Here is a 55,186-nt window from a genome sequence, read left to right on the forward strand (position 1 = left end):
TCCCAGACGTCCTCGAGGTCGGCGTCGTAGGTGCGCGTGAGCGCCACCGAGACGGTCTCGGAGCGCCCGTCTCGGACGACGCTGCGGTGGATCGCCGCCAGCTCTTCGAGCAAGTCGAACATCAGTCCTCCTCGGGTGCAGGTGCGGAGAGTCGTGCTCGGCGTCCGCGGGCGAGCTCGGTGCCGAGCGCGTCGAGCCGTTGGTCCCAGTACGCCCGGAACGGCTCGAGCCAGCTGTCGACGTCGTGGAGGGCGTCCGGGTCGACCACGTACAGGCGGCGGGTCCCCTGGGTGCGCACCCGGGCGAAGCCGTTCTCGCGCAGCACCCGCAGGTGTCGCGACACGGCCGGCTGGGTGATCCCGAACTCGGCGCCGATGGTCGCAGCCACCTCGCCCGAGGGCCGCTCCTCGAGGAGCAGCTCGAGGATGCGACGGCGGACCGGGTCGCCCAGGACGTCGAAGGCGTGCATCCGCCACATCTATCAATCAAGCCTTATATATGTCAAGACTGATATTCTGATCCCCGATGACTTCCCCGGACGACCAGGGTCTTCTCTGCGGGGGTGCGATGAGCAGCACTCCTCGCCCACGAGCAGGCACACGTCGAAGGAGCCCGGGATGACCACGACGACCCGCACGACCCGCACCCTCGAGGTGCCGGGTGCCACCCTGACCTACGACGTGCGGGGCCCTCTGCCGACCGTCGACGGTCAGCCGGTGCTGCTGCTGATCGGGCAGCCCATGGACGCGAGCGGCTTCGGCACGCTCGCCTCGTTCTTCCCCGACCGGACCGTGGTCACCTACGACCCGCGAGGCCTGGGCAGGAGCGTCCGCAGCGACGGCACCACCCTGCACGACCCTGTGCAGCAGGCCGAGGACCTGCATCGGCTCGTCGGCGCCCTGGAGAGCGGGCCGGTCGACCTCTTCGGCAGCAGCGGTGGCGCGGTCACCGCACTGCAGCTCGTGACCGCCTACCCGCAGGACGTGCGCGTGGTCGTCGTGCACGAGCCGCCGATGCTGACCGTCCTGCCCGACGCGGAGCTGGCGGTGGCCGCCTCGCGTCGTGTCGACGAGATCTACCAGGAGCGGGGCTGGGGCTGGGGCATGGCGATGTTCATCGCCCTGACGTCGTGGCAGGGCGAGTTCACCGCCGGGTTCGGCGCTGAGCCTGCGGACCCCGCGACCTTCGGTCTGCCCACGCAGGACGACGGCTCCCGGGACGACCCGCTCATGTCCGGCGCGTCCGCACCGGTGACCTCCTACGTCCCGGACGTCCCGGCCCTGTCGGCGGTCGCGACCCGGGTGGTCGTCGCGGCCGGCATCGAGAGCCGGGGCATCCTCACCTGGCGGGCCTCGGAGGTCCTGGCCGGTGCGCTCGGCCAGGAGCTGACGGTCTTCCCCAGCAACCACGGCGGGTTCCTCGGCGGCGAGTACGGGCAGCAGGGTGAGCCCGAGGCCTTCGCCGCGAGGCTGCGCGAGGTCCTCGACGCTGAGGTCTGACCGAAGGGGTCGTGCTCGACAGGGACCCTCAGGTCACCGAGGCGGCGAAGATCTCGGCGATCGACTCGTCGAGCACGGCGTCGAAGTCGTGGTCGTCCTGCTGGGCCGTGAGGCCCTCGGTCAGTGCCCGGGAGAAGCTGGCGATCACGCCGGGCTGGCGCGCCAGCCGGGCGTTCGCCTCAGCGCGGCGGTACCCGCCGGACAACGCCGCGACACGCAGCACCGCAGGGTGCTCGACGAGCGGGGTCAGCAGCCCGTCGACCTCAGGCAGGGTCAGCTTGAGCATGACGTGCTGGTCGTCGTCGAGCAGGTCGAGCTCGGACAGCAGTGCCGCACGGAGCATCTCCTCGGCGCGGGCCTTCTCGGGGCTGTGGATGTCCACCTCTGGCTCGACGATCGGGACGAGTCCCGCCGCGAGGATCTGCTGAGCGGTCCGGAGCTGCTGCTCGACGACCGCGGCGATGCCCGTGGGGTTCGCCAGGGTGATCACCGAGCGCATCTTCGTGCCCCGCACACCGTGGTCGACGGCGCGCTCCAGGAGGCCGTCGAGGTCAGGGATCGGCTTCATCAGGCGGACGCCGTCCGCCTCGTCGGCCAGTCCACGATCGACCTTGAGGAAGGGGACGATCCGCTTCTCCTGCCAGAGGTACTCGGCGGTGCCCAGGCCGCCGACCTGCCGCTCCATGGTCTGCTCGAACAGGATCGCCGCGAGGATCCGGTCCCCGGTGAAGACCGGGCTGGTGAGGATGCGGGTACGCATCTCGTGGACGAGGTCGAACATCTCGTCCTCGCCCGACCACGTGTGCTCGTCGATCCCGTACAGCCGCAGGGCGCGTGGAGTGCTGCCCCCGCTCTGGTCGAGGGCAGCGACGAAGCCGTGCCCCGTCGCGATCCTCTGGAGCTGCTCGTCGTTCATCGCGCGCCTCCGTCTCTCTCGCGGCGCGGCCCGGCGACGGTGGTGGCCGATCTCGCGGGTGCGGGGACGCGGGACGGCGCCTCCTGCCAGTGTGCCCCGTCGCGCGCGGTCGCGAGGGCGATCAGGCGTCGGACATCCCTCTCAGGTGCTCGTGCTCAGGGTGACGGCACGGCTCCCGCGGGCGACGGCCTCCACGACGAGCGAGTAATGGGGCTCGGCGAGCGTCGCACCGTGACGTGCGAGCCAGTGCTGCAGCTCGACCTCGATGTCGTCACGGGGCTGGCCGGCCATGACCGGAGCCACGATGTTGACTGCTCGCTGCGCGTCGCTGAAGTCCCAGCCCGTCATGGTCCTGACGCTAGGTCGACGCCGTGACGCCGGGGTGACCGGCGGACGAGCGGTGTGCCTCATGACGGCGAACAGTCGTCGACGTGCTCCTGACGTCGACGTGCTCCTGACGGTGTCCTGCTCAGGCGGAGAGGGTCCGTCGGCTGTCGTAGGGGACCGAGAAGACCGTCCGGACCCCACGGGAGAACAGCACGGACTCGGGTGGGCGACCGGCGAGCCCCCCCACGCCGCAGGTCTCGACCAGCGAGTCGTCCAGGTGGAGCAGGTCCGCGCGACGCAGCGGCCAGGGCTCGTGCTCGTTGGGCACGTAGAGCGTCCGGCCGAGCGCGCGGGTGTGCAGCCCCCAGCGGGCCGTGAGGAAGTGGTCCAGCGGGTCGGGCCGGTCCACCGGTTCGCCGGGGCGCACCGCGATCCGGGTGGTCGCCGTCCGGGGCCCCGGCCAGCGCCGCCGCGAGGAGTACCGGAGCTCGCCACCTTCCTCCTCGACCCTCATCCGTGCCCACGTGTACGGCAGCCCGAAGGTGAGGCGGGCGCCCAGGACGACGGCCAGTCGGGACGCCTCGAGCGTCAGGAACACCACCCCGCGGCGACCCTGCTCGTCGACGGAGTAGAGCCGGACGTTGGTCTCCGCGAACGTCCCCAGCCAGGGGACGGCGGGTCCGCGACCGACTCCGGCGCCCACCATCCGGAACGGGACGAGGCCCACCCAGCTGGACCCGTCGAACACGTCGGGTCGGGTTCCGGGCGGCAGCAACGGCGCGACGTCGTCTGCCGCGACCCTCCAGTGCAGGAAGGTGAGGTCGAGCCAGGCCTGGCTCATGATCTGGGAACCCGGCAGTGCGGGAGCTGTCGGAGACACCGGAGGAAGCGGCATGGGGCCCACTGTGGCACCACCTTGTGCCGCGTCGCGCAACCGGGTGCCGGGCCTGTGCCTGACCGGTCCGGGGCAAGGGTCCTTCGGCCGGAACGGGCCGCCGAAGGTCAGCACACTTGCCGGTGTGGACGAGCGAGCGACCTGGATGGTGACCACCCACGACTGGGCCAAGGAGGTTGACGTCGAGCACCTGGCGCAGGTGCGGGACGACCCGGACAGCCACGGTTCCGGCTGTCAGCGGCACATGATTCTCGAGGTGCTTGCGTACGCGGACGAGGAGGCCCGCTCGATCGGGCGTACCGGCGTGGCGGTGGTGACGATCGACGCACACGGGACCGTCACGGTCGCGGACGACGGACGCGGCACGGACACGCGTACGGACGCCGAGGGCCGGGTCGTCCGCAAACCGGTCATGTCGACCCAGGACGTCAGGTTCTTCGACGTGGCGGACGGGCCGCTGCTGCCCGACGGGTTGCCCCGGCGCGGGATGTCGACCGTTGCGGCTCGCTGCCCGGTCCTCGTCCACGAGAACCACCGCGCCGACGGCGCCTGGTCCCAGACCTACCGCTACGGCGTCCCCGACGATGAGCTCCGGTCCGTTGGTGCACCGAGGACCTCCGGCACCACGGTGGTCTTCTCCCGGGACCCCGAGATCGGGGGCCCCGAGCACCTGACCGAGGACGACCTGCGTGCGTTCGCGTGGTTGCGGGTCGAGCTCCGCACGGGTCCCATCTAGGTGAGCCGGGGAGCCCACCACCTCATCGCGCCACGATGCTCACCGTGTCCCCGCCCTGGCGCGTGGCCGGCGCCACGTTCGCGCCTGGCCCGTCCGGCATGACGACGACGGTGCTGCCGGTCCGGGTGTCGAGCGCGACGAGCTCGCCCGCCCTGCCGTCGCCCAGGTCGCGTCGGCCGATGATCAGGCCGCCGGTCGCCTCGGGCTGCACGAGCGCAGGTTCGACGGGGACGAGCGTCCCGTCCGGGGCGATGCGGCTCGTCCGTGCCGTGGCTGTCTGGCCGTCGGGGACCGAGAACGGATCGGCCGGCTGGTGGACGAACGTCTCGCCCCCCGTGCGGAGCACGGTCAGCGGCGCCCAGACGGGTGCGGACCCGACAGGCAGCGTCTCGGGTGGGCCGTCGAGCGGCACCGTCCAGTAGCGCAGCCGGTCGGGGTCCTGGTCGTCGGGGCACCCAGCGGCGAGGGTGAGCCGGTCGAGCCACGTGACGCTCACGCACGAGTGGTCGACCAGGTGCGTGGTGGCGTCCGAGGGTCTCACCGGCTGAAGGTCGGTGGTCAGCACGAGCACCCCGGCGTCCTGCAGCGTGACGGCGAGCGAGGTCCTGCCAGGGTCGAGCTCGACATCGATCACGTACCCCTCGGTCTGGGTGGCGGCGAGCCGCATGCCGTCGGTCGAGTACGCGGCGAGGGTGTCCTCCCAGGCCACGACGACGTCCCCCGCTGCGGTGAGCATCGGCATCCCGTGCACCCCGGGCAGGTCCAGGAAGGTCCCTTCTGCCAGGTCCATCACGGCGACACCGCTGGACCAGTCACCCGGGCCCCCGAGCTGCACCACCGCGGTCGAGGTACCGGGACGCCAGTCGACGAGCCTGACCGACCGGTCGGTGCTGAACGGCACCTCGTAGCGGGTCCCTGCCGGGTCCACCAGGTAGAAGTACGCGCGCTCGATCGGCCCGTCGCCCTCGCCGAGCGTGACGAGAGAGCGCTGGAGGAGCACCCATCCCTCGCCCGTGCTCTCGAACGTGCCAGCCGGCATCGCCTGGGCGTCAGGGAGGAGCGGGTGCGCGGTGACGGGTGGCAGCGCAGCCTCGGTGGGCGTCGTGGTGGGGTTGGGTGACGGCGTCGGGCTCGGCGACGGTGTGGGGGCGGGGGACGGTGACGGGCTCTCGGTCGCGGGTGGGTGCGGCTCGTCCTGGCTGGTCAAGGCCTGGACGCCGGCCACCACACCGATCACGGCGGCCGCCGAACCCAGCGAGACCGCGCCGGTCCTGAGCGCCCGCCGACGGCCGATACGCCGCGCGAGCACCCGCGCCTCGACGGCCGCCTCGGGCGCGGTCGTTGCGGAGTCGTGGCTCTCCTGCTCGACGAATGTCGTCAGGATCTCACTCAGGTGGCGGCTCATCGCGCGCTCCTCTGGTCGATCGGTGAGACGTGGGCAGATTCGCTGCCCGCGTCGAGGTCGGTGTCGGTCTCGACGGCGAGGATGCCGCGGAGCTTCGACGACCCGTCGCTGAGGTACCGCTTCACGGCGCCCTGACCGATACCCAGCTCGGCTGCGATGTCCGCCACCGGCAGGTCCTCGAAGTACCGCAGGACCACGCAGGCGCGCTCGCGGGGACTCAGGGCCGCGAGTGCCGCGCGCACGTCCATCCCGCTCTGGACGGCCTGCTCGGGTCCGCGCGCTGTCTCGTCCGAGGCGAAGAGGTGCTGCTTGCCGCGCCAGGTCTTGTCCTTGCGCGCCTGGTCGAGGAACGCGGTCCGGATCGCCCGCCGCACGTACTGCTCTGCCGACGGGACGCTCCGCAAGGTGCGGGGGTGGGAGAAGACACGCACGAGGGCTTCCTGCACCAGGTCCTCGGCCGAGGACCGGTCCGGGGCGAAGAGTGACGCGTAGCCGACCAGGCCCCCTCGGCGGTCGCGGATCACCTCCTCCAGCACCGTTCTCCACTGGCTCACGCCGTACTCCTTCGCTCGGGACCGACCTTCCTCCACACAACGCCTCCCACGCCACGAACGTTGGGGCGACACGCTCGGCGGGCGCTGCGAGGCGTCATGACACCACCTGGTCTTGTCGTGACACCATTTTGGTGTCATAGTGATGTCATGGATCTCACGCCCTACGTCGACGACCTCCAGCACCGTCTCGCCCTCGCGGCCGAGGCCGGGGGAGAGGAGGCGCGGCAGCTCGCCCAGCGCTTGACCGCGCCGCTCGACGCCGCGGTACGCCTGGTCCTGCTCGACGTGCTCTCGGCCGCGGCCGGGGAGATCTCGGCCGACCTCGCACCCGGGTCGGTCGACGTCCGGTTGCGTGGGGGCGATCCGGAGTTCGTCGTGGCCGCGCCCGCCGCCGTCACCGAGCGGGACTCAGCAACCACCTCCGCGGCTTCGGCCGTGCCACCCTCCGCCGGGCCGCAGCCCCCGCCGGAGGCCGACGCCGACGGGGGCGCTACCACCCGCACCACCCTGCGTCTGCCCGACCACCTCAAGGGGCAGGTCGAGGTCACGGCCGCTCGCGACGGGGTCTCGGTCAACACCTGGCTCGTGCGCGCCGTCGCCGCGGCGCTCGAGCAGTCCTCGTGTCCGCCTCATTCGCAGGCCCGTCCCGGTCAGCGGGGCGGGACCCGACTCACGGGCTGGGTGCGCTGACCCACGCCCCCTGACCCACGACCCCCTGACTCGCCCGGCGTCCTGCCAGGCCGACCCTCACCGACCACGTCCTTGGAGACCCCATGCCCACTTTCCCGGCTCCGTCACCCGTCCCGGTCTACGTGGACGTGCCCTTCGGCAACCTGCACGTGGTCGCCGGGGAGAGGGACGACGTCGTCGTCACCATCTTGCCGGCCGACCCGACCAAGTCCGGATCTGTCCGCGCCGCCGAGGAGACACGCGTCGGGCGCGACGGCAGTGCCGTCACGATCGTGTATCCGGCAGCCTGGAAGCAGTACGTCCTTCCCTTCGCGGCCGGCGGTGCGATCGTCACGATCGAGCTGCCCGCCGGATCCGATCTCCGTGGCAAGGCCGGCACGCTGTACGCGGAGGGCCGGCTCGGCGACGTCGAGCTCACCCTCAACGGCGGCGAGGCCAGGGTCGACGAGGCTCATCGCCTCGACCTCAAGGTCACGGCCGGGTCGGTTGTGGTGGGCAAGGTCACGGGCGCCGCCGACGTCAGGGCGAGCGCCGGTGCCGTGCGCATCACCGAGCTCGTCGGCGACGGCACGATCCGTGCGGCCAACGGTGCCACCACCGTCGGCTCGTTCACCGGGACCCTGCACGTGGCCGGGGCGCACGCGGAGATCGTCATCGGCAGCGTGAACGGCACGCTGACCGCCAAGTCCGCGCACGCCGACATCCGCGTCGACAGCCTCGCGTCCGGCTCGGTCACGCTGACGTCCTCCTACGGATCGATCGAGGTCGGGGTGCCCGAGGGCACGGCGGCGTGGCTCGACGTCACCTCGGAGCACGGCGCGATCCGCAACCACCTGCTCCCCACCGAGAGCCCGGTCGACCACGAGGCCACCGCGGAGATCCACGTCAGAGCCGGGTACGGCGACGTCATCGTCCGCCGACCCTAGGCACAGCGCCACGGCACCCACACCACGACCATCACCACGAGGAGGACCACCATGCCCAGCGATCTCGCCGTCGACATCCGCGGCCTGCGCAAGTCCTACGGGGACCACGCCGTGCTCGACGGCGTCGACCTGGCCGTCCGCACGGGGACCGTCACCGCGCTGCTCGGCCCGAACGGTGCCGGCAAGACCACCACCGTGGGCATCCTGTCCACGTTGCTCACCCTCGACGGCGGCACCGCCCGGGTGGCCGGGTACGACGTCGTCACCCAGGCGGACGCGGTGCGCGCGGTCATCGGCGTCACCGGCCAGGTGTCGGCCGTCGACGACCTGCTGACCGGCGTCGAGAACCTGCGGCTCATGGCGTCCTTGAACCACCTGGACCGGCGTGCCGGGCGCGAGCGGGTGGACGTGCTCCTGTCGCAGTTCGGGCTGACCGAAGCAGCCCGCAAGCCGGTCTCGACCTGGTCGGGCGGCATGCGTCGCAAGCTCGACCTGGCGATGACTCTCGTCGGGTCTCCCGCCGTCGTGTTCCTCGACGAGCCCACCGCCGGCCTGGACCCGCGCAGCCGGCGCGCCCTGTGGGGCGAGGTGCGGGCGCTCGTGGCGGCAGGCACCACGATCCTGCTCACCACGCAGTACCTCGAGGAGGCCGACCAGCTCGCCGACCGCGTGGCGCTGCTCGACGGCGCTCGCATCGTCGCCGAGGGGACTCCTGCCGAGCTGAAGTCCACCCACGACGCCGGTTCGCTCGACGACGTGTTCCTGCGCCTGACCGAGCCCCCTGCCGACCCGACCACGAAGGAGGTGGCGTGATGACCACCGTGACGATCCCCCCGACGGCGGGTGCCCGCCCGCTGGCCGACACCCTGACCATGCTGCACCGGAACCTGCTGCGTGCAGCCCGGTATCCCGGGCTGACGAGCTTCACCGTCGCCGTCCCGATCGCCCTGCTGCTGCTCTTCGTCTTCATCTTCGGTGGGGCGTTCGGCGCGGGCGTGGCTCCGGGGGTCGCCCCTGGAGCGGAGGGTCGCGCCGCGTACCTCGACTACATCACCCCGACCATCCTGCTCTTCGCCCTCGTCGGCGCGGCGCAGAGCGCGGCGATCAGCGCGGCGATGGACGCCACCAGCGGCATCATGGCCCGCTTCAGGACGATGGCGATCTCTCCCGGGTCGGTGCTGGGCGGTCCGGTGCTCGGCACGATGATCCAGGGGTTCGTCGCGGCCACGGTGGTCCTCGGCCTCGCGGCGGCGCTGGGCTACCGACCTCAGCCGGGGGCGCTGGGGTGGTTGGCGACAGCGGGGCTGTTCGCGCTGGTCGTCTTCGCCATGACCTGGCTGTGCGTGGCGATGGGCCTGGCCGCCACGTCCGTCGAGACGGCGTCGAACACCCCGATGCTCCTGACGGCCCTGCCCTTCCTGGGCAGCGGCTTCGTGCCGGTGGAGACCATGCCGGCCGGCGTGCGCTGGTTCGCCGAGTACCAGCCGTTCACCCCGATCATCGAGACGACGCGGGCCCTGCTCACAGGTGCCCCCGTGGACACCTCGACGATGCTCCAGGCGCTGGGCTGGTGCATCCTGATCGCATCTCTCGGCTACGTCTGGTCCCGTTCCCTCTACCGCCGCGAGCGACGCTGACGGAGGTTGCCGTGCCGATCACCCGGCGCATCACCCGGTTCACCAAGCGTGTCGTCAACCCACTGATGCTCAAGGTCGCCGGGCGCGGTGCGCTGGTCGACCTCGAGCACGTCGGGCGACGCTCGGAGGAGGTGCACCACACGCCACTCATGGCCTTTCGCCGGGGAGAGATCGTGACCGTCGCGCTCACGTACGGCCCGGAGGTCGAGTGGCTCAAGAACGTGCGGAGCGCAGGGGGTGCCCGGATGCACATGAGCGGTGAGCTCCTCACCCTCGGCCCGCCTCGCGACCTGTCGGTGACCGAGGGCCTGTCCCGTGTCCCTCAGCCTCAACGGGCGCTGCTGCGCTGGCCTGTCCGCTGCCGCGACTACGTCGAGCTGCCCGTCGTCGCGGCGGAACGGCCGTCGAGGTCCGGACCGGGCAGGCTCCCGCCGCCGTGGGTGATCCACACGGCCTGGCGCGTGCATCGGACGCTCCACCGCCTCAGCGGTGGTCGCTTCCTGTGGACGCCGGCGAACAAGCGGGGATGGGGTGCGCTGCGTCTGACGGCGACGGGGCGGCGGTCGGGCAGGGAGCGCAGCGTCATCCTCGGCTACCTCGAGGACGGTCCTGACCTGGTGACCCTCGCGATGAACGGCTGGGACGAGGGGCATCCCGCGTGGTGGCTCAACCTCGAGGCGCACCCGGACGCGTTCGTCCGGCTCGCGTCCGGGAGGTTGCGTCCGGTGCGTGCCCGTGCCGCAGCTGGCTCCGAGCGGGATCGGCTCTGGGCGCGTTGGGTCGCGGTGGACCCGCAGCTCGAGGGGTACGCGGCGCGTCGTTCGACCCGGACGCCCGTGGTGGTGCTCGGGCCCCGTCTGGGGTCTGACTAGCGCAGCTCCGGTCGGACCCAGCACGCCACGCCCGCCCCGGTGGGGACGGACGTGGCGTGCGGCGGGCCCGGTGAGGCCCTGGACGTCAGGCCCGCGGGTCAGACCCGCGCCTCGAGCACGAGGTTGAACGGCGTCTCCGCGGCCACCCGCACCCGGCTGAAGCCGGCGGCGTGGAGCACCCCGGTGAGCGCGGCGGGGCCGGCCTGCGCGCCGAGGGCGTGCTGCCCGTCCTGGGCGAGGGCACTGGGGGTGCACAGGAAGGTCGAGCCCGCGTAGTACGTGCGACTGACCGGGCCGACGTTGTCCTCGAGCCGGTCGCCGGCCCGCGGCTCGACCACCATGAGGACGCCGTCCTCGGCCAGCGCGCGGCGTGCCGCGGCGGCTGCTCCGACCGGGTCGCCCATGTCGTGCAGGGCGTCGAAGAAGCAGGCCAGGTCGAAGCCCTGCGGCGGCACGTCGATGGCCGCGCGCTCCTCGTAGCGGACCCGGTCCAAGACCCCTGCCTGGTGGGCGCGGTCGCGGGCGGCGTCGAGCGAGGCACTGTGGATGTCGTAGCCGACGAAGGTCGAGCGGGGGAAGGCCGTGGCCATCACGGTGGTCGACAGGCCGTACCCGCACCCGATGTCGGCCACAGTTGCTCCTGCCTCGAGCCGCGCGGTGACCCCGTCGAGGGCAGGGAGCCACGCCTGGACCAGGCTCGAGCGGTAGGTGGCTCCGTAGAAGCGCTCGACCCCTCGGTACAGGCGCGGGTCGTGGGCACCCCACGGGATCGCCCCGTCGCCGCGGAACGCCTCCTCGAGCAGCCCGGCATCGGCCCAGACCGCGGCGATGATCTCGACGAAGCCTCCGAGGAAGTACGGCGACTCCTCGTCCGCGAGGGCCGCCGCGTGCTCGGGCGGGAGGCGGAAGCGTCCGCCCTCGTGCTCGACGTAGCCGCCGACCGCCTGGTTGCGCAGCCACTCGAGCACGAGTCGCTCGTGCGTCCCGGTGAGCGCGGCGAGCTCTCCCGCGGTCATCTGCTGTCCGGACGCCATCGCCCGGTACAGGCCCAGGCGGTCGCCCAGGTAGGTCGCGGCCGAGCTCTCCGCGGCGGCCAGGTCGGTCACCGCGCGGCCCATGAAGGCCTCGAGCTTCGTCGCGTCGATCGTCTCGACTGTCATGGTTCCTGCCCTTCGTTTGCTCCAGATTGGAGTACAGATAGTTACTCAAGTATGGAGTAGTGTCAACCCCATGTCGCCGACACCCTCGACCACCCAGCGAGCCCTGCTCGGGCTGCTCTCGATCCGCCCGTGGACTGCGTACGACCTGACCCGTCAGATGCGACGGGCCCTGCGCTGGGCGTGGCCGCGCTCAGAGGCGAACCTCTACAACGAGGTCAAGCGGCTGGTCCCGCACGGGCTCGCCACAGCCGTCGAGGAGGAGACGGGGGGCCGCTCCCGGACCAGGTACGAGGTGACCGACCGGGGTCGCGAGGAGGTCTCGGCCTGGCTCGAGAGCCAGCCACCCGCACCGCCGCAGGTCGAGCTCGAGGCTCTGCTCCGTCTGTTCCTGGCCGACCAGGGAACGGTCGACCAGCTGCGTCGCACGATCGCCGAGACCCGCCGGCAGATGCTCGAACGGGTCGAGGAGGGCGTGGTGATCGCGGAGGACTACCTGCACGACCCGCCGTTCCCCGATCGCGCGCACCTCAACGTGCTCTTCATGCACTTCTCGGCCGGCTTCGTCCGCCTCATGCTCACGTGGTGCGACGACGTCGAGGCCGAGATCGACACCTGGCCCGGCACGGCCACGGGGGTCGGGCTGACCCCGGGGACGCGAGCGATGCTCGAGGAGACCCTGGCGTACTACCTGGCGACGCTCGACCAGCACGCCCGGGCACGAGGTGCGACGTGACCGCGCGTCTGACGCCAGGAGACCTGGGGACGGTCCTGGGCGTCTGGGCCCACCCGGACGACGAGTGCTACCTCATGGCCGGCACGGCGATGCTCGCCGCGGGTGCCGGGTCGCACGTCGCGATCGTCTCGGCGACCCTCGGTGAGGCCGGTGTCACCTCCGACGAGGAGCGTTGGCCGGTCGCCCACCTGGCCGAGATCCGGCGGGCCGAGCTCGCGGCGAGCCTGATCGAGCTCGGCCTGGACGACCACACCTGGCTCGGGCTGCCCGACGGCGGACTGGCGGACCTCGCACCCGAGATCGGCGTCGGCCTGGTCGCCGAGGTGGTCGAGCGGGTCCGACCCGACACGGTGCTGACGTTCGGGCCCGACGGCGTCACCGGCCATCCTGACCACGTCGCCGTCGGCCGATGGGCCCAGGAGGCCGCCGTCGCCGTCATGGGCACGGGCTGCCGCGTCCTGGCTCCGACCATGACCGCCGACCTCCTCGCACCGTTCGCCGCGGTCAACGCCGTGGTCTACGAGTGGGGTCCGCCGCCCTGCTCGGCACCCGACGAGGTCGTGATGGAGACCGTGCTGACCGGCGCGCTGCTCGACCGCAAGGTCCGCAGCCTGCGGGCGCAGGCCAGCCAGACCGCAGCGCTCGAGTCGTGGATGGGTGCCCAGACCTACCGTGCATGGGTCAGTGCCGAGCTGTGGGTGCCGAGGGCCTGAGCGACGGGGTCGGGCGGTCTCCCATGATCGGGGGCCACGGTCCACGGCACACCAACCCGGTGGTCTAGTCCTGGTCGAGACCCAGCGTCTGGGACAGGCCACGTCGGGCGCCATGGACCTGGCGGTTGTTCGCGCCCTTCATCCGGGCGTTCGACACCCCCCGCAGCGAGCGGTGGAACTGGTCCGCGGCGCGGACGTCGTGCATCGAGGCCTTCGTCTCGGACTCGTGCCGGTGGCGCTTGTCGGTGTTCCGGTACCTCACGAACATCGCCCCGTAGAAGATGAAGCCCGAGAGCAGGAAGAGGTAGGCGAACCCGGAGCCGTCGCCGTCGGACGAACCGGAGGACGCAAGGAGCTCGGAGGTCGACGCCGTCAGCGCAGCGAGGTCGAGGATCATCCGCCCACCAGGGTGATCAGGGCGAACAGGACGGTGCCGACCACCTGGACCGCGCCGGCGACGAGCAGCAGCCTGCGTTGGTTGACCGGCACGCTGCCCATCGTCTCCCCGGTGCGGGCGTTGACCGCGACGTAGTGCAGGAACGACCGGCCGTTCGGCTTCGTCTCGTGGTAGCTGTAGAGCCAGACCGGCAGGTACGCGGACACCCACCGCTGGCCGACGACCTCGACCTGCTCGGCGTCCCACCGCACGCCGCGGTCGTAGAAGGCCAGGGTCTCGTTGGCCTTGTGCCGGGCGATGTCCTCGGCCTGCACCGTCGCGACCGGCGCGAGCTGGTCGATGTTGCTGTCACGACGTTCAGAGGCGAAGCCGGAGAGGTAGTTGGAGTCGTAGCGGACCGAGTTCTCCACGTCGAACGGCATGATCGAGTTGATGATGTTGTTCGAGTTCTGGGACGTGCTCTGGTTCAGGCGCTCCCGTGAGGACTCCACCGTCAGGTCGTCGATGTGGATGTCGAACTCGCGCACGACGTCGTAGACGTCGGCGTCGTAGACCCGCTTCTCCGTGTCGCCGCTCTTGACGGTGTATGACCGCGTCTGGTGCTCGCCCTGCCCGGTGAGTCTGGCGTGGGCGTTGATGTCGACGACCATGTACGGCAGGTAGACCCCCATGACGTTCTCGGGGTTGAACTCCTCCTTGAACCGGGGGTGGGCGAAGAACGTCCGCTTCGTGACGAAGTCGGCGATGCTCTGGACCGCGGCCGCCTTGGTCATGGAGAACGGCAGAACCATGTCCGGCACCGCACCGTTGGGGATCTGCTGGTTCATCGACAGCGTGTTCCGGCACCAGTGGCACCGGGCCTGGGTGCCTGTGCGGGTGTCGATGACGACCTCGGCCCCGCAGGCCGTGCACCTGAACGTCAGGACCTCGTCGGTGGACGGGACGATGTCGGCCGTGCCCGACCCCACGACGACCCCGGTGAGCTCCCCGATGGCGCCGTTGAGGTCAAGGGTCTCGAGCGCGTTGCCGCTCTGCCACTCGAACCGGCAGTAGCTGCACCGCAGGTTGCCGTTCGCGGGGTTCAGCGAGATCTCCGTGGCACCGCAGCGCAGGCACTTGGCCAGGCCGTCCTCGGCGCCCTCGTCGGTCCGGACGACCCGCGGTCCGGACGCCTCGTCCTGCTCGGGCGTCGTCCCGGGTGCAGGCGGTGCAGGTGGTGGGGGTGGTGGCGGCGCGGCGCCGGCGACCGCGTGGGGGTCGAGGGGATCCATCGTCGCCCCTAGAGGCCGAGGACCTTGGCCTTGGCGGCCTCGTAGTCGGCCTCGGTGATCAGACCCTGGTCGAGCATCGCCTTGAGCTGGGTGAGCTTGGCGACCGGGTCCTCTGCCGCCGGGGCCGCTGCCGCTGCCGGTGCCGGTGCGGGCGGCACGTTGGGCTGCTGCAGTGCACCTGCCGCGCCCGCCGTCGCGTTGACGCCCATGCCGAGGAACGCCATCCCGGCGCCACCTCCGGCGCCGCCCGGGTTCTCACCGGCTGCCTGGAAGCCCCGTGCCGCGGCCTGCTGCATGAACGAGTTGCCCCGTGCGCCGCCGAGCGCGTCGGCCTTCTTGACGTCGCTGAGCAGCGCGCGGGTGTCCTCGTCGTACTCGATCGCCTGCAGCGCGACCTTGACGATCGTCAGTCCACGACCGGTGGTCCACTGGTATCCCTCTTCGACCGCGAGTGCCAGCGACTGGGCGAACCCGATGGCGTCGCCCTGGATGCGAGCGATCCGGTTGCCCTTGCTCGGGTCGTTCGTGTAGTTCGAGAACGCTGCGGCGAGCGATCCGACGACCTCGTTGAAGAGCTGGCTGGCTGCGTCGTTGTCCAGGTCGGAGAAGTCGAAGACGCGTGCGTCCGCCGTGAGGTAGGTCAGGGGGACGAACTGCTTGACGAGCAGGATGGGGTCCACGATGCGCAGCGAGTACGAGCCGCGGGTGACGGCTCCCACCTGGGCGCCGAGGTAGGCGTCGTCCCAGTAGATCTCCGACTGCGTGCCGAAGCGGTTGTTCGGGATCTCCTTGAGGTTCACGTAGAACGCCAGCTGCTGCGAACCGGGCCGACCGCCGAACTTGAAGCGCTCCCAGGACATCGTGACCGTCGGGCTCAGGATGCCGTCGCCGGCGAAGACGGACTGCGAGTTCTGGTCGTCGGAGCTGAAGATGAACCCACCGGGCTCGGCCACCAGCCCGGTGAGCTGGCCGTCCTGGAACGTCAGCAGACCGTAGCCCTCGGGCACCAGGATCCGGCTGCCGTTGGTGATGATGTTCTCGGAGGCCCTGGTGTTGGAGCCGCGTCCTGCGTTCTGGCCCTGGGCCACCGCCGGGAAGAGGGCTGCGGTCGGTGCCAGGTTCGCCGGGGGGGCCAGGAAGTCCTTCCACTGATCCGCGAGCATGCCGCCGACGGCACCGGAGAACGCCTTGATGAATCCCATCCGAGTTCCTCCGCGAGTCCACCGGTGCGGGTCGAGCGCCGCGCAGGAGCCCTGGCGCTGGCCGATCCGTCACCCTGTCGGCACCGCTGCGCCGATCTCCGCGGCACACTACATGATCGGTCTCAGGCCCCGGCAGGGTGTTGTCGGGCTTCGCCCGATCGGCGTACGAGGGCCACGACCTTGCCGATGTTGAGCGTCCAGCCGACGCCGAACACATGGGGCGACAGCAGCGGGCCTTCAGGGTTCCAGACCCGAGCCTTGACCCGGGGCAGCGTCGGTACGCGGAACTCGTACGGGACGAACCCGATAACGACGCCGTGCCACGTGCGCTGATCTGACGGTAGCCGTAGCTCCTTGACGACCGCCGCGACGGCGAGCGCCGCGAATGCGAGCTGCAACGGGCTGGGTCCTCGGCGACCCGCTGATGGGTGGGCAGTGCCCATGTCGATCTCCTTCCGGGTGCTCCCCATCATGCTCGCGCACGGCCCTCGCGCGCCACGGAACGGAGATGCGAGTGCTATTCGTCTTGACCGGTCCAGACAGTCACTTGTACGGTGTCAAGTGATCCACTGTATCGGTACAGAGGCGGATGGAGGCAGTAATGGACGGCATGGGACTCGGCCTGCTGGGCGTGCGGGCCGCGAGGATCGAGGCAGAGAGCGCCCGGCCGTGGGCGCCGGTCCTCCCGCACCGGGCGCGGGGGAGCTCGGCGGACCGGTACGCGGCGGCGATCCCGGTGCGGGCGGCCCGCCCGCGTCGCGTGCTGGCCCGCGCGCTGCACCGTGCGGCGGACGCCGTCGCCCCGGCGTCGAACTGCGTCGACCCGGCACGGTGAGCCGGGCCGACGGGCCGCGAGGCGGAACGGTCCTGCCGGACTACGCTGGGTGGCATGCCGAAGGCGGGGTCGATGTGGGCAGGGTGACCCTGCAGACGGTCGCCGACAAGGTCGGCGTCAGCCGGATGACCGTGTCCAACGCGTTCTCGCGGCCCGACCAGCTCTCGGCGGGGCTGCGCACGCAGATCCTCGCGGCCGCGGCCGAGCTGGGCTACGTCGGCCCGGACCCGGCCGCGAGGGCTCTGGCCCGGCGCAGCGTGGGAGCGGTCGGCGTCGTCCTGACCGACTCGTTGGGCGAGGCATTCCTCGACCCGGTGGCCTCCGCGTTCTTCGGAGCGCTCGCGGACGAGCTCGCCCCGACCGGTATGGCGCTGTCACTGGTGCCTGCGGACGCCGTCGGCGGACGGGTGCCGGCGCGCGACCTGGCTCTGGACGCAGCGGTCATCTACGCGTGCGCAGGGGACACCGACGCCGTGGAGTGGTTGAGCCGTCGGTGCCTGCCCCTGGTGTTCGTCGACCAGGCCCCGCTGCCGGGCAGCGCCGCCGTGCTGCTGGACGAGCGCTCGGGCGGACGCCTGGCCGTCGAGCACCTGGCCGGTCTCGGGCACCGCGACATCGTGGTGCTCACCATGAACAGCGACCGGGACGAGCCCGGCTGGGCCCGCGACCCGCACCGGGTGGGCTCCAACCACGTCTCCAGGGTCCGCACCGCCGGTGCGGTCGAGGCGATCGAGGAAGCCGGGCTGACAGCTCGCGTCTACGAGGTGTACGACAACCGTGACCGGTACGTCGCCGACGGCGCAGCCGCGATCCTCGGCGATCCCCACCGGCCGACCGCTGTGGTGTGCTTCTCCGATCTCATGGCTGCCGGCGTGGTGCGCGCGGCGGAGGAGTCCGGTCTCCGCGTGCCCGACGACCTGTCGGTCGTCGGGTTCGACGACTCCGTCCTCGCCCGAGCCGTGCGGCCTGCGCTGACGACGCTGCGGCAAGACTTCGTGGCCAAGGGTCGCGCGGCCGCGCACGCACTGACCGAGGCCCTCACCGCCGCGCGGGCGACCACCGGCACCAGCCCGGCCGAGCCTGGCGAACCGGCGACCGTGACCATCCCCGTCCAGCTCGTGGTGCGGGAGAGCACCGGGCCGGCGCCGAGCGGCAGCGGGTGATCGGCAGGCACGCCTGCGGTGCCCGGCCGACGGCGTGCCCGTCGGTCACGAACGCGCCTCCCAGCCGGTCCAGCGGTGCACGACCGTGAGGATGACCGGTCCGCGTGGGGGTGTCGTGACGTACTGCGCGTACCGGCGCTGAAGCCGCCGGACCGCGGCCTCGTGCTCCCGACCGCTGTCGACGACCGTCGCCTCGCCGTCGGCACGCACCCACCACAGCTCCTGCCAGTCGGTGGACCAGTGATCGGCCAGCAGCGTCACGCGTGGGTCTGCCGCGATGTTGCGCAGCCGCTGCAACGCGGTCGTGCGCTTGGGCTTGTGGTCGACCGCGACGGTGATCCGGTCGTCGGTCAGGTCGAAGACGACGGGCACCAGGTGGGGTGCGCCATCGGGACCGACGGTCGCGAGGTAGGCGTGCTCGGACGCCCCGAAGCGCCGTCGGCACTCGTCGGGGTCCAGGCCCGGTCGGCGGCCGGGCGGCAGGTCTGCCATGGCTCGCATCTTCGCAGCACGACGCCCTTGCGAGGGCGTGTCCGCCCTGTGCGAACGCCGCGCACGATCCGGGCGGGTGCGAGGTTCCCTTGGTCATGGACACCGACCGCACGCTCGACGACGACGCCCACGGCGCGTGGATCGGGGGCGGGCAGCGCGAGCGTCCTCTCGGCCGACGGGCTGCTCCTGACCAGTGCGCACGTCGTGGCCGGTGCGCAGCAGGCGGAGGCGGCGTTCACCGACGGCACCGAGGTCCTCGCCGACGTCATCTCCCGCAGGCATCGTGTCGGCGCTGGGGCGCTCGTTGCCCACCCGCGCCGGTCGCGTGGTCGACGAGGTCATCCAGACGGACGCGGCCCTGAACCCGGGCAACAGCGGTGGCGTCCTCGCCGACAGCTCCGGCCGCATGGTCGGCGTGGGCACGGCGGTCGCAGGCGTCGGGCTCGGCCTGGCCGTCCCGATCAACGCGACCACCCGCGGACTCCTGCGGACGCTGGTCGAGCACGGCAGGGTGCGGCGGGCCCGGTTGGGCATCGTCGGCGCTCAGGCCCCGCTGCGGCCCGTCCTGGCCGCCAAGCTCGACCGGCGCGACGGGCTGCACGTCTCCGAGGTCGTCACCGGCAGCCCGGCCGACCGCGCGGGTCTGCGACGGGGGGACATCGTCGTCGGCCTCGACCAGCGGACGATCACGTCGACGACCCAGGTGCAGCGCGCCATGGTCGAGGGTGCGATTGGCCGTCGTGTCGAGATCACGGTGTGGCGCAACGGCGCCCTCGTCGACGTCCACGCCCTCCCGCGGGAGCTCACCGACGTGTGACCTGCTCAGCGGTGAGCGAGACCTCCTAGGCTGGCGGGATGGATCGGGGAGGGATCGAGCGGTTCCTCCCCGGTGTGGCCGTCGCCCGCCGCTACCGGCGGGAGTGGCTCAGACCCGACGTCGTCGCCGGGGTGGCGGTCGTGGCCCTGGCGATCCCCGCCGGGATGGGTTACGCCACGGTGGCCGGGCTGCCGCCCGTCACTGGTCTGTACGCCACGATCGTCCCGTTGCTGGTGTACGCGTTGCTCGGTCCGTCGCGGGTCCTCGTGCTCGGGCCCGACTCCGCTCTCGCGCCGATGATCGCTGCTGCCGTCCTGCCCCTGGCGCTCGGCAGCCCCGACCGTGCCGTGGCGCTCGCGGGGACCCTTGCCGTCTTGGTCGGCCTCTTCCTGGTGATCGGCAGGGCGCTCCGCCTCGGGTTCGTCACCGGCCTGCTGTCCAAGCCGATCCGTGTCGGCTACCTCAACGGCATCGCCGTGGTCGTGATCAGCACCCAGCTGCCGACGCTGCTCGGGCTCTCCGTCACGGAGGGCACGGTCTGGGAGCGGATGCGGCGGACTGTCGGCGGGCTCGTGGCGGGGGAGGCGGACCTCACGGCACTGTGGATCGGCACCGGTGCGCTGGCAGTGATCGTGGTCGCGCGGATCCTGCGTTCCCGGGTCCCCGGGGTGCTCCTCGCGGTCGGTGGGTCCATGGTGGTGACGGCGGTCCTCGGCCTGCAGCACACGGTGCCCGTCGTCGGGGAGCTCCCGCGCGGTCTGCCGGCCCCGGCGCTGAGCGGGGTGGGCCTCGGTGATGTCCTGGCCCTCCTCGCCCCTGCCGCCGGGATCGCCCTGATCGCGTTCGCGGACACGGCCGTGCTGGCGCGGACCCTGGCGTCGAGGTCGGGTCGCACCGTCGACGGCGACCAGGAGATGGGTGCGCTGGGGGTGGTCAACGTCGCGAGCGGCATGCTCGGCGGGTTCGCCGTCTCGGGCAGCACGTCCCGCACACCGGTTGCGATCCAGGCCGGAGCGCGCACGCAGCTCGCCGGGGTCACGGCCGCAGCCCTGCTGGTCGCGTTCATGCTCCTGACGCCGGGGCTGCCCGCCTACCTGCCGTCCGGTGCGCTCGCCGCCGTCGTCATCGTGGCCGCGGCGTCCCTGGTCGACGTCCGGACGTTCGTCCGACTGACACGGATGAGCCGGACAGAGCCTGCCCTGCTCGCGGCGGCCTTCCTGGGGGTGGCGTTCATCGGGGTCCTGGAGGGAGTCGTCGTGGCGGTCGTGCTGTCCCTCATGGCGTTCGTCCGTCGGGCTTGGGACCCGTACCGGGCCGAGCTCGTGAGCCTGGACGGGGTACCGGGGTATCACGACCTGGGCCGTCACCCGGAGGGTCACCGCATCCCGGGCCTGGTCATCGCGCGCTTCGACGCCCCGCTGTTCTTCGCCAACGGCGACGTCTTCGACACGTGGGTCCGCGAGCTCGTGCACCGTGCGCCGGCGCCCGTCCGATGGGTGGTGATCGCCGCGGAACCGATCACCGGTGTCGACACGACCGCCGTCGACGAGCTGGTCGAGCTCGACGACCACCTCGAACGGCTCGGGGTCACGATGGTCTTCGCCGAGATGAAGGGCCCGGTCAAGGACCGTCTCGTCCGCTACGGCATGGGCGGACGGTTCGGGCCCGACCACTTCTACCCGACGGTCGCGAGCGCCGTCCGGGCCTACCGCCGCGTCGCCGGCCCCTGAGCGCGCATCAGGACTGCGGCGCCGTCACCCGACGGCGACGAACCCCTCGTGGTCGGGGTCGGGATCGGGGGAGACCGTCCACGTGCGGACATCTCTGCCCGTGCCGTCGTGGTCCTTCTCGTGGACACGGACGGCGCCGTCGTGCTCGTGCTCCCCGGAGCCGGAGACCTCGTGCTCACCTGTGGGGCCCTGGGTGTGCATGGTGGTCTGACCGACGAAGCTCTCGAGCGTCGACGGCTCGTCGCCCTCGACGTCGGTCACGGCATAGGGGACGCCGGAGACGATCATGTCCGGGGTGTCGCTGGTCATGGGGCTGCCTTTCGCTGGTGAGGTCATCGAGGCATCCGCTCCGTCGGCCTGCTCCGTGAGAGTGCGCCCTGTCTGCGTCGAAAGCAAGAGCACCCGGACAGGCGAGCCACCGGGGGAGGGCAGCACGCCTCACAGTGTGCTCGTGCCCCTCCCGGCCAGCATGAACCCGAGGGTGAGGTGCGTCGTCGCGGTGGAGCTCGAGGTCCGCATGTGTCCCCAGGTCGGGAAGACATGGGCCCGTCCGTCCGCCACACCTGTCGCGGTCGTGCGGAACATCTCCTCGTCGTAGAACTGGTCCTTCGCGCCGCCGATGACCAAAGGTGGGGGCGGACACGCGCGAGAGGTCGCCTCGACGTCGAAGGCGTCCTCCGCCTCGATGGTGATCAGCGCGTCGCTCGACCCGCCGGACGCCATCGCGCGCCCCGCCAGCCAGGACACCGGCCGACCGGGCCTCCCGGACGACGAGGGGCCCCGGGACTCCCCGGGGCCCCTCGTCGTCGATGAACTGTCGGTCAGACGAGATCCCTCAGCTGGTCACCGCCACCCGCCTCGGCGAGATCCTCCTCGCCCCGCCGGCGCGTCATCGCCCGCATGCCCACGCCACCCGCGACGGCCAGAGCCGCCAGGAGGGCGATCGCCAGCGCGGCGAACCCGGTGTCGGCGAGCGAGCCGCGGTTCGCCTTGCCCTGCGCGGCGGCATCGGCCGGTGTGCCGGGTCCGGCGGGTGTGCCGGGTCCGGCGGGTGTGCCGGGCCCGCCGGGTCCGGGCGGTGTGCCCGGATCGGTCGGTGTGCCGGGATCGGTCGGGTCGGCCGCCTGCACGTCCACCAGGACGGCGACGGTACGCGCCGGGACCGAGACGGTGCCCGTCGCCGAGTCCCAGGTGGTCTGCAGCACGACGTCGTCGACGCCCTCCTGCTGGACCTCGGAGAGCTCGTACTCGTGACCGCTGTGACCCTCGACGGCCTCCGTGACGGTCTCGTCCGAGGCGTTGAAGACCACGAGCACGCCTTCCAGGTCGCGGTCGACGTCCACACCGCTCCGGTCATCGATGCTCATGTAGATCACGCCTGGGGTGGCGTCCGCACCGCTGTTGGGGAAGGTGACCTTCTCGTTGATCAGGTCAGCCGAGCCGAGGCGGAACAGGTCCGTCGAGAACCGCAGACGGAGCAGATCCTGTGCGGACAGCGTCGCCAGGGCGATGTCCTCGGGCGCCGGCGCGAACGCGTCGTTGCCGAGGAACTCGCGGTGGATGGACCACTTGTCCTCGTTGTCCCCTGCCTGCGGAAGCCCGCGGTTGAAGCCGTTCTGCTCACCGGAGAAGTCGAGCAGGTTGAACCAGTCGCCCGAGTTGTAGCTGTTGCGGTCGAGCGACTTGCTGCGGAGCAGGTCGCTGCCCGCGTGCCAGAACGAGGGCGTCTGGGCCAGTGCGGTGGTCGCCATCGAGAGCGTGTTCATGCGGACCCGGTCGTCCATCGAGGTCTCCCGGGGCAGCTTGAGCGTGAGGACGTCGAACAGCGTCTCGTTGTCGTGCTTGTCGACGTAGGTGATGATCTCCTCCGGGCTGTCGGCGTAACCCGCCGGCTGACCGTTGTAGTCGATCTCGTCACCGCGCTGGACCTCGCCCGCGGACGTCTCGAACGAGAAGTCGCGCAGGTTGCCCGCCAGACCCAGCCGGACCAGGTCCGTCTGGTGCCGAGCGTCGGCCAGCTGCGCCTCCGCCGTTCGGGTGTCCCACTCGTTGGGGTCGGTGTAGGCGCCGTTGCCGAAGCCCTGCCGCATGCGCGGGTCCGCGTCGAAGGGGCCACCACCACGGACGGCATCACGCAGCCGGTCGGAGAAGGTCCCGATCTGGGTGCCGCCCAGGTTTCCCTGACGCGCCTGCTCGAAGCGGGCGTCGTTCTCGACCTCGCCGAAGTTCCAGCCCTCGCCGTACAGGTACACGGCCGAGCCGTCGACGCCGTCCGCGTCCATCGTGAGCGCGTCGAGCGCCTCCCGGACCGCCAGCATGTTGTCCACCGAGTGGTGGCCCATGAGGTCGAAGCGGAAGCCGTCGACCTTGTAGTCACGCGCCCAGACGACCACCGAGTCGACCATCATCTTCTCGGCCATCTCGTGCTCGGTGGCGATGTTCTGGCAGCAGGTCGACGTCTCGATCGCGCCGGTCTGGCTGTTGAGACGGTGGTAGTAGCCCGGTACCACGCGGTCGACGATCGACTTCGGGTCCTGGCCGGCGGCAGCCGTGTGGTTGTACACCTTGTCCAGCACGATCTGCATGCCGTCGGAGTGGATGGCGCCGACCATCGTGCGGAACTCCGCCACCCGGTCGCCACCGTTCTGCTCGACGGCGTACGAACCCTCGGGCGCCGTCCAGTGCAGCGGGTCGTAGCCCCAGTTGAAGCCGTCCTGGTCCCGCATCGAGCTGATGCACTCCTGCTGCTCGGTGGAGTCCGGCGCGAACGACCCGAGGTCGCACGGCGGCGTCAGCTGGGCGTCACGGTCCTCCTCGATCGACGCGATGTCGAACGTCGGCAGCAGGTGGATCGTGGTGATCCCGGCCTCGGCCAGCATCTGCAGGTGCTCGCGGCCGTTCGTGCCCTCCTGCGCGAAGGCGAGGTAGGTGCCACGGATCTCCTCCGGCACGGACTCGTCGTGGATGGAGAAGTCACGCACGTGCAGCTCGTAGATCGTCTGGTCGACCGGACGGACGACGGGCTGCTCGGCCTCGACCCAGTTCTCCGGCTGGAACGCCGGGTCGCTGAGGTCGACGACCACCGAGTGGGTGGAGTTCATCGTCAGTCCGACCGAGTACGGGTCGGTCACGATGTTGTTCTCCACCTGGCCGGTGCTCGGCACGTACACCTCGACGGCGAACTGGTAGAGCGCGCTGCCCCACCCGTCGCCACCGGTGAGCGTCCAGGTGCCGTCGGCGTTGCGCAGCATCGGGGCGCGGACCGGGTCGAGCGAGGCGTCGCCGCGCGGCCAGACCAGCAGGTCGACGTCCTTGGCGGTCGGCGCCCAGAGCGCGAACGCCGGGACCGGACCGGTGAACGTCACGCCGAGCTCGCGATCACGAGCGTCCGCGGCGTACAGGTCGTCCAGGACGCCCGGGATCTGGGCGCCCGTCGCGATGGTCAGCGTGCCGTCGAGCTCCCCGGTGACCATGACCTGACCGGTCAGGATCTCCGCCAGGGTGCTGTCCGATGGCGCGGAGCCACCGTCCCGCACCCGGAAGACCCGGTAGCTCTGCAGGTGCGGGAAACGTGCGGCCACGGCGGCGGGCAGGCCCGCGGAGTCGTGGACGAGGCTGAGCTCGCCCGCGCCCTGCGGAACCACCAGCGCACCGTCGACCACGGCGAGGCCGCCCTCGGCGGCGTGCCGCAGCCGGTACGTGGCGTCGAGGTCGACCGCCGTCGGCAGCGCGACCAGGTCGCGTGCCAGCCAGTGGGCCGCGAAGCCTCCTTGGCCCGGGACCAGCGGCGAGCTGCCCACGATGGTCAGGACGTGGGTCTCGATGTCGTAGCTGAAGCTGATGATGTCGTCCTGGCCGACGGTGAACGAGTAGTTCCCGCCGTTGGGGGCGCCGTCGACGCCGTAGTTCTCGTCCCAGCTCATCCCGTGAGCGACCTTGCCCTCGTAGTTGCCGGCCGGGATCGCGTCGGTGACATAGGTGAAGATGCCGTCACCGTCGGGGTCCGTGAGCATCGAGCGCAGGCAGTCCGGAGCCCAGTCGCCAGGGCAGCCGAGCTCGCTCTGGAAGCTGCCGGCGACCGTGATCACCGGCTGCTGGGCAGTGGTGAAGAACGCCTTGGTCGACGGGTTGAAGTAGTACGCGATCGCCCCGCCGGCGTGGGTGTAGGTGACGTTGCCACCGTTGAAGACGAACTCACCCTCGGTGACGCCGTAGCTCTCGGTCCACGCGCGGTCGATGGCGATCTTGTACTCGTACTCGCCTGCTGCGAGGTCGTCCAGGACGAGCTCCCAGATGCCGTCGGCACGCTCGGTCAGCTGTGCCTGGTCGCACTCCGGCTGCCAGTCGCCCGCGCATCCCATCTCGCTGTTGTGGTCGCCCGGAATCGAGACGGCCTCGAACTGCGGCCAGGGCTCCGGCTCGGGGTCGGGGTCGACGGCTGCTCCCTCGACGACCAGCACGATGGTCTCGGCCGTGGTGTCGAGCGTGAAGACCATCTGGTCGCCGTCAGCACCGACCGTGAACGCGACGTTGCTGCCGTCGGCGTTGCCGTAGGAGACGTCCCAGCCGAGGTCTCGCGTGGCCTTGACCTCGTAGTCACCGGCGGGGATCGCCGACGTCGTGTAGGTGAACACGCCGTCGCCGTCGAAGTCCTCGAGCGTCCCGCCGAGGCACTCCGGGTTCCAGTTGGTCTCGCAGCCCAGGGCCTCCTGCAAGGTGCCCGTCAGGGCGTACAGGTGGCCGTCAGCGGCGTTGTTCGTGAGCTTCTTGGTGACCGGGTCCCACACGAAGGTGACGGACGCGCCGCCCTCCGGGACGGTGTACTCGACGTTGTCCCCTGGAGAGTTCAGGACCCCGTCCGCACCGTAGTTCTCGGCCCACGACCCGCCCACGGCGACCTTGTACTCGAACGTGCCCGCAGGCAGGTCGAAGGTGCCGGTGTACAGGCCGTTGTCCGCGAGGGTCAGGGCAGCCGCTGCGCAGTCGGGCTGCCAGTCACCCGGGCACCCCATCTCGTTGTTGTGGCTACCGGGGACCGTGACCAAGGTGCCCGTGACCGGGGTGCCGGGGCCGTAGTCGTCACCGACCGTTGCGTAGGTGGTCTCCCGCGTCTGGTTACCGCTCGCGTCGACGACGACGGCGGCGTACTCGATCAGGGTGCCGGGCTCGAGACCCGCCGTGGTGTGGAAGACGCGGGGCTTGCCCGTGTCGGAGGTCCCGAGGAGCTGCCAGTCTCCGCCCGCGGCGCGGAAGGAGAACGTGGTCTCGGCGTAGGCCTCCTCGCCGAGCGTGATCTCGAGGGCCTGCAGGCTCGTGACCGGCTGGCCGGCCTCGCCTGCGAACTCGGCCGGGATGCCCTCGGTGCGGACGGGGAGCGGTGTCGCCGCGCGGTACACCACTGCGGACAGCGGCGGCACGGTGATGCTGAGCGTGCCGTCGGCGGCAGAGGTGAGCGGTGCGGTCGCCCCGTAGATGCCGGCGAAGGCGGTCGAGCCGCTCAGCGCGGTCATCTCGGCGGTCTGCTCCGACGCCGTGTTGTTCACCGCGACGACGTACTCGGTCTCCTCGGTGCGGTCCACGCGGGAGATGGCGTAGATGCCGGGGCCGGAGGCGACGTACTGCTCCACCTGTGCGCCGTCGACGAGTGCCGGGTGAGCCTCGCGCAGAGCGGCAAGACCCGCGATCACCTCGTAGATCGCCGCGTCCTGGTCGAAGTGGTCACCGGTGCCCATGACGGTGCCGTCGAGCTTGGCCTGCGTGTGGTAGTCGGTGACCTGGCTGCCGAACATGGTCTGGCGGGCGTCCTTGTCGCCGCCCGTACCGACGAAGCCCTGCTCGTCGCCGTAGTAGACCACTGGCTGGCCGCGGGTGAGGAACATCAGCTCGTGCGCGAGGATCGAGCGCTGCTCGCGCGCGGAGGCGTCACGGACGAAGTACCCGATGCGGCCCATGTCGTGGTTGCCGAGGAAGGTCGGCAGCGCGTACTGGCTGCTGTCGGCCGTGATGTAGAGGTCGTCGCTCTCGAACAGGCCTCGCAGCGGGACGGCAGAGCCGCCCTGCGCCCAGCTCTGCGCGGTGAAGGCGAACGGGAAGTCGAGCACCGAGCTCATGTCGGTGTTGCGGACGTAGGGAGCGGTGTTGCGGGCGTCGCCCTCGTAGACCTCTCCGAACATGAAGAAGTCGGGGTTCACCGTGGCGGTGTGGTCGGTGATCTGCTCTGACCAGTCCTCCCAGAACTCCATGTTCACGTGCTTGACGGTGTCGATCCGGAATCCGTCGACACCGCGGTCGATCCAGCCCTTGAAGATGTCCGCCATGCCGTCGACGACGCGCTTGTCCTCGGTGAGGAGGTCGTCGAGGTTGTCGAAGTCGCCGAACGTGGAGGACTCACCGTTGTAGGTGGACCACCCACGGTTGTGGTAGAGCGAGGTGTCGTTCAGCCACGCCGGGTTCTTGACGTCGGCCTCGGTCGGGTCGACCACCGGGGTGTACGGGAAGTCGACGATCGTCGGGATCTCCGTCCCGGCGAGTGCCTGGACGTCCACCACGTTGCCGTCTGCGTCACGGTACGGGTAGGTCGCGATGTCGCGGTACGGGTAGTACGGGCGGGTGGCTGCCGCCGTCTCCTCGTAGTCGATGACGTCCGCGGTGTGGTTGGTGATGATGTCGAAGTAGACCTTGATGTCCCGTGCGTGGGCGGCGGCGATGAACGCGTCGAGCTCGGCGTCGGTGCCGTAGTGCGGGTCGAGGGCCTCGAAGTCGGTGACCCAGTATCCGTGGTACCCGGCTGAGGCATCGCCCGTGCCCAGGTCCACCTGCACGTACTTGTTCTTGAACGAGGGGGTCAGCCAGATCGCCGTGGTGCCCAGACCCTCGATGTAGCTGAGCCGGTCCGCGAGGCCGGCCAGGTCCCCGCCCTGGTACCAGCCCTTGTCCGTCGGGTCGTAGCCGCTGACCATGCGGTCGGCGTCGTCCGTGCCGCCGTCGTTGTTCGACGGGTCCCCGTCGTCGAACCGGTCGGCCATCACGAAGTAGAACTGCTCACCGGTGCCCGGCTGGCGGACGGGATCAGCGATCGGAGCCGCCGACGGGTCGGTCGAGGTGGGCGACACCCCCACGCGACCGGTCTCGAGATCGAGCGACACGTCGAGCTCGGCCGTCCCACCCACCGTCAGCCGGATGTTCTGGCTGCCTTCCGCCGTGCTGCCCCCACGGCCGTAGGCGGTGTTGTCCCATGACCGGTCGGTCAGGACCTTGAACTCGTAGGAGCCTGCAGGCAAGGTGACCGTCGTCGCGAACTGCGTCGGGGCGCCCTCGACCTGTGTGAGGTCGCCGTCGGAGCAGCTGACATCCCAGTCGTCGGCGCAGCCGATCTCGCTCTGGAGCGACCCGACGAGGCTGTACACCTCTCCCGCGGCGTGTGCGGGCGGGGCGAAAGGTGCTGCTAGTGCTCCCATGAGCGCGACGGCGAGCGCAAGGAGCGCGGCGACGGTCGAGCGGGGGGAGCGCAGGACGAACGAACGAGACAGGCTCTGGCCCGATGCCATAGGGGACTCCATTGTCGGCATGCGCGATTCTGCCCGGCCAGTGCCAGGCGAGTCGGACTGTAACGACTTTCTGCAAACTGGTGCAATAGCGCGTCAGTACTTGCAGCACGGGTATCACCCGGATGCGCGGCACAGGTCGCCCCGCGGGGACCCTTGGTCGCGGGCAGCGCCGAGCAGGATGGTCCTGGGAGGGGGCCGACGTGGACCGGATCGAGCCCGGGCAGATGGGTGATGAACCTCGGTGGGTTCGTGCTCCTGGGGATCTCGCCGCTCGCTTTCGCTCTGGCTTGCCGATCGCTGCTGCGACCCAGTGGCTGGCGTGAGGTCGTCGTCATGCTCCTGCAGCGGGCCGCGGGGGTGGCGATGGTCTGGCTGTGCGCCGTCGGGGTCCGACTGGCCGCCGCCGGTCGGGTCAGCCCTGCGCGGTGAGCGGCAGCGACCGGACGCTGCGGAACTGCCGGGGCTGCCCGTCGACCGGGTCGGTGAACGCGACCTCGGCCGCGAGGAGCTGCAGGGGCCGGCGGAAGTCGTCGACCGCGACGTCGCGCACGACGGGGTAGAGCGGGTCGTCGACGATGGGGATGCCGAGCCCGAGCAGGTGCAGGCGCAGCTGGTGGGTGCGGCCCGTGCGGGGTGTGAGCCGGTAGACCCCTCGGCCGTCGACCTCGTGCTCGAGCTCGACACGCGTCTCGGCGTTGACGGGCGCGCCGGGCACGACCTCGGCGCACCAGGTGCCGCGTTCCTTGCGGATGTGGTTGCGGACGACGGTCGGCAGCTCGAGGTCGGCGCGCAGCGGGGCGAGCGCGCGGTACGTCTTGTCCACCGCGTGCCGCTCGAACGCCGTCTGGTAGGCGCCCCGCCACCGTTGCTCGGTCGCGAGCATTAGCAGGCCGGACGTGATGCGGTCGAGGCGGTGCAGCGGCGACAGCTCAGGCAGGTCGAGCTCTGCCCGCAGCCGCACGACGACGCTCTGCATCACGTGCCCGCCTCGCGGGATCGTGGCGAGGAACGGCGGCTTGTCGACCACCACGAGGCGCTCGTCGCGGTGCACCACGTGGATGCGGCCCGGCACCTCGGGCTCGTCACGCAGGTCGCGGTGGAACCAGACGAGCCGCTGCGGCGCATAGGGGTCCGCCTCGCCCAGCGCGCGGCCGTCCTCGTCCACGAAGCGGCCCTGCGCCAGCATTCCGGGTACGTCGACGTGCTCCGGGAGGCGGTGGCGCAGCCACGCGCCCATCGTCAGCCACGGGGCAGTGCTCTGGGGATCACGGTCGGGGGTACGCAGGCGCGCGGCCGCGAGCCCGTGGCGTGCCGGGAGCGGGGAGCGAGGAGGCACCGGTCGATGGTACGAGGCGCACATCGGTGCGATCGATCTCGACTGCACGGAGCGCTTCGGTAGACCACCTGCTCGGCGACGGCAACACCCAGCAAGCGCAGCACGAGCTCGACGACACGGTTGAGGGCCGTGTAGCCCCTCATCTGCATGCGGAACTCCGACCCGAGCACCAGGTGCGCGGGAGCGTCGACGACGCCATGGACGGAGCCGCTGCCATCGAGCGTCGCGTGCTCGTGCGGGTTGGTGAGGAGCGCGAACACGGCCGACGGCGGCGCTGCGACAGTGACGCTGCGACGTACCACGGTGGGGCTGGGCGACGTTCTCACCGGCTCGCGGACTGCGCGCGCGAGGGCTCGACGGTCGGGGCTGGGGGTGCTGGTCATGGCGCTCCTCCTGATGCGCGACGGGCACGGTGCCTGTCGTTCACAGGTCTGACGCCGAGACATGCTCGCGCAACCGATGTCGCGTGCCCGGGCTGAGGGGCGAGCAGCGCGCTCACGGCAGGGGATGAGCCCCGTGCCGCTGGTCACGTCGAACACATGCACCACGTGGTGGTCCCGATCCTGATCCTGAGGCTCAGGGACCGCTCGAGGGGGTGGCGATCCACGGCCCCGTGCCCTCGGAGGCGTCGATCACGCCGTCCTCGAGCCAGCGTGCCGTGCCCCGCATCACGGCCTCGGACGTCGCACGGTCCTGCCGGTCGGTGTTGCTCCGGAGGCGGCGGAAGAGCTCGTCGACCCGGGTGCGGGACTGCGCGCAGAACGCATCCGCGAGCATGACGGCCGCTGCGCCCTGCTCGGGGTCCAGGGAGCGGAGGTGCTCGGCCCGCGTGCAGACGGCCGACATCGCGAACAGCTCCGCCCCGATGTCGACGATGCGCCCCAGGAGGACCTGTCGTCGGTCGAGGCCCGCCTGCCACCGTGCCATGGCATAGAACGTCCGCCGGGCGAGGGCCCGCGAGGAGCGTTCGACGAAGCGGACGTGGCGGGCGAGCTGGGCCAGCTCCCCGTACGCGCCGGGCCGGACCCCCTCGCCGACGACGAGCCGTGGTAGCCAGCGGGCGTAGAAGCCGCTCGCCCGCGCGGCGGACCGGGCCTTGGACCGGAGGTCCGCGTCCCGAGAGGCAAGGTCGCCGGCCGCGGTGAGGTGGGCGTCGACCGCCTCACGTGCGACGAGCAGCCGCATGATCTCCGAGGAACCCTCGAAGATCCGGTTGATCCGCATGTCCCGCAGCAGCTGCTCGGCGGGGACGGCGCGCTCCCCGCGGCCCGCCAGCGAGTCGGCGGTCTCGTAGCCGCGCCCGCCGCGGATCTGGACGAGGTCGTCGGCGACCCGGAAGGCCATCTCGCTCGCCCAGAGCTTGGCGAGGGCTGCCTCGATCCGCACGTCCTTCTGGCCGGCGTCCGCCAGGGCGGCCGACACCTCGAAGACCGACTCCAGGGCGAAGGTGGTCGCCGCGATGAACGCCAGGCGCTTTCCCACGGCCTCGTGCTCACCGATGGGCCGTCCCCACTGGACCCGCTCGGTGCACCACTGGCGGGCGATCCCCAGGGCCCACTTCGAGCCCCCGGCGCAGATCGCCGGGATGGACAGTCGGCCGGTGTTGAGGGTCGTCAGGGCGATCTTGAGCCCCTGGCCCTCGCGGCCGATGCGCTGGGAGGTCGGGACGTGGACCCGGTGGAAGCGGGTGACACCGTTCTCCATCCCCTTGAGGCCCATGAACGAGTTGCGTGCCTCCACGGTGATCCCGGGGCTGTCGGCCTCGACCACGAAGGCCGTGATCCCGCCGCGGCCACCGTCGTGCGGAGGGACCACGGCCATCACGACGAGGAGCTCGGCGATGGGACCGTTGGTGGTCCAGAGCTTCACCCCGTCGATGAGGTAGCCGTCGCCGTCGGGTGTCGCCGTCGTGCTCAGGCGAGCGGGGTCGGACCCGACGTCGGGCTCGGTGAGAAGGAAGGCCGAGATGGCGCCGCGGGCGCAGCGGGTCAGGTACTCCTGCTTCTGCTCCTCGGTGCCGAACATGCGCACGGGCTCGGGCACCCCGATGGACTGGTGCGCGGAGAGCAGCGCGCCGAGGGAGGGATGCACCGAGCTGACCATCATGAGCGCCCGCCCGTAGTGCACCAGAGGCAGGCCCAGCCCGCCGTACTGCCTCGGGATCTTCATCCCGAAGGCGCCGAGCTCACGCAGACCTGCGAGGTAGTCGTCGGGGACGTGGTCCTCGCGCTCGATCCGGCGGCCGTCGAGCGTTCGGCAGTACGCCTCGAAGGCATCGAGGAAAGCCTGCCCGCGCGCGGCGGTGTCCGGGTCCGGCACGGGGTAGGGGTGGATGAGCGAGAGGTCGAACGCGCCGAGGTAGATCCCCTTGGCGAAGCTCGGACGGCTCCACGAGGTATCCCGGGCCGCCTCGGCGACCTCCCGTGCCCGGCGCTCGCCCGACGTGGTCTGCCCGTGCGTGGCGCGTTCGCTCATCGCAAGCCCCTCCCGGCGGGGCCTGTCGAGAACGGGCCAGCCGCTCCCTGTCGATGCTACTCCCGGGTAGTGGCCGGTCATCCCTCGACGGCGAGCGGCAGGGACCGGATGCCGCAGAACCGCCGCGGCTGCGCGTCCACCGGGTCGGTGAACGCGATCTCGGCCGCGAGGAGCTGCAGGGGGTGGGGCAGCCACGCGCCCATCGTCAGCCACGGGGCAGGGCTCTGGGGATCACGGTCGGGGGTACGCAGGCGCGCGGCCGCGAGCCCGTGGCGTGCCGGGAGCGGGGAGCGAGGAGGCACCGGTCGATGGTACGAGGCGCGCGGTGGGTCGATCGACGGCGCCCGGAACGGAGCGCCTGCGCCGGGCGGTCAGGAGGTCGCCGGGGCGGGGGCCGTGGAGCTGCCGAAGCCGGACCGGGTCATCTCGCCCCACACTGACGGGCCCCGCATGAAGGTGGCCTTCAGGCGCCACAGGACGGTGACAGGCAGGTAGACCACCTGCTCGGCGACGGCAACACCCAGCAGGCGCAGCAGGTCCCGCGTCGAGAGGTACTGGCGGAGGTTGCGTTCCTCGGACCAGATCGCCGTGACGGTCGCGACCAGCCCTGCGGCCATGACCGCGCAGACCAGCGCCGCGCCCAGGACCGGGTCGAAGACCCCGAGGAAGACCACGGCGACCAAGGTGAGCATCCCGGTCCCCTGGATCAGCGGGGCGAAGAGCTCGAAGATCACCAGCTGAGGCATCCCGACCATCCCGATCGCGCCCCAGCGTGGGCGCCCGACCATGTCGGAGTGCTCCTGCAGAGCCTGGACGAGGCCGCGGTGCCAGCGCACCCGCTGGCGTGCCAGGGCCGACCACGTCGCGGGCACCTCGGTCCACAGGATGGCCTCGGGGACCTGCACCACCCGCGGGCTCGATCCCGGGTGAGCCAGCCGGTGGTGACGCAGCAGACGCAGGGTGATGTCCAGGTCCTCACCCAGGTGACCGGCGGTGTACCCGCCGACCGCCCGGACCGCGCTGGTGCGGAACAGCCCGAACGCCCCCGAGACCAGCGTGACCGCACCGGCGCGAGCCAGGCCCGTGCGGCCGATCACGAACGCACGCAGGTACTCGAGCAGCTGACAGGCGGCCAGGAAGCTGCGCGGGACCCGGGCGTCGGTGACGGTGGTGCCGCGGACCACGCAGTCGTTGACGGGCAGGATCGTTCCGCCGGCAGCTACCACGTCCCGGCCGCCCTCGGTCAGCGCCGCGACAGCCAGGCTGATCGCCCGGCGGTCCAGGAGCCCGTCACCGTCCACGACCAGCAGCAGCGGTCGGGTCGCTGCGTTGATCCCGGCGTTGACCGCGTCGGCCTTGCACCCACCGCCGTCCTTGCTGATCACCCGGAGCCGCACCTCGCCCAGCGGGAGGTAGTGCCCGCGGACGGCGGCGGTGCTCAACATCCCGACATCAGCGGGCGGGGGGCTGACCGGGGCCAGGTGGAAGGCGTCGACGAGGCGGGCGAGGGTGTCGTCGGTGGACCCGTCGTCCACCACGACGATCTCCAGGTCGCGGTAGTCGGAGGCCAGCAGTGCCCGGACGGTGGGGACGATCACCGGTCCCTCGTTGTGTGCAGGGACCACGATGGAGACCCCAGGAGGGCGGCCGGTCGCGGTGAGGTGGTGGAGCTGACCGGGCCGCAGGGTGCCGCGGTGGTCGCGCAGGTGCAGGTTCGCACCCACCGCCAGGGCTGCCATCGTCAGCTGCAGCGCGATGGTGTACACCGCGCCGATGACGAACCAGGCAGCGATCGCCTCGTACACCCACATCGGGGCCTGGACCCAACCGGCCCACGGCATCACCGGGCGCCGACCAGCTCGACCACGCTCGGGTCGGTAGGTGCGGGCAGGGCGGGGACCAGACCGGACAGCGCGGCCCGCACCGCGGGGTCAGGATGACGGACGGCCGCTGCGTGGAGCACGGGGACCATCTCCGGGCGGTCCGCGAGGACCCTGACAGCCCGGCGTGCCCGATCGGTGTGGACGGGGTCGACCAGGGCGCTGAGGAGCCCACCCGTGGCCACGTGCTCGTGCAGGGCGGTCGTCACAGCCGTGGTCACGAACGGCGTCGCCTGACCCAGCAGGCTCGTCAGGATCACGGTCCCGTCGGGGATGGACGCCAGGGCCGCGGCGGCCCGGTGACGCACGGCCCAGGACGCGTCGTCCAGGGCGGCGATCAGCAGCGGGATGGTGGTCGGGCCGGCCATGACGCCCAGGGCTGTCGCCGCCAGGGCCCGCACACCGGGGTCGGGATCGCCCGTGACGTCGGCCAGGGCGGTCAGGGTCAGCTCGGTGGGGATGCCCGCCATGGCACTGACACCGGCCCGACGCAGTGCAGGGTCGGGGGAGCGGGTGGCGTCCACGAGCATGCCCAGGGCCGTGGAGGGATCGACGGTGTGGGTGACCAGCGACACCAGCAGCGGTGACCGGGTGCCGCGGGTCCACGCCCGGGTGACCGCCTGCCCGACCTGGGGGCCGTGGTGGGAGCGCAGCACCTCGGCCAGCTCGCCGGCCACGTGGGGCTCCTCGTGCGTCAGCATCCGCACGATGGCGGTGGCTGCGGTCGCGGGAGCGGTGACCAGGTACGCGCGGGCGGCCGCGACCCGTACCCGCTGGTCCCCGTCGCGCATCGCCTGGTGCAGCGCCGGGGTGTGGTCCGCCCCACCGAGCAGCCCGATGATCTCCACGGCTGCGACCCGTCGCGCCGGCTCGGAGTGGTGCAGGCCGGCAAGGAGGTGGTCGGTCAGCTCGAGCGCCGTGGACAGGTCGGTGACGGTCTCGCGGTGCTCGGCGCCGAGGGTCGTGGCGATCGAGGTGAAGATGTCCAGGACCTCCTGCCGGTGGCGCCCTCGGGCCGCCGCACGCAGTGCGGCCGTGGCGGCCGTGGTGTCGCCTCGTCGCAGGCCCAGGGCGACCACCGCCTGGGCGCGCAGGTGGGTACGCCGGTCGGCGACCCGGCGTGAGGCGCGCTCGCGAAGGGCCCGACCAGCGGTGGTGAGCGTGACCAGGCCGGCCAGGACGACGGTCAGGCAGCCGAGGACGATCAGGGTCGCGGTCAGCACGTGTCGGCGTCCCCGTCGGGGGTCGCACCGCACGTGAGGTGGTGGCGGCGCAGGTGTGCGCCGACGGCCGCGCGCAGGAGCCGCGGGCTCCACGGTCGGGGGATGACCTGGTCGGCGCCGGCGTCCAGGAGCTCGGCGCTCACGGCAGGGTCGGCCGTGGGGGTGACGACGACGATCGAGGGGTGGGTTCCCTGCGGGTGGCGGCGCACGGCGGTCAGCGTCTCCTCGGCCGGGCCTGCGGCGGTCGGGTCGCCCAGGACCAGGATCGGAGCCGCGGCAGGGTCGACCAGCACGTCGGCGAGGTCGCGGACATGGACCCGGTGGCCCGCGCCGCGCAGGACCTCAGCGGTCAGCAGCGCCGAGACGTCGTCACGGTCGCAGACCACCACGTCGGCGGTGTGGGCGAGGCCCAGGTCGACGTCGCGGATCCTGGGGGTGGGCACCCACGGGCCACCCGGGTCGTGCCCAGGACTGGTCGTGCTGGACGGGGGCATGTGGTCCTGTCGGCGGGGCGGCTGGTCGGGCGGGCGTCCATGGTTCCCATCGACTGCGACAGCCATTTCTGAGAGGTACTCATCGCGAGGCTGATCGTTGTCGGAGCGGAGCGGAGCGGAGCGGGGCAGGCGCTGGCGATCGCGTCACGCAGCCGGCAGGAGTCGGCGAGGATCATGCCGGGCAGGCAACCTCTCGGGTGGCTCGTGCGTGTACAGGGCATGGTGGCGGGGGTGAGCTCATGAGCGGGGTGCCAGTGGGTGTCGAGGACGGGCCGATCCTCGCCGAGGAGCAGGTGGTCGACCGGGTCGCTGGCAGCTCGCGGTCGTGGCTGACCCGCGACGAGGAGTTCTCGGCCTTCATGGTCGAGGCCGAGCCGCTGCTGAGCAGGACGGCGTGGCTGCTGTGCGGTGACACCCACCGGGCTGAGGAGCTCGTCCAGCAGACGCTCGTCCGGACATACGTCGCCTGGCCCCGTGCCCGCGCGACGGACCCGCTGGCCTATGCCCGCCGCACGCTCGCCAACGGGCGGATCGACCTGTGGCGGCGGCGTCGCCGGGAGCTGCTCGTGGCGCCCGAGGACATGGCTGAGCCGAGCAGGCCTGGTGCGCAAGGGGGAGCTGACGGATCGGGGCAGCACCAGCACGCCGAGCGGGACGCGCTGGTCCGTGCACTGGCCCAGCTGAGCCCGCAGCGGCGTCGGGTCGTGGTGCTGCGGTATGTGCTCGACCTGTCCGAGCGGCAGGTGGCCGACGACCTGAACATCTCGGTCGGTGCGGTGAAGTCGGCGGCGGCGCGAGGTCTACGCCAGCTGCGAGAGGTGCTGGGTGAGGTCGACGGCCTTGCCGGTGCGAGGGTGGAAGAGGAGTGATGGACGACGACGCGATCCGCGACCGGCTGCGGCGGCTCGGTGAGGTCGAGCCGCCCGTGAGCGTCGACCGCGCTGGTGTGCTGCGGGCCGGCCGACGGCGCCGCCTGGCCCGCCGGGTGGGGACCACCGGGCTCGTGCTGGCGCTCGCAGCCGGTGCCTACCCGGCCGTTGCGGCACTGACCCCGGACCGGGCTCCGGCCCCGCCGGCCGCGCCGACGCCGGCGGAGACCGTCGCACCGCCCCCGCGGGCGATCGTCGACCGTGCGGCCGGAACGATCACGCTGCCGATCGACCAGACCGGGCTCACCCCCGACGACTGGGACGTGTCCACGACGATGTACAGGCACTTCGTCTCAGCCTGCATGGAAGACGGAGGGTTCGACGATCTCTGGTGGCTCGAGGGACCAGCCGTCGAGCCACCGCCCTGGGTGAACCTGCCCTACGGGGTGTGGCGGACGAGCGACGTTCGGGAGAACGGATACGGCGTCCTGGTGGAGCGCCTGGTTCAGTCCGAGAGCCCCAGGGAGCTCGACGACGCGGAGTTCGACGCGCTCATGGCCTGCGAATCAGCCCTCGTCGACGCAGGACTGGCCGTCGATGAGAGCGACCTCGTTGAGGAGCACGGGGCGCTAGGAGGCTTCACACCGGCCGAGGGAACCAGCGAGGGTCGCTCCATCCGTGAGGAGTGGCGTCAGTGCCTCGCCGATGCAGGCGTGGAGCCGCCCCCGCAGGACGCGGACTGGCTGCCCGAGGGGGTCCGCGACGCCCCCTTCGAGGAGCAGGTGCGGATCGGGCTGATCGACGTCGCCTGCAAGGAGCGCCTCGACATCATCCAGCGGATGGGGGACCGGGACGCCGCGCAGCAGGCGGCGTACCTCGAGAAGACGGCCGAGTATCGCTCGGCGTTGCGGTCGGCAGAGGCGGCGACTCTCGACCGGGCCCGTGAGTACCTCGAGGAGCACGGCATCTCGATCCCGTAGCCGGTGTCTGGACTGCTTGGGCCACCGGGGGAAGTGGGAGCACGATGGACCTCGAGGAGGTCGTCGTGACCCGGATCGCGCCCGAGCAGGACAGATGGTCGCGGGCGGTGGCGCTGCTGGGCGCCGCGGGACCGCTGGTGTTCATGACCGTCGTCCTGCTCGCCGGGCTGTCCTGGGCCGGCTACGACCCGGTGCGTCAGACCCACAGCGAGCTCGGCGCCGTCGGCTCCCCGGTCCGATGGGTGGTCAACCTCGGGGGTTTCGTGCTCCTGGGCGTCACGCTGCTCGCCTTCGCGCTGGCCTACCGATCCCAGCTGCGACCCAGCGCCTGGCGTGAGGTCGCTGCTGTGCTGCTGGTGCTTGCGGGTGCGGGGATGATCGCGGTCGGGTTCACCCCGTGCGATGCGGGGTGCGTGGACGTCACGGCCACCGGCCGGTGGCACTCGATCCTCAGCGCACCCGGGGCGATCGGGGTGTCGTCGGCGATGATCGCCTCGGGTCCCGCGTTCCGCGTCGACGGGCGGTTCTCGGTCCGGTGGCAGGTGGCCTCGGTGGCCCTGGGGTCCCTGACACTGCTGTCGGGGCCTCTGATCGCCCTGGAGCTGCTCACCGGTGTCGGCGGGCTCGTGCAGCGCGCGGCGATGGGCGTCGCGATGCTCTGGCTGTGCGCCGTCGGGGTCCGGCTGCTCGTCGTCGCGGAGGAGCCGCGCCGCGTCGGTGCACCATCACGACCCGCGGCGTGACACCATTGGCCTGAGCACTGGCCAGCGGGCGGCGCAGGCGGAGACCGTGGGCGGTGACCTGGCGCCCGATCTCAGCGCCCTGGCCCGGACTGCCGGCGATACGGGGCTCAGGTCCGACGCCTGACGGGTCCCGCGCCGCCTCTTGTCATGTCCCGTTGCGTCGCAGTCGCGGCGGATGCTGCGAAGGAGGAGATGTGGCACGACCAGGCCAACGCCGGTCAGGTGGCGCGCGCCCGGATGCCGGCGCCCAGCGCCGCCGAGCGCCGCGCCCCACCGAGCAGGGCATCATCCCGGTGCTCGCCGAGGTCGCCCGCGAGGTCGACAGCGCTGTGCAGCGACCCCCGACGAGACCCGCGGTGCGCACGAAGTTCCAGGTCGTGGCGCTCCTCGTGCGCGAGGAGCGGGCCCGGGTGATGGCTGACGGCGGCTCGACCGAGGCGCAGCGTGCCAAGCAGCTCAAGCGTCTCGACGGCGTCGCGACGCTGCTGGCCAGGACCGCGGCGCGAGACACCTCGCTGCTCCAGCTGCTCGCCGAGGACGCCCGGGTCTCGGACGCGGCGCGGGCCTTCAAGGCGACCGTGATGCGCGCCGGCGGCCTTGAGCCGCCCGAGGAACCTGAGCCGGCCGCGCCGGCTGCACCGGTCACCGGCACCGAGAGCCAGGTGGTGCCCCGTTCGGTGATCTCGCGTCAGCTCGCCAACCCGTTCCTGGCTCCCGACTTCGAGGCGGCAGCCGAGCGGCTCGCCACGCGGGCCCGCCGGCTCGCCGGCTGGGAGCTGCTCGAACCGCTCTTCCGGTCCTTCGAGTACGCCGCCACGGGCGCACCTGCGTGCATGCCGCTGCCGGAGGCGCGCTCGCTGTCCGCTGCCCACCACCGCGAGCTGATGCCTCACCAGGCCCGGGTCGTCGCTGCCACGGCCCGGGGCCATCGCACGTTCCTGCTCGCCGACGAGCCCGGGCTCGGCAAGACCGCGCAGGCGCTGCTCGCGGCCCAGGCGGCCGATGCCTACCCGCTGCTGGTCGTGGCGCCCAACGTGGTCAAGACGAACTGGGCGCACGAGGTCGGTCTGTGGACCCCGCACCGTCGGTCCACCGTGGTGCACGGCGACGGCGACCGGGTCGACGGTTTCGCGGACGTCGTGATCGTGAACTACGAGCTCTTGGACCGGCACGTCGGCTGGCTCGGCGACCTCGGCTTCCGCGGCATGGTCGTCGACGAGGCCCACTTCATCAAGAACAAGAGCTCCCAGCGTTCCCAGCACGTCCTCGCCCTCTCGGAGCGGATCCGGACTCGCACGGCACGGCCGCTGCTGATGGCGCTCACGGGCACCCCGCTGATCAACGACATCGAGGACTTCCGGGCGATCTGGCAGTTCCTCGGATGGATCGACGAGACGCAGCCGCTCGGCGCGCTGCAGACCGCACTCGAGGACACCGGCCTGACCCCGGCGGACCGGGGCTTCTACGCCGCCGCGCGTGCCAGCGTGATCGACATGGGCATCGTGCGCCGCCGCAAGGCCGACGTGGCGGCGGACATCCCTGCTCGCAGGGTGGCAGACCTGCCGGTCGAGCTCGACGGTGCGGTCGGCCGCTCGATCCGTGCGTCCGAGGCGGCGCTCGCCCGCCGGTTGGTGGAGCGCTACCGGGCGGCTGTGGCGGCCCGCGCCGAGGCCGCCGTCGTGGACGGGATCGACCTCGAGCTCGCACGGCGGGTGGCAGCGGCGGAGCTCAAGGACTCGACGTCGAAGGCCGGCGGCGAGAACGTGTTCACGATGGTTCGCCGGATCGGCCAGGCCAAGGCCGGGCTGGCCGCCGACTACGCCGCCCAGCTCGCACGCAACGTCGGCAAGGTGGTGTTCTTCGCCAAGCACGTCGATGTCATGGACCAGGCCGAGCAGACCTTCGCCGACCGTGGCATCCGCTACGCCTCGATTCGCGGCGACCAGACACCCAAGGTGCGCGAGAAGAACATCGCCGCGTTCACGGGCGACCCTGACGTGTCGATCGTGGTGTGCTCCCTGATGGCCGCGGGGGTGGGTCTCAACCTCCAGGTCGCCTCGAACCTCGTGCTGGCCGAGCTGTCCTGGACCCACGCGGAGCAGACGCAGGCCATCGACCGGATCCACCGGATCGGTCAGTCCGAGCCTGTCACCGCGTGGCGGATCATCGCCGCGCAGACCATCGACTCCAAGATCGCCGAGCTGATCGACAGCAAGTCGGGGCTGGCTGCGCGAGCGCTGGACGGTGCGGGGGACGAGGACGCCTCGTCGTCCACGGACGTGCAGCTCGACGCCCTGGTGGGGCTGCTCACCGACGCGCTGACCGCCGACGGCGTGGCCTGAGCCTCCGAGGTCCGCGGCGGAGGCGTTCCGCGGTCAGCCCGTCGTCGTCGGTGCGGGTCGCATCTGGAGGGTGAACATCACCGATGCCCCCGCCCGGTGCGTCGCGATCGACTCGACGTCGTTGCCCACCTGGTGGTGCAGCGCCTCGAGGATCGCTCCGCACGTCGGGCGGGACGCGTCGAGCGCCCCCATGATGCGACCGGCGTTGCGCATCCGCGCCTCGTGGATCGCCTCGCAGGTGAGCCGCCCGGCCTCGGCCGATCCACGGCGGTAGCCGTTCGCCCTCACGTCGAGGCGGGCATGACCGTCCTCGCCGTACTCGACGACGACCTGCGTCTCGTCCGACTCGACAATCGTGTGCTCGAAAGGCTGTGTCGCAACCATCATCGGACCCTCCTCGGGTGTGTGCCCCGTTGCCACCCTCGTCAGGGTTGCAGGCCGATGTTTCGTCGAGATGGACCGTGAGGGTCCAGTGGGTAAGCCGTGGACGAACACGACGTCGACGTCCGCGCCCGCGCGGTACCACCCCGCGCGGCGGTGCGCGAGACGACCGGAACCGGCGCCGGCCCTGCGCCACCGGGACACCCGGAACGGGTGATGCGGCCGCGTCGGCCGTGGGCGCACGCTGAGGCGTCAGGGGAGTCTCTGACCCGCGCTACCCGTACCGAACGCCTGGAGGCCTCGTGACCGCGACCGACGCCCGTTCTCGTGACCTCGTTGTCCGCCGCACCGCCTGGGACGTCATCCTGGGGGCGGCGATCATCGTGGGCGGGTTCATCCTGCTCGGCAACGTCGTCCTCACCACGGCGGTCTCGGTGCTCCTGGTGGGCTGGATCGCACTGCTCTCCGGGGTCGTCCTCGTCGCCGGGTCGCTGTTGCGCATCAGGTCCGGGGGCTTCTGGTCGGCGGCACTGGGTGGCGCGATCCTGGTGGTTCTCGGCCTCTTCGTGCTGCGCAACCCCTTGATCGGTGCGGTGAGCCTCACCCTGATGGCCGGCTCGATGTTCCTGGCGTCCGGACTGACCCGGGTCATCACCGCGAACCAGGCACGGCAGGGTCGCTGGCTGCTCGTCCTGTCAGGCGTCGTCTCCATCGGACTGGGCCTGTGGGTGCTGCTCAACATCGGCGCCGCCACACTGACCCTGCTCGGCACGCTGGTGGGCATCCAGACGCTCCTCGAAGGGGTCACCCTGATCCTCGTCGGTCGCCTCCGGCCTCGAGAGGGGGGCTTGGCGTAGCCCGGATGCTCACACGCGCTCGACGCGGTCGGCTTGCGGCCCTCGGTCGCTCTGACGCACCACGTACTGGACCCGGTCGCCCTCCTGCAGCGCCTCGGCACCGCGCAGGACCGATACGTGCACGAACAGGTCCGCGCCCCCCGCATCGGGGGTGATGAAGCCGAACCCGCGCTCGGCGTCGAAGCGCGCGACCACGCCCTCGCCGCCGCGCACGGGGGCCTCGGACGTCGTCGGGTGCCCCGAGCGGCCGCGGGTCGACGCCGCGGGGGCACCCCGAGGTGCTGAGCCGCGGATGAGCCGCAGGTCGCGTGCCTGCGGGCCTTTCTCACTCACGACGACGTCGTAGGCCACGCGGTCTCCCTCGGACAGCTCGGTCAGCCCACCCGTCAGCGCCCGGACGTGGACGAAGACGTCGCCGCTGCCCGTGTCTGGGGTCACGAACCCGAAGCCCTTGTCAGCGTCGTACCAGGTCACCGTGCCGTCAGCTCCGTCGGAGGTGACAGCGGCCTGAGCGGCCTCGGCGCCGAGCGGCAGCAGGTGATCCGCCTGCGGCCCCTTCTCCCCGTCCACGACCAGGAACGCCACGCGCTGCCCCTCCGAGATCACGCCGCCCCCCACGATCGCCGAGCTGTGCACGAAGATCTCCGCGCCACCTCCGTCGGGCGTGATGAAGCCGTACCCCTTGCTCGGCTCGTACCAGGTGACGCTGCCGAGCACACCGACCGGGGCGTCGGCGGCCAGGTCGCCCGTGACCCGGACCCGGCGCGCCTGCGGGCCGCGATCCCCCTCACCCCTCTCGAACTCGACAACCTGCCCCTCGCGGAGCAGCCTCGTCCCGTCGTCGCTGATGATCTCGGACGCATGCACGAAGAGGTCGTCGGCCTCCTGCTCGAGGGCGAGGAAGCCGAACCCCCGCTCGGCGTCGAACCAGCGGACAGTCCCCTGGGGCACGGTTGACTCCTTGTCGAAGCTACGGTTGGTGCTGCCTAGTGTCCCTGACGGAACGGGTGTCACGCCCCGCGTTCACGTGTCGTGCTGCTACCGCCGCGGCGAGGTCCCGTACAGGTGGCGGCGCCCCGTTCCCCGGACTGATGGCGCGACGGGCCCGGGCAGCCAGGGCGCCGTCGTACAGCAGGATCAGCTCGGCGGCCAACGTGTCCGGCTGGTCGGCGCCGGCGTCGACGGCCAACGACCGCAGGCGCTCGGTGAGCAGCTGGGTGTCGGCGAGCAGCCAGGCATGCGCGGGGTGGTGCGGTTCCACGACCTCGACCGCGGCAGCGAGAAAGGCGCAGCCGCGCCCGGCGTCCTGGGCACGCTGCAGGTCGAGCAGGGCGTCGAAGACCGACAGCAGGCGGGCCAAGGGATCGTCGCCGACGCGTTCGAGCGCCGTGTCCCAGGTGAGCCTCCATCGCTCGTGACGTCGTTGCAGGTAGGCGGCCACGAGGTGGTCCTTGCTGGGGAAGTGGGCGTACAGCGTCGCTGGGGCGACGTGGGCGCGGCGCAGTCGGCGTCGGGCCTGATCGCCTCGGGTGGCTTCGTCGCCTACTGCGTGGCCGCGCTGGCCGCCCGGAGCCTGGTCGGGAGTCGAGGTGCCCGGCTCGTCCTGTGGCTGTCGGCCGTCCTGGCCGCGGCCGGCGCTGTGGTGGTCGCCGTGTCCTGGTCCGCGGTGGTGCTCGCCATGGGTGTGCTGGTCGCGGGGAACGCCGCCGGCGCAGCCACGCCCGCACTGGTCGTCGCCGTAGCCTCGACGATGCCGCACCGCTCGGCCCCCCGCGGTCAGGCGGTGGTGAACGCCGGCACGGGCGTCGGCATCGCCACGGTGGGCGTCGTGGCGATCCTCGCCCCGTCGGTGTGGCGTCCGGTGTGGGCCCTGGCCGCGGTGGCTGTCGTCGTCGTGGCCGCGAGGGTCGACCGTCGAACCTGCTGGCCGGAACCTCCGGGCTCCGCACTGCCACACCAGGGAGCCCCTCACGACGACGATGCGGACCGCGGCGGCTGGACGGCGCTGGTGCGACCGGTCCTGGCCGCGGGGTTGGCCGGCGCAGGGAGTGCTGCCGTCTGGACCTTCGGGCGCGAGCTGCTCGCCAGCACCGGGGGACTGCCGGAGAGGACGACGGCCACGCTGTGGGTGCTGCTCGGGGTCGCGGCAGTCCTCGGAGCCTTCAGCGGGGACATCGTGCGTGTGCTCGGGCTGCGTCGCGCATGGGTACTCACCGCCCTGCTGTCGGCCACGGGTACCGCCGTGCTCGCGCTGGCCGCCGTGCACGTCGTCGCGGCCGGAGTCGCCGCTGGCCTCTTCGGTGGCTCCTACACCGCTCTGAGCGGGGTGCTGATCGCGTGGGCGGGTGCCCTACGCCCTCACCTCGCCGGTGCGACGACCGCGACCCTCTTCATCTCCTTGACCGCCGGCCAGGCAGTGGGCTCAGCCGCGACCGGTGCCCTCGCCGGAAGCGTCGGTCCCACCGTCGCCTTCATGGTCAGCGTCGCGCTCCTTGTCGCCGCGGCCGGAGTGCTCCCTCGTCGCGCTGCTGGGAGCTCGATCGGGCAGGGACCATCGAGGCACGACGTCGACCGCTGACCGACCCGTCCCCCGGCTGAGTGCCGCCTGCCGGGCAGCGGTCACTTGTTCCCTGTGGGGCTCGGACCATGGGCAGAACCCTGGCCCCCTCGCCCGACTAGCGTTCAGGGATGGATCGCTGGAGGCGTCTCATCGGGCACGACGGTCGTCTGCTTGCAGACCTGCGGCTGAGCACGCCTGGGGAGGGTGGTCGCGGCCGTGCCGTGCAGAGCGGCTATCACGCGTCGTGGTGGCTCATCCTGGGCGACGAGGAAAGATGCCTCGGGTCGGGTCCGATAGACCTGCTGGACGGGCGGCGAAGCATCAAGCCCGGCGACAGTGGCCGCATCGCGATTCATCCGATGGATCCTTCTGCCTGGCGAGGCATCGACACCCCGAGCGTCCTGCATCTGCGTGAGCGCGTGGGGCAGACGCTCGGAGTGGCGATGGTGACGGCGCGCGTCGATGTCCCGGACGAAGCACCGCTGCGGCTCGACGCCGTGCCGTTGCGCCCGGCAGAGGTCCGGCTGGTGCGGCGGGACGAACTGCCGGCACAGGTCCTTCACGAGGTGCCACGGGGTACGCCGTAGATGGCAGTGGCTGGGCACCGCGTGTGGACGGTCGAGGTAGGTTGCGAAGGTGAGTCGAGTGATCTTCATGTGCGGACCCGCGGGCTCGGGCAAGTCGACGGTCGCTCGTCAGCTCGAGTCCGAGGGCATGACCCGGCTGTCCTTTGACGACATGGCGTGGCAGCGGGGGCATCGCTCGATGCCGATTCCGGTCGAGGTCCATCGCGAGATCGAGGGCGACCTGCGTGAGCACCTGATCGGTCTCGTCTCGTCGGGCGCGGACGTGGTGCTCGACTTCTCGTTCTGGTCCCTGCAGATGCGGGACGACTACCGCGACCTGCTCAAGCCGCTCGGGGTCGAGCCCGAGACGATCTACCTGGCCACTTCACGTGGGGTTGTGCTCGCCCGCATCCGTGAGCGGGCTGCTGCCCACGCCGACGACTTCCCTCTTGCCCCAGTGCTCGCCGCTGCGTACTTCGACCATTTCGAGCCGCCGACCATCGCTGAGGGCCCGCTCAAGGTCATCGGGTAGGCGCGCGCTGGGGGAGCGGTGGCCTGGCAAGCTCGAGGACGGGGGTCGTCGATCGAGCGGATCACCCCGCCCGCCCTGCCTGCGCAGCGCCCCACCACGTGGACGTACCGAGTCCCCGGTCCCCTCGTGGAGTCTGCCGCCGGAGGGTCCTCGGCTGACCCGGACACGGCTGCCTCGTCGTTACGACGTATGCGCCATGAGCGAGACGCCACTGTCGCTCGTCGCCCAGGTCTTCCTTGAGGACGCGGACTGGGTCGAGACGATCCGTGTAGTCCACACATGCTTTCGCCCTGACGGCTGGCTGGCTTTCGAGACCGGGGTGACGGCTGTGACCGCGTCTGGGTGCGCTGGACCAGAGAACGCTCGCATCAGGTGGTCGACACCGGAACCGAAGGCGTCGTGGAGGACTGGGTCCGAGACCTTCCCCATGTCCCGGCCGCGGGTGGCTCGTGCTGGCACGGGCCCGTCCGCGGGGCGCACTGCACCGGCGTACCGATGTGTGTGGTTCGGCGCTCTCGACTACCGGCTACAACGGAAGAGGTAGTCATCCGCGTCGACGGATGACAACCTCTTCTGCCACGTGACCTGCGTTCGCGCAAGTCAGGGGTGGAGGTGGCGGGAGTCGAACCTGTCGGGAGGGTTGCGATCGCTGCGACGCGAGGCTGTGACGTGCGGAGATGCGACGGAGCGGTGACGGGGGAGGGGTGCTGAAGCGGCGCCTACGTTGACGGCGTCAACACGTCCAGATGATCTTGGAATGGTTGCTCGCTCCCACCACCTCTGCGGGCCGGCTCGACTGGTCCGGGTCAGGTACCTCGAGTGACCAGACCCGGGCGAGCTCAGCCGCCCTCAGTGCGGCAGACGCGGACGTTGCGGCCCGTGCCTACTTCCAGGCCGTCGGGGCAACGGTGGGCGCTACGGCAGTAGGTCAAGGTACTTCCTGCGAGCCGGCATCGCGTGGATGACCAGCTCGTCTCCGGCCTGGAGGACCAGGACCACGGTCTCCAGCAGGCGTGCTTGCGTGTCGAAGCCCAGACGCAGCTCTCGGAAAGGCGGGCCGTCTTCGTCGAGGGGCTCGACCCACAGCGCCCAGCTGGCCGCCTGGATGGCGTCCTCCGGCGAGACGCCGTGCTTGAACGCGCTGCGGTGGACCTTCACGCAGCGAAATGGGCCAGTGCAGCCCGGATCGCCTCGGACCTGCTCATGTCGTTCTTGGCTGCCGCCGCGTCCAGAGCGGCGAGCTCCTCAGCGGTCAGCCGGACCGCCACGACCTGCATCGGTTCAGCCCCGCGACCGGGACGCCCACGGCCCCGACGTCTGAGCGTGTCGACGTCGTAGCCCGCTTCGGCCTCATCGGCCCACTTCTGGATCTGCTCTTCGTCTACCACACGAGTATCGTATGACGAAAAAGGAGCGGGTTCCAGAGGGGGTCGGCCTGCGCGTCGCGGTGGCCGTCTTGGACCGGGTTGAGCTGTTCGCGCACATTGGCAGACGCACGGACGGCGGCATGAGCGGTCACCGGCCGGTGCACCGGACAGAGGCATGACCAGTAGCTGCCCCGCGAAGATGTGCCTCGGCTTCAGGAGCGCTCCCCGTGCAAGAGGGCCTCGAGCGCCTGACGGTGCCGGCGATACGCCGCGCGGCCGGTTCGCGTGATCGTGTAGGTCGTCGTGCTCCCTCGGCCGTGTCCGGACTTGCTCACCGAGACGTAGCCGGCGGCTCGTAGCGCCGACATCTGCTTGGACAGATCTGAGTCCGAGAGCTGGAGGTGGTCACGCAGGAAGACGAAGTCAGTGCCGCTGCTGGCAGCGAGAACAGCCATCGCCGCCAACCGCTTAGGAGCGTGGATGACCGCGTCCAGGTCGGTCAGGGGCGAGCTCACGCCAGCCGGTTTCGGACTCGGTGGACAGCGCGGGGATACACGACCCGCTCATAGCTCCAGGTCGCGGCCAGCATCGTCACGAAGACGGCGCTCAGCCCCACCTGCCACCCCAGAAGCACCCACACCACCACGCTGACCGCCAAGGATCCGGCGTACGTCAGGCAAAGCCAGCGGTACGCGTGCTTGAACTCGTCAGGTGCCGACCTCATCCTCGGTGAAGTGCCCGACTTGGCCCGGTGGGCGGCGTAGACCATCACCAAGGTGATGAGCGCCACGGCTTGCAGGCCGAACCCCGCTGCACCGCGCCCCTGGCTGATGAGCAGAGGTCCCGCCGCCATCGCGGTGAAGAAGCCCGCCATCGTCGGTGGGTACCACCACGCGGTCACGGGATCGTTCACGAAGGGGGCAGCGGCAGCCCGATCGATGTCCCGCAGGGCGTCCTGAGCGTTTTCCATGCTGGCAAGTACATCGGGCACTTTCCACTTGCGCAAGTGTAAAACGAGTGTGCGCGTCTGGTCGCACGCGCCGCTGCGAGCGGTCATCGGCAGATCCGGTCGACGCGCCTCCCTGGCGCCCAGCCGTCAACGGGGACCACCCATGTGGGTGCGGCAACCAATGCAGATGGGGTCAGCGATGTGGGTGCGCAGCGTCGGGGAACTCGTGGACCTCGGTGGGCCAGAGGTAGCCCTCGCCCCTGACGAGGTGGGGCGGCCGTGGCTGCGGGCCAGGCCCCGCCAAAGGGCAGCCTCGATCCGTACGGCAACGTCAGTACGTGGAGCGAGCGCAATGAGGTCGATGTCCTCGCTGAGCCGCGCGTCCGTCAGGTGGGTGCGCGAGAGTGCGGTGCCGCCGAAGAAGACGACGTCGTCGGTGGGCACGTCGGCCGCGATGGCAGCGAGCATGTGCGAGATCAGGTGGTCACGGCGCACTTGTTCGATGTCGACGCCGAACTGCTCGGCGACGGTCGCCCACCCGTCGTACCGGCTGGCGGTCATCGGTTCTCCGCGACGCGTTCGTAGGTGGTTCGCATCCGCTGGCGTCCGGCGATCTCCTCGAGGACGCCCGGGTCGCATTCGGGCCACAGGGCGTCGATCGCCTCCTGGGCGTCCAGGTCCTCAGCCCGGGGGTCAGCGCGCGCGAGGTCGAGCACCGTCTGCTCGGGCGTCGTGACCAGGGCCTGACCGAGCTCCGTTGCCATCGCGACTGCGTCGAGGTTGGCGACCGCACGCGTCACGAAGCGGACCTCGCCGTCGCGATCGGCAAGTCGGAGCGGTCGGCGCTGGGTGGGGACGGCGACGTAGCCGACTCCGATCGCGCGGGGGAGGGCACGATGCATGCGGGCAGCAGTGAGTCCGGTCAGGACGGGGACCCGATCGCCGTACAGGACCGTCGCGACGGCGGCTGTCGCGGCTTCGAGCGTGGGGCGCCAGCTGCCACCGGTGTGCTCGACCGGGACTGCACAGTAGATGCCGTGCGCGAGACGGTGCACCACGCCCCGACGATGGAGGATCGCAAGCTCGGGCCCGGGGTGGGCATAGAGGCCGACGAGGTTCGCCGCGCGCACCGTTCGCATGGGTGCGCGAGCGAGGAGCCGACGGACTTCCCGCTCGGTGTTCACCATGCAGGGTTTAGTCAGGAGGACTAAGAACTGCATAGTGATTGTCCACAGTCTCGCTGGACGGGGCGCGAGGATGGGAAGGCGACCGCTCACGGCTCCGAAGCCGGCTGCGGCACGACTGGACGCAAAGAGCCCACCGAGCGCCCGCAGGGCCGCTTCGGCGACCGCACGTTGCTCGACAGGCATCAGGTGCGCGTACGTCTCGGTCGTCGTGGTGATCGACGAGTCGATGCTGGAACACGAGGGGCGGAATCCGGACGTGAAGGCACCGGCTGCGGCGTTCCCGCCGGATGAGCGGGTGCGCGTCATGGACAGCGAGCTGCGGCTGCCGTCGCGAAGACCTCACCGATCAAGACCGCGAGATCGGACAACGCGTCCTCGAGAAGCATCTGGTCCAGCGCGCTTGCAGCCGGGAGCAGGTCATCCCGTCCGACCGCGACAACCAACCTCTCCAGATCTTCTCCCTCAAGGCGAGCCTCGACGAGACGGGCGTCGCGCCCGGCACCGATCGCGACGGTGAAGTCCGAACAGGCACGGGCGTCGGGGTAGACCGGAACAGGCAAGCCCGGGTAGGCCGCCAGGAGAGCGTTGTTGCCGGTGCAGAAGATCGCCGACACCAAGCCGTCGGGGTCGGGGCCGAGCTGAGCGGGCGCAAAGCCGATGCCCTCCATCACCTCGTTGAGAGCAGCGCAGACGAGAGCCCCGACATCGGCTGGAGGCGACATCGCACCGACCGCTTGCCTGGCGAGGCCGGGCATCGCCGACGTCGCCTTCTCGGGGTCAGGGGACGTGTCGGCCGCGTCGCGGTTCGGGCGCAGCAAGGCTGGGTCTTCCCGCGCCACCTCCGAGGGAAGGTCCCGCGCGTCGTCACCCATCACGAAGACCATCGTCGCGCGCGAAGGCGAGGCCGGCCATCGCCCTGCCCGCGGCGTCCGCCGCAGCCCGCTGCTGATCCGGCAGCAGGTGGGCGTACGTCTCGGTCGTCGTGGTGATCGACTCGTGTCCGAGCCGACGCTGGAGAACGAACAGGTCGGTCCCGGCAGCGATCATCCATGACGCGTGCGTGTGCCGGAGGTCGTGCACGCGCGGCCTCTTCGTCAGGCGTGGCGCGTCCGCGTCAGGCGTCCCGTCAGCCTGACGCGGGTCGCACGCAGCGTCGAGCGCCGGCGTCCAGGTCGTCATCCAGAACCGCGACGAGGACAGCTGGGACCCGACGGTGTTGGTGAACAGCAGTGCGTCACGCCCCTTTCCGGCGACGAGCGGCAGCAGCACGTCGACCAGGTCGTCAGGCAAGGACACCGTCCGCCGCGCGCGCTTGGTCTTCGGTGGCCCGACGTACCAGCGCCGGTCGGCGTCGCGCTTCCAGGCCTTGGTCACCCGGATCGTCGCCGGACGCGCCGACAGGTCGACGTCACAGGCCGTGAGAGCCGTCGCCTCACCCCACCGCAGCCCGGTCGCCACGAGCGTGAGCACGAGTGGTTGGTAGAACGCGGGCACCTTCTCGAGCAGCAGCGCGAACTCGTCGCGCGTCAGGACGGTCATCTCGTCATGCGTCGCCACCGACGTGGGCAGCTCGACGCCAACGCACGGGTTGTCGGCCCGGTACCCGAGTCGCACCGCCGTCGTCATCGCCGCGGACAGCAGCCCGTGGACGTTCGCGATCGTCTTGGGGGACAGGCCCTTGTCGCTCATCGCCCGGACCCAGCCGGCGACGTGCCGGTAGGTGATCGCGGCGACGGGGTAGGGGCCGAGCACGGGGCGATATGGGTCCGGAGCTGTCCGCGGTAGTGCGAGCGAGTGTCCGGCCCGACGCCGGTGAGCAGGTCGATGTGCTCGGTCACCGCGGCCTCGACGGTCGGCCCGGGCGTCCGAACTGCCTCAGCGATTCGCGCTGCTTCATCGGCATGCCCGCCGGCCGCCTCGATCAGCTCGCGCGACACCCGAGCGGCGCGCTCGTCGTCGTAGGTCAGGGAGGTCTGGCGTCCGGTGTCCGGATCGCGCCACAGCACGGCGAAGGATCGGGTCCCGTCGGCCCGTCGACGCTCGCGAATGCTGGCCACAAACAGAAAAGGTAGCCCTCCGCGTCAACGGATGACTACCCTCCTGTCAACATGACGTGCGTTTCCGCAGGTCAGACACGTGGAGGTGGCGGGAATCGAACCCGCGTCCGACAGCAGTGAACCAGTACTTCTCCGGGCGCAGTCTGCTAATGATTTTCTCGGCCCCAGCGATCACGCAGACAAGTCGCTGACGGGCTCAGTCACGTGAGTGTCCCCGCCGTCCCCGTGACATGAACGACGAGCAGTGGCTCTCTAGATGACGCCAGCTACCGAGGCGAGAGCGAACTCGGACTGACGGACTTCGAAGACTCGCTCAGGCGGCGAGTGCGAAGTCGGTGCGCTTGGAATCGGCACCTATTGGTTTGCAAGGAGCGTTTACGAGATAACCCTGCATCCTCGGCCCGCTTCTCCTGGTTCGACAACCATCGTCGAAACCGATCACCCCCTGTGCAGTTGTCAACCACCCGGCACCCGGGGCGAGCCCCGACGGTCGAGCAGGTCAATCCTACGCGACAACGGCGCCGCGGTCGCCGGTATTCCGTCTCGCAGCGCCCACGGCGGGGCACGAGCGAGTCTCAGGTGGCAACCAGCCCCATGATCTCGGCATGGACCCCCAGGGCGCCGGTGTGCAGGGCGACCTGCACCTGGCCGGGCTGCCGCGCCACCATCACCACCTCGGACATCGCCTCGAGTGCCGCCACCATGCACGCCGAGTCGTCCCGCAGCTCGAAGCGGAGGCGTGACGCGCAGTGGGACAGGCGGACGACGTTCGTCGGACCGCCGATCAGGTCGACGATGCGCTGCGCGAGCTCGGTGTCGTTCACGGGTCCACCTTCCCCCACCCGTGGTCCGAAGACCAGTGCCCTTCGGACCACTGCGAGCCGACCCGCGGACTCGGTCAGCCGAGCGGTGCGATCTCCGCGAGGTCCTCACGGCTCAGCTCGAGGCTCGCCGCCGGCAGCCAGCCGTCGACCTGCTCAGGGGTGCGTGCCCCCACGATCGCGCCGGTGACCCCCGGGACGCCCAGTGCCCAGGCGACCGCTGCGGCGGGGGTGGGGACGTCGTGGCGCTCGGCGACCCGCGCGACGGCGTCCGCCACCGCGAGGTTGTCCTCGAGGTCGGTCGTGAAGGCCGGGGCGCTGCGGCGCCAGTCGTCCTGGGGGAGTGCAGCGACGCGCTCAGCGGTGAATGCCCCGGTGAGCAGGCCCGAACCCATCGGGCTGTACACGATGACTCCCGTCCCGTGCTCCTCGCACCAGGGCAGGACGTCGGCCGCGGCGTCACGACGGATCGCCGAGAACGGCGGCTGCAGGGTGTCCACGTGCCCGACCGCCTCGGCGGCCTCGAGCTGGGCCACGCCGTGGTTGGACAGGCCCGCGGCACGGATCTTGCCCTCGGCGCGCAGGTCGCAGAAGACCTGCCAGTACTCCTCGATGGGCGTGCCGTCCTCGGCGGGCCAGTGCATCTGCCACAGGTCGATTCGCTCGACGCCCAGCCGGGTCAGCGACGCCTCGACCTCGCGGCGCAGCGAGTCGGGGGCCCCGACCCGCCGGGCCTTGGAGTTGCGGTCGGACTCGTCCCAGACCAGTCCGCTCTTCGTGAAGACGTAGGGCCGGTCGGCCTCGGGCAGGTCGGCCAGCGCGCGGCGGACGACGTCCTCGGAGTGTCCCAGGCCGTAGACCGGTGCCGTGTCGATCCAGTTGATGCCCTGCTCGACCGCGTGGCGGATGGCGGCCACCGATGCGTCGTCGTCCTGCGGGCCCCAGGCGAACGCCCAGTCACCGCCACCGATCGCCCAGGCGCCCAGGCCGACCCGGGTGATCGCCATGTCGGTGCGTCCGAGAGCAACGGTGGGCAGGTGCGTCATGTCGAACTCCTGTGGATCGGGTAGGGGGTGCGGCGAGGGCCACGGATCGAACGCTACCGGCCCTCACCAGCTCCCGCCTCCGCCACCACCGACCCCGCCACCGCTGAACCCACCACCGCCGGAAGAGCCTGATGAGCCGGGGGTGGGGGCGGTCAGCGAGGTGTCGGCGAGGCTCGTGAAGCTCGACAGCTCGTGGCCCAGGGTGGCCCCGTGGGCCCAGAAGGCCCCGTGGGCGTACCCGGGGGCGGTGTACCAGGCGGGCTCGACCATGGCGCGTCCCTGGGCGGCGAGGTCCGCGAAGACCTGTGCCCACCGCTCGGTGATCCCGAAGGCCACGGCGTAGGGCAGGTAACGGCTGAACAGGTCCTCGCCCTCCTCGAAGCGCAGCTGGTCGCCTTCGGCGGTCTCGAGGTACAGGCGGAAGCCCTCGGCCTGGGCGAGGATCGCCGAGCCGTCCGCGGTGCGCGCCGGGGCCGTCCCGGACATCGACGTGAGCACGACGCCGAGAACGACGACCGCCACACCCACCAGCGCCCACGAGGTCCAGATCGCCAGGACGACTGTCAACGCCACCCCTGCCACGAACAGCAGGATGCCCCGGCCGGCCCAGCGGTTGCGCAGGGTCTGCGGGTTGCCGCGGAACCATCCGCGCTCGGTCACGTCCTCGTACAGGGCGGTCTGGAGCGAGGTCATCGAGCCCGAGAACGTGGTCCGCAGCTCCGACAGGCGAACCGAGGTGCGTCCCTCGAAGAGCTCGTCGAGCAGCGCCCGCTCGTAGCCCAGGAGCTGATCGGGAGACCGGTCCGAGCGGTGCAGCACCCAGTCGTCGTCCTCGTCCGAGTCGTCAGGGGCGGTGGTCCGCTCGATGCTGAGCCAGCCGCGCACCGCGAGGTCGATGATCGTGGCGGTCACGTCGTGAGGGTCGGCGCGCTCGTCGACCAGCGTCCCGATCTGGCCGGGTCGGAAGCCCTCGGGCGGGGTGAAGCGGACGGTGGGCGAGCCATGCCGTCGGGCGCCGACGGCGTGCTCCTGACCCTCGGCCGGCATCAGGCCCGGGGTCAGCCCCAGGTGCTGCTCGTCCTGCCCACGGCGCCGCATCCGGGTCACCACGAGCAGCCCACCGCCCAGGGCGACCGCGGCCGCGGCGCTGCTCGTACCAGGGGTCAGCGCGAAGGCCCGGCCCGGGCTCCAGCGGTCCTGAAGGATCGGCTCGGCGCCCGCGAAGGTACCGGCGGGGAACTGGGCGAGCACCGTGAGCTGCTCGCCAGGGCTGAGGGTGGCCTGCTCGAAGGAGGCTGTCGTGCCCTCGTGAGCGACGGTGGTGCACTCCTCCTGCGACCCGGCGAAGCACTCGGCGCCGGTGACCTCGGCGGGCCCCGTGACCTGGACGCTCACGTCGTTCATGGGGACGACCCAGTGGTCACCGATGACGTTGAGGTACAGCTCGTCCGCGCGCAGGTCGAAGGCCCCCGCGGCGTTGACCCACCCTTCGACCGTGTACGTGACCCGGTAGGAGTGCACCCCGGTGACGTCCTTGCTGTCCTCGTCGCCGATCCTGATCTCGACCCAGCCCTCGTTCTCCTCGAGGTGGACGTCGGCGGCCGCCGTCTCGCTCGTCGCACGGACGTCGCGGAAGCGGTAGATACGGTCCTGGGTGTCGTCGTGGCGCTGCTTGACGACGTAGGTCAGGTAGGGCCCGTGGTTCGGGGACTCGCCGAAGTCCATGTCCAGGTCCAGGACGACATCGGCCGTGCCGTCCGCCGCGAGCTCGATGGTCTGGGAGTACCGCACGACGGTATCCACCCCGTCCTCCGCCGCGGCGGGGACGGCGAGGGCGAGGGCGGCCCCGAGCACGCCACCCAGGGCCAGCGCAGCGCGGGTCAGCGTGCGCCGAGCGGCCGGACGGCGACTGCGGTCGGTCGGGTCGCTCACCGGTTCTTGCGCAGGCTCATCGCGGCCTGGGCCTCACGGTCGTCCTGCTTCTCGCGCAGCGTCTGGCGCTTG

Annotated in this window: 59 protein-coding genes and 1 other RNA gene (2 of these 60 cut by a window edge); 22 read left to right on the plus strand and 38 right to left on the minus strand. The window is 71.2% G+C overall.

What is annotated here, in order from left to right:
• Positions 1 to 122, minus strand: partial view of an SRPBCC family protein gene (locus M1R94_RS15860; RefSeq protein WP_249382693.1) — the 5' end (the start) only. 490 nt of this gene lie to the left of the window's left edge; 122 of the gene's 612 nt are visible here — the first part of the coding sequence; its start codon is at positions 120 to 122; its stop codon lies beyond the left edge, outside the window.
• Positions 122 to 469 (minus strand): ArsR/SmtB family transcription factor, encoded by a 348-nt coding sequence (locus tag M1R94_RS15865; RefSeq protein ID WP_249382694.1) that lies wholly within the window; start codon positions 467 to 469, stop codon positions 122 to 124. Before M1R94_RS15865 ends, M1R94_RS15860 begins: the two co-directional genes overlap by 1 nt.
• A 148-nt stretch (positions 470 to 617) precedes the next feature.
• Between M1R94_RS15865 and M1R94_RS15870 the strand changes: the two genes are divergently transcribed.
• Entirely contained in the window at positions 618 to 1,499 is an 882-nt protein-coding gene (locus tag M1R94_RS15870) for an alpha/beta fold hydrolase (protein ID WP_249382695.1), read from the plus strand.
• A 28-nt stretch (positions 1,500 to 1,527) separates the two neighbouring features.
• Here M1R94_RS15870 and M1R94_RS15875 read toward each other — a convergent pair whose 3' ends face one another.
• From M1R94_RS15875 to M1R94_RS15885, 3 genes are all read right to left on the minus strand, one after another.
• Positions 1,528 to 2,415, minus strand: a complete 888-nt coding sequence (locus M1R94_RS15875) for a fructose bisphosphate aldolase (RefSeq protein WP_249382696.1) — start codon at positions 2,413 to 2,415, stop codon at positions 1,528 to 1,530.
• Positions 2,416 to 2,556: 141 nt separating this feature from the next.
• A complete protein-coding gene (locus tag M1R94_RS15880) occupies positions 2,557 to 2,763 on the minus strand; it encodes a hypothetical protein (protein WP_249382697.1) in 207 nt (68 codons plus the stop codon).
• 121 nt (positions 2,764 to 2,884) lie between these two features.
• Positions 2,885 to 3,583, minus strand: coding sequence for a YqjF family protein (locus M1R94_RS15885; RefSeq protein ID WP_249382698.1), 699 nt, complete (start codon positions 3,581 to 3,583; stop codon positions 2,885 to 2,887).
• Between the two features lie 178 nt (positions 3,584 to 3,761).
• On the opposite strand from M1R94_RS15885, the gene M1R94_RS15890 reads away from it, so the two are divergent.
• Positions 3,762 to 4,373 carry an ATP-binding protein gene (locus M1R94_RS15890; RefSeq protein ID WP_249382699.1) on the plus strand — a complete coding sequence of 204 codons (612 nt, stop codon included), beginning with the start codon at positions 3,762 to 3,764 and terminating at the stop codon, positions 4,371 to 4,373.
• Positions 4,374 to 4,395: 22 nt separating this feature from the next.
• On the opposite strand, the gene M1R94_RS15895 is transcribed toward M1R94_RS15890, so the two are convergent.
• Both M1R94_RS15895 and M1R94_RS15900 read right to left on the minus strand, forming a co-directional pair.
• The gene (locus tag M1R94_RS15895; protein ID WP_249382700.1) at positions 4,396 to 5,778 is read right to left on the minus strand and encodes a hypothetical protein; all 1,383 of its coding nucleotides are present in this window, start codon (positions 5,776 to 5,778) and stop codon (positions 4,396 to 4,398) included.
• Positions 5,775 to 6,332, minus strand: coding sequence for an RNA polymerase sigma factor (locus M1R94_RS15900; protein WP_249382701.1), 558 nt, complete (start codon positions 6,330 to 6,332; stop codon positions 5,775 to 5,777). The genes M1R94_RS15895 and M1R94_RS15900 overlap by 4 nt, the downstream gene beginning before the upstream one ends.
• 147 nt (positions 6,333 to 6,479) lie before the next feature.
• On the opposite strand from M1R94_RS15900, the gene M1R94_RS15905 reads away from it, so the two are divergent.
• The 5 genes from M1R94_RS15905 to M1R94_RS15925 all read left to right on the plus strand — a co-directional run bounded on the left by M1R94_RS15905 (position 6,480) and on the right by M1R94_RS15925 (position 10,457).
• The gene (locus tag M1R94_RS15905) at positions 6,480 to 7,022 is read left to right on the plus strand and encodes a histidine kinase (RefSeq protein WP_249382702.1); all 543 of its coding nucleotides are present in this window, start codon (positions 6,480 to 6,482) and stop codon (positions 7,020 to 7,022) included.
• Between the two features lie 83 nt (positions 7,023 to 7,105).
• Complete coding sequence (locus M1R94_RS15910) at positions 7,106 to 7,948, plus strand: DUF4097 family beta strand repeat-containing protein (protein ID WP_249382703.1); 843 nt, start codon at positions 7,106 to 7,108, stop codon at positions 7,946 to 7,948.
• Positions 7,949 to 7,999: 51 nt separating this feature from the next.
• Positions 8,000 to 8,761, plus strand: coding sequence for an ABC transporter ATP-binding protein (locus M1R94_RS15915; protein WP_249382704.1), 762 nt, complete (start codon positions 8,000 to 8,002; stop codon positions 8,759 to 8,761).
• A complete protein-coding gene (locus M1R94_RS15920) occupies positions 8,761 to 9,585 on the plus strand; it encodes an ABC transporter permease (protein WP_249382705.1) in 825 nt (274 codons plus the stop codon). Before M1R94_RS15915 ends, M1R94_RS15920 begins: the two co-directional genes overlap by 1 nt.
• Positions 9,586 to 9,596: 11 nt before the next feature.
• Positions 9,597 to 10,457 carry a nitroreductase family deazaflavin-dependent oxidoreductase gene (locus M1R94_RS15925; protein WP_249382706.1) on the plus strand — a complete coding sequence of 287 codons (861 nt, stop codon included), beginning with the start codon at positions 9,597 to 9,599 and terminating at the stop codon, positions 10,455 to 10,457.
• 98 nt (positions 10,458 to 10,555) lie between these two features.
• Here the strand turns inward: M1R94_RS15925 and M1R94_RS15930 are convergent, their stop codons facing one another.
• Positions 10,556 to 11,617 (minus strand): class I SAM-dependent methyltransferase, encoded by a 1,062-nt coding sequence (locus tag M1R94_RS15930; RefSeq protein ID WP_249382707.1) that lies wholly within the window; start codon positions 11,615 to 11,617, stop codon positions 10,556 to 10,558.
• Positions 11,618 to 11,687: 70 nt separating this feature from the next.
• Between M1R94_RS15930 and M1R94_RS15935 the strand changes: the two genes are divergently transcribed.
• Positions 11,688 to 12,350, plus strand: coding sequence for a PadR family transcriptional regulator (locus M1R94_RS15935; protein WP_249382708.1), 663 nt, complete (start codon positions 11,688 to 11,690; stop codon positions 12,348 to 12,350).
• Positions 12,347 to 13,063 carry a PIG-L deacetylase family protein gene (locus M1R94_RS15940; RefSeq protein WP_249382709.1) on the plus strand — a complete coding sequence of 239 codons (717 nt, stop codon included), beginning with the start codon at positions 12,347 to 12,349 and terminating at the stop codon, positions 13,061 to 13,063. Before M1R94_RS15935 ends, M1R94_RS15940 begins: the two co-directional genes overlap by 4 nt.
• Positions 13,064 to 13,127: 64 nt before the next feature.
• On the opposite strand, the gene M1R94_RS15945 is transcribed toward M1R94_RS15940, so the two are convergent.
• The 4 genes from M1R94_RS15945 to M1R94_RS15960 form a co-directional block, all read right to left on the minus strand.
• Entirely contained in the window at positions 13,128 to 13,460 is a 333-nt protein-coding gene (locus tag M1R94_RS15945; protein WP_249382710.1) for a hypothetical protein, read from the minus strand.
• Complete coding sequence (locus M1R94_RS15950; RefSeq protein WP_249382711.1) at positions 13,457 to 14,731, minus strand: TFIIB-type zinc ribbon-containing protein; 1,275 nt, start codon at positions 14,729 to 14,731, stop codon at positions 13,457 to 13,459. Before M1R94_RS15950 ends, M1R94_RS15945 begins: the two co-directional genes overlap by 4 nt.
• 8 nt (positions 14,732 to 14,739) lie before the next feature.
• Positions 14,740 to 15,933: an SHOCT domain-containing protein gene (locus M1R94_RS15955; RefSeq protein WP_249382712.1), complete on the minus strand. Its 1,194-nt coding sequence runs from the start codon at positions 15,931 to 15,933 to the stop codon at positions 14,740 to 14,742.
• Positions 15,934 to 16,055: 122 nt separating this feature from the next.
• Entirely contained in the window at positions 16,056 to 16,376 is a 321-nt protein-coding gene (locus tag M1R94_RS15960) for a DUF5808 domain-containing protein (protein ID WP_249382713.1), read from the minus strand.
• A gap of 158 nt (positions 16,377 to 16,534) precedes the next feature.
• On the opposite strand from M1R94_RS15960, the gene M1R94_RS15965 reads away from it, so the two are divergent.
• On the plus strand, positions 16,535 to 16,768 hold the full coding sequence (locus M1R94_RS15965; protein WP_249382714.1) for a hypothetical protein: 234 nt from the start codon (positions 16,535 to 16,537) through the stop codon (positions 16,766 to 16,768).
• Between the two features lie 83 nt (positions 16,769 to 16,851).
• On the plus strand, positions 16,852 to 17,931 hold the full coding sequence (locus M1R94_RS15970) for a LacI family DNA-binding transcriptional regulator (RefSeq protein ID WP_249382715.1): 1,080 nt from the start codon (positions 16,852 to 16,854) through the stop codon (positions 17,929 to 17,931).
• 45 nt (positions 17,932 to 17,976) lie between these two features.
• On the opposite strand, the gene M1R94_RS15975 is transcribed toward M1R94_RS15970, so the two are convergent.
• Positions 17,977 to 18,423: a TIGR03668 family PPOX class F420-dependent oxidoreductase gene (locus tag M1R94_RS15975; RefSeq protein WP_249382716.1), complete on the minus strand. Its 447-nt coding sequence runs from the start codon at positions 18,421 to 18,423 to the stop codon at positions 17,977 to 17,979.
• 304 nt (positions 18,424 to 18,727) lie between these two features.
• Here M1R94_RS15975 and M1R94_RS15980 point away from each other — a divergent pair, with 304 nt between their 5' ends.
• Both M1R94_RS15980 and M1R94_RS15985 read left to right on the plus strand, forming a co-directional pair.
• Positions 18,728 to 19,240 (plus strand): S1C family serine protease, encoded by a 513-nt coding sequence (locus M1R94_RS15980; protein WP_249382717.1) that lies wholly within the window; start codon positions 18,728 to 18,730, stop codon positions 19,238 to 19,240.
• A 38-nt stretch (positions 19,241 to 19,278) separates the two neighbouring features.
• Complete coding sequence (locus M1R94_RS15985) at positions 19,279 to 20,970, plus strand: SulP family inorganic anion transporter (RefSeq protein WP_249382718.1); 1,692 nt, start codon at positions 19,279 to 19,281, stop codon at positions 20,968 to 20,970.
• A 24-nt stretch (positions 20,971 to 20,994) separates the two neighbouring features.
• On the opposite strand, the gene M1R94_RS15990 is transcribed toward M1R94_RS15985, so the two are convergent.
• The 3 genes from M1R94_RS15990 to pulA all read right to left on the minus strand — a co-directional run bounded on the left by M1R94_RS15990 (position 20,995) and on the right by pulA (position 28,517).
• Entirely contained in the window at positions 20,995 to 21,279 is a 285-nt protein-coding gene (locus M1R94_RS15990) for a hypothetical protein (protein ID WP_249382719.1), read from the minus strand.
• A 129-nt stretch (positions 21,280 to 21,408) separates the two neighbouring features.
• Entirely contained in the window at positions 21,409 to 21,717 is a 309-nt protein-coding gene (locus tag M1R94_RS15995) for a hypothetical protein (protein ID WP_249382720.1), read from the minus strand.
• 74 nt (positions 21,718 to 21,791) lie between these two features.
• Positions 21,792 to 28,517 (minus strand): pullulanase-type alpha-1,6-glucosidase, encoded by a 6,726-nt coding sequence (gene pulA / locus M1R94_RS16000; RefSeq protein WP_249382721.1) that lies wholly within the window; start codon positions 28,515 to 28,517, stop codon positions 21,792 to 21,794.
• A 231-nt stretch (positions 28,518 to 28,748) separates the two neighbouring features.
• Here pulA and M1R94_RS16005 point away from each other — a divergent pair, with 231 nt between their 5' ends.
• Positions 28,749 to 28,946: a hypothetical protein gene (locus M1R94_RS16005; RefSeq protein WP_249382722.1), complete on the plus strand. Its 198-nt coding sequence runs from the start codon at positions 28,749 to 28,751 to the stop codon at positions 28,944 to 28,946.
• Here M1R94_RS16005 and M1R94_RS16010 read toward each other — a convergent pair.
• The 6 genes from M1R94_RS16010 to M1R94_RS16035 form a co-directional block, all read right to left on the minus strand.
• Positions 28,930 to 29,853, minus strand: coding sequence for a pseudouridine synthase (locus tag M1R94_RS16010; RefSeq protein ID WP_249382723.1), 924 nt, complete (start codon positions 29,851 to 29,853; stop codon positions 28,930 to 28,932). The two genes, M1R94_RS16005 and M1R94_RS16010, sit on opposite strands and share 17 nt — an antisense overlap.
• A 576-nt stretch (positions 29,854 to 30,429) precedes the next feature.
• Entirely contained in the window at positions 30,430 to 32,328 is a 1,899-nt protein-coding gene (locus M1R94_RS16015) for an acyl-CoA dehydrogenase family protein (RefSeq protein ID WP_249382724.1), read from the minus strand.
• A gap of 77 nt (positions 32,329 to 32,405) precedes the next feature.
• The gene (locus M1R94_RS16020; protein WP_249382725.1) at positions 32,406 to 32,630 is read right to left on the minus strand and encodes a hypothetical protein; all 225 of its coding nucleotides are present in this window, start codon (positions 32,628 to 32,630) and stop codon (positions 32,406 to 32,408) included.
• A 69-nt stretch (positions 32,631 to 32,699) separates the two neighbouring features.
• Complete coding sequence (locus tag M1R94_RS16025; protein ID WP_249382758.1) at positions 32,700 to 34,169, minus strand: glycosyltransferase family 2 protein; 1,470 nt, start codon at positions 34,167 to 34,169, stop codon at positions 32,700 to 32,702.
• The gene (locus M1R94_RS16030) at positions 34,169 to 35,431 is read right to left on the minus strand and encodes a HEAT repeat domain-containing protein (RefSeq protein ID WP_249382726.1); all 1,263 of its coding nucleotides are present in this window, start codon (positions 35,429 to 35,431) and stop codon (positions 34,169 to 34,171) included. Before M1R94_RS16030 ends, M1R94_RS16025 begins: the two co-directional genes overlap by 1 nt.
• Complete coding sequence (locus tag M1R94_RS16035; RefSeq protein ID WP_249382727.1) at positions 35,425 to 35,874, minus strand: response regulator; 450 nt, start codon at positions 35,872 to 35,874, stop codon at positions 35,425 to 35,427. Before M1R94_RS16035 ends, M1R94_RS16030 begins: the two co-directional genes overlap by 7 nt.
• Positions 35,875 to 36,164: 290 nt before the next feature.
• Between M1R94_RS16035 and M1R94_RS16040 the strand changes: the two genes are divergently transcribed.
• The 4 genes from M1R94_RS16040 to M1R94_RS16055 all read left to right on the plus strand — a co-directional run bounded on the left by M1R94_RS16040 (position 36,165) and on the right by M1R94_RS16055 (position 40,859).
• On the plus strand, positions 36,165 to 36,794 hold the full coding sequence (locus M1R94_RS16040) for a SigE family RNA polymerase sigma factor (RefSeq protein ID WP_249382728.1): 630 nt from the start codon (positions 36,165 to 36,167) through the stop codon (positions 36,792 to 36,794).
• The gene (locus M1R94_RS16045) at positions 36,794 to 37,774 is read left to right on the plus strand and encodes a hypothetical protein (protein ID WP_249382729.1); all 981 of its coding nucleotides are present in this window, start codon (positions 36,794 to 36,796) and stop codon (positions 37,772 to 37,774) included. Before M1R94_RS16040 ends, M1R94_RS16045 begins: the two co-directional genes overlap by 1 nt.
• A 44-nt stretch (positions 37,775 to 37,818) precedes the next feature.
• Complete coding sequence (locus tag M1R94_RS16050) at positions 37,819 to 38,517, plus strand: DUF998 domain-containing protein (RefSeq protein WP_249382730.1); 699 nt, start codon at positions 37,819 to 37,821, stop codon at positions 38,515 to 38,517.
• Between the two features lie 194 nt (positions 38,518 to 38,711).
• The gene (locus M1R94_RS16055; protein ID WP_249382731.1) at positions 38,712 to 40,859 is read left to right on the plus strand and encodes a DEAD/DEAH box helicase; all 2,148 of its coding nucleotides are present in this window, start codon (positions 38,712 to 38,714) and stop codon (positions 40,857 to 40,859) included.
• Positions 40,860 to 40,892: 33 nt separating this feature from the next.
• On the opposite strand, the gene M1R94_RS16060 is transcribed toward M1R94_RS16055, so the two are convergent.
• Positions 40,893 to 41,246 (minus strand): hypothetical protein, encoded by a 354-nt coding sequence (locus M1R94_RS16060; RefSeq protein WP_249382732.1) that lies wholly within the window; start codon positions 41,244 to 41,246, stop codon positions 40,893 to 40,895.
• Between the two features lie 296 nt (positions 41,247 to 41,542).
• Between M1R94_RS16060 and M1R94_RS16065 the strand changes: the two genes are divergently transcribed.
• Positions 41,543 to 42,097, plus strand: coding sequence for an HdeD family acid-resistance protein (locus M1R94_RS16065; protein WP_249382733.1), 555 nt, complete (start codon positions 41,543 to 41,545; stop codon positions 42,095 to 42,097).
• A 9-nt stretch (positions 42,098 to 42,106) separates the two neighbouring features.
• Here the strand turns inward: M1R94_RS16065 and M1R94_RS20510 are convergent, their stop codons facing one another.
• Complete coding sequence (locus tag M1R94_RS20510) at positions 42,107 to 43,048, minus strand: cold-shock protein (RefSeq protein WP_308199922.1); 942 nt, start codon at positions 43,046 to 43,048, stop codon at positions 42,107 to 42,109.
• 19 nt (positions 43,049 to 43,067) lie between these two features.
• The gene (locus M1R94_RS20835) at positions 43,068 to 43,601 is read right to left on the minus strand and encodes a TetR/AcrR family transcriptional regulator (RefSeq protein WP_374109480.1); all 534 of its coding nucleotides are present in this window, start codon (positions 43,599 to 43,601) and stop codon (positions 43,068 to 43,070) included.
• On the opposite strand from M1R94_RS20835, the gene M1R94_RS16090 reads away from it, so the two are divergent.
• The 3 genes from M1R94_RS16090 to M1R94_RS16100 all read left to right on the plus strand — a co-directional run bounded on the left by M1R94_RS16090 (position 43,560) and on the right by M1R94_RS16100 (position 45,755).
• On the plus strand, positions 43,560 to 44,675 hold the full coding sequence (locus M1R94_RS16090; protein ID WP_249382735.1) for an MFS transporter: 1,116 nt from the start codon (positions 43,560 to 43,562) through the stop codon (positions 44,673 to 44,675). The genes M1R94_RS20835 and M1R94_RS16090 overlap by 42 nt on opposite strands.
• Positions 44,676 to 44,785: 110 nt before the next feature.
• Complete coding sequence (locus tag M1R94_RS16095; RefSeq protein WP_249382736.1) at positions 44,786 to 45,244, plus strand: hypothetical protein; 459 nt, start codon at positions 44,786 to 44,788, stop codon at positions 45,242 to 45,244.
• 49 nt (positions 45,245 to 45,293) lie between these two features.
• Positions 45,294 to 45,755: a P-loop nucleotide/nucleoside kinase family protein gene (locus M1R94_RS16100; protein WP_249382737.1), complete on the plus strand. Its 462-nt coding sequence runs from the start codon at positions 45,294 to 45,296 to the stop codon at positions 45,753 to 45,755.
• Positions 45,756 to 46,670: 915 nt separating this feature from the next.
• Here M1R94_RS16100 and M1R94_RS16105 read toward each other — a convergent pair.
• From M1R94_RS16105 to smpB, 13 genes are all read right to left on the minus strand, one after another.
• Complete coding sequence (locus M1R94_RS16105; protein WP_249382738.1) at positions 46,671 to 46,913, minus strand: toxin; 243 nt, start codon at positions 46,911 to 46,913, stop codon at positions 46,671 to 46,673.
• A complete protein-coding gene (locus M1R94_RS16110; RefSeq protein WP_249382739.1) occupies positions 46,910 to 47,143 on the minus strand; it encodes a ribbon-helix-helix protein, CopG family in 234 nt (77 codons plus the stop codon). The genes M1R94_RS16105 and M1R94_RS16110 overlap by 4 nt, the downstream gene beginning before the upstream one ends.
• Before the next feature lie 191 nt (positions 47,144 to 47,334).
• The gene (locus M1R94_RS16115; RefSeq protein WP_249382740.1) at positions 47,335 to 47,637 is read right to left on the minus strand and encodes a transcriptional regulator; all 303 of its coding nucleotides are present in this window, start codon (positions 47,635 to 47,637) and stop codon (positions 47,335 to 47,337) included.
• A complete protein-coding gene (locus M1R94_RS16120) occupies positions 47,634 to 48,179 on the minus strand; it encodes a hypothetical protein (RefSeq protein WP_249382741.1) in 546 nt (181 codons plus the stop codon). The genes M1R94_RS16115 and M1R94_RS16120 overlap by 4 nt, the downstream gene beginning before the upstream one ends.
• 39 nt (positions 48,180 to 48,218) lie before the next feature.
• Entirely contained in the window at positions 48,219 to 48,632 is a 414-nt protein-coding gene (locus tag M1R94_RS16125; protein WP_249382742.1) for a nucleotidyl transferase AbiEii/AbiGii toxin family protein, read from the minus strand.
• Positions 48,629 to 49,129: a type IV toxin-antitoxin system AbiEi family antitoxin gene (locus M1R94_RS16130; protein ID WP_249382743.1), complete on the minus strand. Its 501-nt coding sequence runs from the start codon at positions 49,127 to 49,129 to the stop codon at positions 48,629 to 48,631. Before M1R94_RS16130 ends, M1R94_RS16125 begins: the two co-directional genes overlap by 4 nt.
• A gap of 431 nt (positions 49,130 to 49,560) precedes the next feature.
• Positions 49,561 to 50,133 (minus strand): hypothetical protein, encoded by a 573-nt coding sequence (locus M1R94_RS16135; protein WP_249382744.1) that lies wholly within the window; start codon positions 50,131 to 50,133, stop codon positions 49,561 to 49,563.
• Positions 50,123 to 51,010 carry a tyrosine-type recombinase/integrase gene (locus M1R94_RS16140; protein ID WP_249382745.1) on the minus strand — a complete coding sequence of 296 codons (888 nt, stop codon included), beginning with the start codon at positions 51,008 to 51,010 and terminating at the stop codon, positions 50,123 to 50,125. Before M1R94_RS16140 ends, M1R94_RS16135 begins: the two co-directional genes overlap by 11 nt.
• Positions 51,011 to 51,392: 382 nt before the next feature.
• Positions 51,393 to 51,761, minus strand: a transfer-messenger RNA (tmRNA) gene (ssrA, locus tag M1R94_RS16145).
• A gap of 129 nt (positions 51,762 to 51,890) precedes the next feature.
• The gene (locus tag M1R94_RS16150; RefSeq protein WP_249382746.1) at positions 51,891 to 52,139 is read right to left on the minus strand and encodes a PTS sugar transporter subunit IIB; all 249 of its coding nucleotides are present in this window, start codon (positions 52,137 to 52,139) and stop codon (positions 51,891 to 51,893) included.
• Positions 52,140 to 52,213: 74 nt separating this feature from the next.
• Complete coding sequence (locus tag M1R94_RS16155) at positions 52,214 to 53,182, minus strand: aldo/keto reductase (protein ID WP_249382747.1); 969 nt, start codon at positions 53,180 to 53,182, stop codon at positions 52,214 to 52,216.
• Positions 53,183 to 53,245: 63 nt separating this feature from the next.
• A complete protein-coding gene (locus tag M1R94_RS16160; protein WP_249382748.1) occupies positions 53,246 to 55,114 on the minus strand; it encodes a DUF2207 domain-containing protein in 1,869 nt (622 codons plus the stop codon).
• Positions 55,111 to 55,186 carry the final stretch of an SsrA-binding protein SmpB gene (gene smpB / locus M1R94_RS16165; RefSeq protein WP_249382749.1) on the minus strand. The gene runs 395 nt beyond the window's last position, so 76 of the gene's 471 nt are visible here — the last part of the coding sequence; its start codon lies off the right edge, out of view; it ends in the stop codon at positions 55,111 to 55,113. The genes M1R94_RS16160 and smpB overlap by 4 nt, the downstream gene beginning before the upstream one ends.

It is taken from the genome of Actinotalea alkalitolerans (assembly GCF_023369855.1).
GTDB lineage: Bacteria > Actinomycetota > Actinomycetes > Actinomycetales > Cellulomonadaceae > Actinotalea.

What these genes read in the sequence shown, in the direction of transcription:
- M1R94_RS15865 (WP_249382694.1), bottom strand. Translation starts at nt 469, where the DNA reads ATGCACGCCTTCGACGTCCTGGGCGACCCGGTCCGCCGTCGCATCCTC.
- M1R94_RS15870 (WP_249382695.1), top strand. Translation starts at nt 618, where the DNA reads ATGACCACGACGACCCGCACGACCCGCACCCTCGAGGTGCCGGGTGCC.
- M1R94_RS15875 (WP_249382696.1), bottom strand. Translation starts at nt 2,415, where the DNA reads ATGAACGACGAGCAGCTCCAGAGGATCGCGACGGGGCACGGCTTCGTC.
- M1R94_RS15880 (WP_249382697.1), bottom strand. Translation starts at nt 2,763, where the DNA reads ATGACGGGCTGGGACTTCAGCGACGCGCAGCGAGCAGTCAACATCGTG.
- M1R94_RS15885 (WP_249382698.1), bottom strand. Translation starts at nt 3,583, where the DNA reads ATGAGCCAGGCCTGGCTCGACCTCACCTTCCTGCACTGGAGGGTCGCG.
- M1R94_RS15895 (WP_249382700.1), bottom strand. Translation starts at nt 5,778, where the DNA reads ATGAGCCGCCACCTGAGTGAGATCCTGACGACATTCGTCGAGCAGGAG.
- M1R94_RS15905 (WP_249382702.1), top strand. Translation starts at nt 6,480, where the DNA reads ATGGATCTCACGCCCTACGTCGACGACCTCCAGCACCGTCTCGCCCTC.
- M1R94_RS15910 (WP_249382703.1), top strand. Translation starts at nt 7,106, where the DNA reads ATGCCCACTTTCCCGGCTCCGTCACCCGTCCCGGTCTACGTGGACGTG.
- M1R94_RS15915 (WP_249382704.1), top strand. Translation starts at nt 8,000, where the DNA reads ATGCCCAGCGATCTCGCCGTCGACATCCGCGGCCTGCGCAAGTCCTAC.
- M1R94_RS15920 (WP_249382705.1), top strand. Translation starts at nt 8,761, where the DNA reads ATGACCACCGTGACGATCCCCCCGACGGCGGGTGCCCGCCCGCTGGCC.
- M1R94_RS15930 (WP_249382707.1), bottom strand. Translation starts at nt 11,617, where the DNA reads ATGACAGTCGAGACGATCGACGCGACGAAGCTCGAGGCCTTCATGGGC.
- M1R94_RS15935 (WP_249382708.1), top strand. Translation starts at nt 11,688, where the DNA reads ATGTCGCCGACACCCTCGACCACCCAGCGAGCCCTGCTCGGGCTGCTC.
- M1R94_RS15945 (WP_249382710.1), bottom strand. Translation starts at nt 13,460, where the DNA reads ATGATCCTCGACCTCGCTGCGCTGACGGCGTCGACCTCCGAGCTCCTT.
- M1R94_RS15950 (WP_249382711.1), bottom strand. Translation starts at nt 14,731, where the DNA reads ATGGATCCCCTCGACCCCCACGCGGTCGCCGGCGCCGCGCCGCCACCA.
- M1R94_RS15955 (WP_249382712.1), bottom strand. Translation starts at nt 15,933, where the DNA reads ATGGGATTCATCAAGGCGTTCTCCGGTGCCGTCGGCGGCATGCTCGCG.
- M1R94_RS15960 (WP_249382713.1), bottom strand. Translation starts at nt 16,376, where the DNA reads ATGGGCACTGCCCACCCATCAGCGGGTCGCCGAGGACCCAGCCCGTTG.
- M1R94_RS15965 (WP_249382714.1), top strand. Translation starts at nt 16,535, where the DNA reads ATGGACGGCATGGGACTCGGCCTGCTGGGCGTGCGGGCCGCGAGGATC.
- M1R94_RS15975 (WP_249382716.1), bottom strand. Translation starts at nt 18,423, where the DNA reads ATGGCAGACCTGCCGCCCGGCCGCCGACCGGGCCTGGACCCCGACGAG.
- M1R94_RS15985 (WP_249382718.1), top strand. Translation starts at nt 19,279, where the DNA reads ATGGATCGGGGAGGGATCGAGCGGTTCCTCCCCGGTGTGGCCGTCGCC.
- M1R94_RS15990 (WP_249382719.1), bottom strand. Translation starts at nt 21,279, where the DNA reads ATGACCAGCGACACCCCGGACATGATCGTCTCCGGCGTCCCCTATGCC.
- pulA (WP_249382721.1), bottom strand. Translation starts at nt 28,517, where the DNA reads ATGGCATCGGGCCAGAGCCTGTCTCGTTCGTTCGTCCTGCGCTCCCCC.
- M1R94_RS16005 (WP_249382722.1), top strand. Translation starts at nt 28,749, where the DNA reads ATGAACCTCGGTGGGTTCGTGCTCCTGGGGATCTCGCCGCTCGCTTTC.
- M1R94_RS16015 (WP_249382724.1), bottom strand. Translation starts at nt 32,328, where the DNA reads ATGAGCGAACGCGCCACGCACGGGCAGACCACGTCGGGCGAGCGCCGG.
- M1R94_RS16025 (WP_249382758.1), bottom strand. Translation starts at nt 34,169, where the DNA reads ATGCCGTGGGCCGGTTGGGTCCAGGCCCCGATGTGGGTGTACGAGGCG.
- M1R94_RS16040 (WP_249382728.1), top strand. Translation starts at nt 36,165, where the DNA reads ATGAGCGGGGTGCCAGTGGGTGTCGAGGACGGGCCGATCCTCGCCGAG.
- M1R94_RS16045 (WP_249382729.1), top strand. Translation starts at nt 36,794, where the DNA reads ATGGACGACGACGCGATCCGCGACCGGCTGCGGCGGCTCGGTGAGGTC.
- M1R94_RS16050 (WP_249382730.1), top strand. Translation starts at nt 37,819, where the DNA reads ATGGACCTCGAGGAGGTCGTCGTGACCCGGATCGCGCCCGAGCAGGAC.
- M1R94_RS16060 (WP_249382732.1), bottom strand. Translation starts at nt 41,246, where the DNA reads ATGATGGTTGCGACACAGCCTTTCGAGCACACGATTGTCGAGTCGGAC.
- M1R94_RS16095 (WP_249382736.1), top strand. Translation starts at nt 44,786, where the DNA reads ATGGATCGCTGGAGGCGTCTCATCGGGCACGACGGTCGTCTGCTTGCA.
- M1R94_RS16120 (WP_249382741.1), bottom strand. Translation starts at nt 48,179, where the DNA reads ATGACCGCTCGCAGCGGCGCGTGCGACCAGACGCGCACACTCGTTTTA.
- M1R94_RS16125 (WP_249382742.1), bottom strand. Translation starts at nt 48,632, where the DNA reads ATGACCGCCAGCCGGTACGACGGGTGGGCGACCGTCGCCGAGCAGTTC.
- M1R94_RS16155 (WP_249382747.1), bottom strand. Translation starts at nt 53,182, where the DNA reads ATGACGCACCTGCCCACCGTTGCTCTCGGACGCACCGACATGGCGATC.